The organism is Caulobacter sp. UNC279MFTsu5.1, assembly GCF_900114015.1.
GTDB lineage: Bacteria > Pseudomonadota > Alphaproteobacteria > Caulobacterales > Caulobacteraceae > Caulobacter.
Genome location: NZ_FORN01000044.1, coordinates 1 through 50,782 on the forward strand (window position 1 = coordinate 1; position 50,782 = coordinate 50,782).

The window sequence follows — 50,782 nt, forward strand, 5'->3', positions numbered from 1 at the left end:
GGTTTCTCCCGAAAGGGATCGAGACCGGGTCCGGCTAAGCCTCAACAGGGCTGCCCACCGGACGCTGGCGGAAAACGACCGCGCGGAGCGATCGGGCTTCGTCGAAACGGTAACTATCAAAAAACTCCGGACGATGTCCGGCGCTCCGCGACCCTTTCCATCCACTCACAGCGAAAGCGTGAGGACGACAGATCGCGCCGGTGAACACTTGCCCCCACCTGGCGGCTTCGCCGCCTGTCCGCCCCCAGAGGGGGCGGAGCCTTCGCACCGGCGCTCTTCCCCCTCTGGGGGAAGACGACCGCGAAGCGGTCCGTAGGGGGCAAGCGTTAGCCGCTACCCCTCGGCCCGATGCACCACCCGCCCGTCGACGATCGTCATCAGCACCTGGCCCTGCAGCCGGCGTCCGTCGAACGGCGAGTTCTTGGACTTCGACAGCAGCTTGCCGGCGTCGATGATCAGCGGGGCGTCCAGGTCGCACAGCACCAGGTCGGCCGGGGCGCCGGGCGCGATGCGGCCCGACTGCAGGCCGATCAGGGCGGCCGGGGCCAGGGTGACGGCGCGGATCAGGTCGACCAGGGCCAGGCGCTCGTCGTGATACAGCGACAGCAAGGCCGGCAGCAGGGTCTCCAGGCCCACCGCGCCGGGGGCGGCCTCGTCGAACGGCAGGCGCTTGTCCTCGGCCGGGGCCGGGGCGTGGGCCGAGACGACGATGTCGATCAGGCCGCCGGCCAGGGCCTCGATCAGCGCCTGGCGGTCGTCCTCGCCGCGCAGGGGCGGGGTGACCTTGGCGAAGCTGCGATAGTCGCCGATGTCCAGCTCGTTGAACGACAGGTGGTTGATCGACACCGAGGCGTGGATCCGCAGGCCCTTGGCCTTGGCGCGGGCCAGGGTCTCCAGGGCCTGGGCGCTGGTGACCTGGTCGACCAGCAGCCTTCCGCCCGTCGCTTCCAGAAGCGCCACGTCGCGCTCGAGCATGATCCGCTCGGCCATCGGCGAAATCGACGGCAGGCCCATGCGCCCGGCGAACTCGCCGCCGGTCGCCGCCCCGCCCTTCGCCAGCCACGGGTCCATCGGCCGGTGGGCCAGCAGGGTGTCGAAGCCGCGGGCGTAGGTCAGGATGCGCTGCATCACCTTGCTGTCGACGATCGGCCGGTCGGCGTCGGTCACATAGACGCAGCCGGCCTCGCGCATCAGGCCGATCTCGGCCATCTGCTCGCCCTTCAGCCCTTTGGTCGCCGCGCCGGCGCACAGGATGCGGGCGGCGTCGATGTCGCGCGAGCGGCGCAGGATGAAGTCGACCACGCTGGGATCGTCGACGGCCGGGTCGGTGTCGGGCTGGACGACGAAGCTGGTCACCCCGCCGGCCGCAGCGGCCCGGGCGGCGCTGGCCAGGGTCTCCTTGGTCTCGGCCCCGGGCTCGCCGGTCTTGACCCGCAGGTCGATCAGGCCGGGGGCCAGCATGGCCCCGCCGCAGTCGACGACGCGGACGTCCTTGGAAAGCTTGCCGAACTCGCGGTCCTTGGCGACGTCGGCGATCACGCCCTCGGAGACAATGACGCCCCCGGGGCCGTCATAGCCGCTCTCGGGATCGACCAGCCGGGCGTTGATCAGGGCGAGGGGCGGGGATGAGCTTGTCACTTGCCGTGCTCCTCGAGCCGATGCGCCAGCGAGGCCAGCACCGCCATGCGGGCGGCGACGCCCATCTCGACCTGGTCCTGGATCAGGCTGATCTCGGGATCGTCGGCGACGTCGGAATCGATCTCGACCCCCCGGTTCATCGGTCCCGGGTGCATGACCTTGGCCTTCGGCGCGGCCTTGGCCAGCTTTTCGCGGTCCAGGCCGTAGAAGCGGAAATATTCGCGGGTCGAGGGCACGAAGGCGCCCTGCATGCGCTCCAGCTGCAGGCGCAGCATCATCACCACGTCGGCCCCGGCCAGACCGGCCTTCATGTCGTGATGGACGGTGACGCCCCAGCGCTCGGCCTGGGCCGGCATCAGGGTGGGCGGGCCGACCAGCCGGACGCTGGCGCCCAGCGTATGCAGCAGGGCGACGTTCGAGCGGGCCACGCGGCTGTGCAGCACGTCGCCGCAGATCGCCACGGTCAGGCCCGAGACCCGGCCGAAGGCGCGGCGGATCGACAGGGCGTCCAGCACCGCCTGGGTCGGATGCTCGTGCTGGCCGTCGCCGGCGTTGATCACGCTGCCGCTGACCTTCTGGCTGAGCAGGCTGGCGGCGCCCGACGAGGCGTGGCGCACCACCAGCAGGTCGGGCCGCATGGCGTTCAGGGTCACGGCCGTGTCGATCAGGGTCTCGCCCTTGGTGATCGACGAGGTGCGCGGGCTCATATTGACGACGTCGGCGCCCAGGCGCTTGCCGGCGATCTCGAAGCTGGACTGGGTGCGGGTGCTGTTCTCGAAGAACAGGTTCATCAGCGTCCGCCCCTTGAGCAGGTCGAGGGACTTGGTCGTCTGGCGATTGAGGGCCACGAAGGCGTCGGCCAGGTCCAGCAGCTCGGTGGCCTGCAGGGCGTTCAGGTCGCCGGCCGACAGGAAGTGGCGGCGGGGGAACGAGAAGATGCGCTCGCGGATCGTCTCGATCGGCGCGGCGGGCTCATGGGGCGGGGGCTTGGCCGTCATGAGTGGGCGTCATACGGGGCTTTGGGCGGGGAGGGAAGGATTCGTCAGTCGCCGTGCGTCCTTCGAGGCCCGCTGCGCGGGCGCCTCAGGATGAGGAATTCAGGTGCAAAGCTCCTCATCCTGAGGTGCGAGCCGCAGGCGAGCCTCGAAGGACGCAGGGTGCTAAAACCCCTTGCCCGCCGCCTCGTTGATGCCCCGGATCCGCTCCAGCGCCCCCTGCAGGATCCAGCCGGCGGCCATCTTGTCGACGACCTCGGCGCGGCGCTTGCGGTTGACGTCGTGCTCGTCGATCAGCACCCGGGTCACGGCGGCCGTCGACAGGCGCTCGTCCCAGAAGGTGATCGGCAGGTCGGGGTTCAGGCGCAGCAGGTTGCGGCCCAGCGCCCGGTTGGACTGGCAGCGCACGCCCTCGGTGCCGTCCATGTTCATCGGCAGGCCGATGACGATGCCGACGGCCTTGCGGCTGTCCATCAGCTGGAACAGGGTCTTGGCGTCGTCGCTGAATTTGCCCTTCTTGATCAGGGCCAGGGGGCTGGCGACGGTCAGGGTGACGTCCGAAACGGCCACGCCGATGGTCTTCTCGCCCGGGTCCAGGCCGACGATCGGCTTGTAGTCGGGGATGGCGGCGGCGAATTCGGCGATGTCGAGAACGGGCATTTGTCCTCATACCACGGGGAACCGCTTGTCAAAGCGCCCCTCGCACGGCTAACCCACACGCTCGAATTTCAGGAGGCCCCCATGGCCATTGACGCCGCCACCGTGCGGAAGGTCGCGCGGCTCGCCCGCATCGCCGAACCCGAAGAGCGCATCGAGGCCCTGGCCCAGGAGCTCAACGGCATCATGACGTGGATCGAGCAGCTGGCCGAGGTCGACACCGACGGCGTCGAGCCGCTGACCAGCGTGGTGCACGCCGGCCTGCCGCTGCGCGACGACGTGGTGACCATGGGCGGCGACGCCGACATCGTCACCGGCAACGCCCCCAAGTCGGCGGGCGGCTTCTTCGTGGTTCCGAAGGTGGTTGAGTAGACATGGCTTCGCTGACCTCCCTGACCCTCAAGGGCGCGCTGGACGGGCTGGACGCCGGGGACTTCACCTCGGTCGAGCTGACCCAGGCCCATGTCGAGGCCGTCGAGGCCGCCCGCGGCCTGAACGCCTTCCTGGTCGAGACGCCTGAACGGGCCCTGGCGATGGCCGCCGCCTCCGACGCCCGGCGCGCGCTGGGCGCCGCCGGTCCGCTGGACGGGATCCCGCTGGGCATCAAGGACCTGTTCTGCACCGAGGGCGTGCCGACCACGGCCGCCTCGCGCATCCTCGAGCCGTTCGTCCCGCGCTACGAGTCGACCGTCACCAGCCAGCTGTGGCGCGACGGGGCGGTGATGCTGGGCAAGCTGAACCTGGACGAATTCGCCATGGGCTCGTCCAACGAGACCAGCGCCTATGGCCCGGTGGTCAACCCCTGGCGCAAGGCCGGCTCGAACCAGGCCTTGACCCCCGGCGGCAGCTCGGGCGGCAGCGCCGCGGCCGTGGCCGCCGACCTGTGCCTGGGCGCCACCGCCACCGACACCGGCGGCTCGATCCGCCAGCCGGCCTCGTTCACCGGCACGGTCGGCATCAAGCCGACCTACGGCCGTTGCTCGCGCTGGGGCACGGTGGCCTTCGCCAGCTCGCTGGACCAGGCGGGGCCCATCGCCAAGACCGTCGAGGACGCGGCGATCCTGCTGACCTCGATGTCGGGCCACGACCCCAAGGACTCCACCAGCCTGGACGTGCCGGTGCCCGACTTCGCCGCCTTCGTCGGCAAGTCGGTCAAGGGCCTGCGGATCGGCGTGCCCAAGGAATACCGCGTCGACGGCATGCCCGCCGAAATTCAAAAGTTGTGGGACGATGGCGTCGCCTGGCTGAAGGAGGCCGGCTGCGAGATCGTCGAGATCAGCCTGCCGCACACCAAGTACGCCCTGCCGGCCTATTACATCGTGGCCCCGGCCGAGGCCTCGTCGAACCTGGCCCGCTACGACGGCATGCGCTACGGCCTGCGGGCCGAGGGCGCCAACCTGACGGAAGTCTACGAGAACACCCGCGCCCAGGGCTTCGGCGACGAGGTCAAGCGCCGCATCCTGATCGGCACCTACGTGCTGTCGGCCGGCTATTACGACGCCTACTACCTGAAGGCCCTGAAGGTGCGCCGCCGCATCGCCGAGGATTTCGACAACGCCTGGCGAATGTGCGACGCCATCCTGACCCCGACCGCCCCGTCGGCGGCGTTCGGCCTGGGCGAGAACAGCAACGACCCGATCGCCATGTACCTGAACGACGTGTTCACGGTGACGACGAACCTGGCGGGCCTGCCGGGCCTGTCCCTGCCCGCCGGCCTGGACGCCGACCGCCTGCCGCTGGGCCTGCAGATCATCGGCAAGCCGCTGGACGAGGGCACGGTGTTCTCGGTGGCCGGCGCGATCGAGAAGGCCGCCGGCTTCAAGGCCAAGGCCGACAAGTGGTGGTGATCCGCCGCTAAGCTTCGGACAGGAAAAGGGCGGCCCCGCGAGGAGCCGCCCTTCTTTACGCTACGCTACTGACAACTACATCGGAGTGTCCGGCGTGACGGGAACGGCCGCCGGAGCGGGCGTCGGGGCCGGAGCCGGGGCGGCCGGGGCGGCGATCACCGGGGGCGGAGCCGGAGCGGCGACCGGCGCCGGAACCGTCGCGCTGACGTTCTCCGAGGCCGAGGCGGCGTCGGGCGCGGTCTGCGGGGCCGCGCGGCGGGCTGGGGCGGCGCGACGCGCCGGCTGGGTCACGCGCGGCGGCGGAGCCGTTTCGGCGCGAGCGACTTGCGTCGGCGCCGGGGTCGCGGCGGGCGCCAGCGGGGCGGGCGTCGGCATCGGGGCCGGCGGCTGGGCGGTCGGCAGCGGCTGCGCCGTGGCCACCTTGGCGGGCGGCGCCTCGTCGACGGTCGGGGTCTGGGCCGGTTGGCTCATCAGCCCCCAGGCCAGGCCGCCGGCGACGATGGCCAGCACCGGCAGGCCGATCATCAGGGGCAGGTGCGAAGACTTCTTCGCGGTCTTGCGAGCATAGACCGGCGCATCCGGAAAGAGCGGTGAGTTTTCCGTGCTGGTCGCCGGCGCGATATAAGGTTCGCCGGCGCCGAGGTTCAGAACAGCCATGATTTCCTCCTGAGCGATATTCGTGTTCGGAGAGTCAACGGAGGGGTTCTGCAGCGGTTCCGGTTGGCCAGGAATGACCTTCGTAATGCCTAGAAGCGGTCATTTTTCGATTTGAGCGAAAGGATCGTCTCAGCGATCGCTCGGCGATCTTTCCCTCCCCCTTGCGGGGAGGGTGGCCCCGGAGGGGGCGGGTTGGGGATCAGGCTACGAGCGTTCAATGGGCGAGGACTTGGCGGAAGGCGATGAGCGGACAAGAAGTTCGTCTGTGGGTGCGGCTGCGGGCCTTGAGAGCGGAAGGCTTCCACTTTCGGAGACAGCCCGGCGCTGCTGGGTTGCTATCCGGATTTCATCTGCCTGAACCGACGCCTCGTCGTGGAAGTGGATGGACCTCACCACGAGGAACTGGAACAGGCTGCTCACGACGCCCGCCGGGACCAAGTTTTCCGTCGCTCGGGCTTCCAAACCTTGCGCTTTCCGACCCGTGCGGTGCATGAGGATATCGACGCGGTCATGGGCGTGATTTGTCAGGCCTTGAGCGCAGCGAGCCCCACCCGACCCCTTCGGGGCCACCCTCCCCACGAGGGGGAGGGAAGGGAACTAAGTTAGTGGCCACCCGATGCGGCCAGGAATTGAGACATGACCGAAACCGCCTCTTCCAAAGTGATCCAAGGCCGCACGGGCCCTTGGGAAATCGTTCTCGGCCTCGAGGTCCACGCCCAGGTCGCCAGCGTGTCCAAGCTGTTCTCCGGCGCCGCCGTCGGCTTCGGCGCGGGGCCGAACCAGCAGGTCAGCCTGGTGGACGCGGCCATGCCCGGCATGCTGCCGGTCCTGAACCGGTTCTGCGTCGAGCAGGCGGTGAAGACCGGCCTGGGCCTGAAGGCCCAGATCAACCTGAAGAGCCGCTTCGACCGCAAGAACTACTTCTATCCCGACCTGCCGCAGGGCTATCAGATCAGCCAGTTCGACCAGCCGATCGTCGGCGAGGGCGTGGTCAGCGTCGAACGCGACGACGGCACGACCTTCGACGTGCGCATCGAGCGCCTGCACCTGGAGCAGGACGCCGGCAAGTCGCTGCACGACCAGGACCCGAACGCCACCTATGTGGACCTGAACCGCGCGGGCACGGCGCTGATGGAGATCGTCTCTCGGCCCGACATGCGCAGCTCGGAAGAGGCCGCCGCCTACGTCAAGAAGCTGCGGACGATCCTGGTCTATCTGGGCACCTGCGACGGCGACATGGAGAAGGGCAACCTGCGCGCCGACGTCAACGTCTCGGTCTGCCGCCCGGGCGACTACGAGAAGTACCGCGCGACCGGCAGCTTCAGCCACCTGGGCACGCGTTGCGAGATCAAGAACGTCAATTCGTATCGCTACATCCAGCAGGCCATCGAGTACGAGGCTCGTCGCCAGATCGAGATCCTGGAGGACGGCGGCAAGATCGACCAGGAGACCCGGCTGTTCGACCCGAACAAGCTGGAGACCCGGTCGATGCGGAGCAAGGAAGAGGCGCACGACTATCGCTACTTCCCCGATCCGGACCTGCTGCCGCTGGTGCTGGACCCGGCCTGGGTTAAGGCGATCGAGGACACCCTGCCGGAACTGCCGGACGCCAAGAAGCAGCGGCTGCAGAGCCAGTACGGTCTGTCGGCCTACGACGCCGGCGTGCTGATCATCGAGGCCGACCGCGCCGACTATTTCGAGGCCGCCGCGAAAGGCCGCGACGCCAAGCTGGTGTCCAACTGGGTGACCAACGAGCTGCTGTCGAAGCTGTCGGCCGGCGGCCACGAGATCGCCCGGTCGCCGCTGCCGCCCGAGGACATCGCCCAGTTGGTCGAGCTGATCGAGAACGGCACTATCTCGTCGAAGATCGCCAAGGAGGTCTTCGAGCACATGTGGGCCGGCGAGGGCCGTCCCGCCCAGATCGTCGAGGCGCGCGGCCTAGTCCAGATCAACGACACCGGCGCCATCGAGGCGGCGATCGACAAGCTGATCGCGGCCAACCCCGACAAGGCCGAGGCCGTGAAGGAAAAGCCCCAGGCCATCGGCTGGTTCGTGGGTCAGGTGATGAAGGAGACCGGCGGTAAGGCCAATCCGGCCACCGTCAACGAACTGCTGCGGAGCAAGCTGGGGCTGTAGGGTCTCTGCGTCCTTCGAGGCTCGCCTGCGGCTCGCCCCTCAGGACGAGGACGGTGGATTGCTCCTGAATTCTCCTGAGGCGCCCGCATGGCGGGCCTCGAAGGACGCAGGACGTCGCAACGACAAGGGGCCCGCCGCTCGCGCGACGGGCCCTTTTTCACGAACGAAGCGCCGGCCTTACGGCTTGGGCGTGTCCGTGGTCGGGGCGGCGGCCGGATCGGAGGCCTCCGCCGGCTTGTGGTGCTTTTTGCTCTTCTTCTCGGGCTTGGCGTCGGCGGCCGGCGCCGAGGCGTCGGTCGAGGGATCCGAAGCCGTGGCCGAGCTCGGCGTGCCGCTGGCGCCGGCGCTGTCGGCGCTGGAGGACGGGGTGGAGGCGGCCGCCGGGTCCGTGCCGTAGGACGGCGACGTCGTGGACGAGGAGGGCGCGCTTTGCGTGGTCTGGGCCGTCGGATCGGTGGGCGCGGTCTGCTGAGCCAGGGCCGACCCGGCAAAGCCGGCAAGGGTCAGTGCGGCGACGGCGGCCGTGAGGCGGAGCTTGGTCATGGAAGCGTCTCGTTACTGTCGCGTCGGAAAGTGACACGGCCGGCACGCTGACCTGCGAATGCGGTCGGAATAACTCGCCAATCGGGCGATTCCGTCGCATACGCGGCCAGGATGTGGCGAATGGCGACGCTTACCAAGAGTTTTAGAAAGCATCGCCAAACGCGTCAGGTGGACATCGCCTAGTTGTTGATGATGTCGAAGATCAGTCCGGTGGCGATCGCCGCCAGAACGTAGTCGTTACCGGCGCGATACCAGTAGTATCCGCGGGGCGGCGGACGCAGGCGATAGTATCCGTAGTCGTAGATGATATAGTTGTCGCCACGATAGTAGGGCGGCAGGTAACCGCCGCGTCGCCAGGCGTTGTAGCCAGGACGATATCCGGGGTGGCCGTAATAATGGGGGGGCGGCGCGCCGTAGCTCCAACGGTTGTTGTAGTAGTAGCCGTTGTAACGGCGGTCGTCCCAGCGGTCGCGGCGATCCCAGCCGTTGTGGCGGCCGTTGTCGTGGCGGCCGTCCCAACGCCCACCGCGATCGCGATCGTCCCAGCGGCCGCCATGGCGATCGCCACGATCGCCACGATCGTCGCGATGGTCCCAACGGCCGCGGTCTTGGGCGGATGCGTCGCTCGCGGCGACGGCCATCGGCCCGGCGACGGCGGCCACGGCGGCGATGGTGAGCAACAAGCGCTTCATATCCGACGTCTCCTTCTTCGGACGGCGGTCTTGCGACCGCCGGGTCCCTCGACCTTGAAGACAGTCTCCGCCGCGGCGGCTGAACCTGATCTGAACGGCGCCGTCAGGCTGGAGCAGAGGCGGGCTTGGCGCGAGGCCATAGCGGAACCATGTTGGTGGCCAAATGAAACGCTTCAGGGAGCGCGTCGATGAGCCGTCCGATCGAACTGTACTACTGGCCCACGCCCAACGGCTGGAAGATCTCCATCGCCCTGGAGGAGATGGGCCTGCCCTACACGATGATCCCGGTGAACATCGGGGCGGGCGAACAGTTCAAGCCGGACTTCCTGGCCATCAGCCCCAACAACCGCATGCCGGCCATCGTCGATCCCGACGGTCCCGACGGCCAGCCGATCTCGGTGTTCGAATCCGGGGCCATCCTGCAGTACCTGGGCCGCAAGACCGGCCGGTTCTACGGGACGAGCGAGCGCGAGCGGGTCGAGATCGACCAGTGGCTGATGTGGCAGATGGGCGGCCTTGGGCCGATGGCCGGCCAGACCCACCACTTCCGCCAGTACGCCGCCGCCATCGTCAGCGACCAGCGCCAGATCGCCTATGGCGCCATCCGCTACACCAACGAGACGCACCGGCTGTACGGCGTGCTCAACAAGCAGCTGGACGGGAAGGATTTCGTCTGCGGCCAATTGTCCATCGCCGACTTCGCCTGCTGGGGATGGGTTGTTCCGTGGAAAAACCAGGGCATCATCCTGGAGGAGTTTCCGCATCTGAAGGCCTGGTTCGAGCGCATGGGCGCCCGCGAAGCCGTCGATCGGGGCTTCAGGCTGGGGGCGGAACTGCGGCGCCAGGCCCTGCAGGCCCCCGGAAAAGCGCAGGAAGAGGCCCGAAAGGTGCTGTTCGGCCAGCGCGCGCGTTAACGCGCTGTATACGGCAGTTTACATTTAGTAACACCCGTGAATGCGACGTAATGTCTCTAAACGATTTATGTATTCGTGCCTTGGATTCATGATGTCCTTGCCCTTAACTATATGTTCAGTGGCGATGGACTTTTCTGTTCTCAAGCCAAGCGGAGCCGAAACGGCGAGGCGGGCTGGAAAGGGAATTGAGCCATGATGATGAGTATCGAACCGCCGGCCGCCATCCACGGGATTCCGCTGCCGACCATCGACACCTCGGGCGACGAGCTGTTCCGCATGGGCCTGCTCTATTCGACCGGCCAGGGCGGCGCGCCGCTGGACTATGTTTCGGCCCACATGCTGTTCAACCTGGCCGCCATGCGCGGTTCGGTCGAAGCCAAGGTCTATCGCAAGGAAATCTCGCAAGAGATGGCCAGCGAGGACGTCGCCGAAGCCCAGCGCCAGGCGCGCGAATGGCTGGCCCACGGCTGAGCCTGAAAAGGCTCAGTCGCGTTTTCCCTGAAGGCGCGTGAAGGGCTTCAGTTTCCGCTGAAGCCGTTGATCGCGTAGCTGAAGCTGATCGGCAGCAGGTCGCGGAAGTACTGCTGCATGAACAGGCCCGCTTCGGACACCCCGCTGCGCGGCACATAGACCACGTCGAACCGGCGCAGCGGCACCAGGTCCGCCCGGCCGTTGGTCATCCCCGACAGCAGGTTCGCCGTGCGCAGCATGGCCCGGCCGTTGGGGCCGCGACGAATGATCACCACCGACGTGCGCTTGGCCGAGGTCTTGAACCCGCCGGCCTGGATGATGGCCCGCAGCGCGTCGCTGTCGCCGGCCATGTCGAAGGCGCCCGGATTGCCGACCTCGCCGCCCACGAACACCTTCAGCGGGGCCGTCGACTTGATCGACACCTGCACCTGCGGCCGCAGCAACTGGCTGGAATAGGCCTGGGTGATCGAGGCCTCCAGTTCGCCGATCGTGCGGTCGGCCGCCATCACCGGCGCGATCAGCGGCAAAGCGACGCGGCCGTCGGGCTGGACCACCACGGACTTGTTCAGCTCGACCGCCGAGGGCACGCTCACCTCCAGCTCGTCGCCGGGATAGAACCGGTAGTCGGGCTCCTGATCCGACCAGTCGGCATAGCCGATATCGGAGAAAGTGGCCGTCGGACGGGCCGCGGGCGTGATCGGCTCGCGATCCACGTGGCCGCAGGCCGCGAGACCGGTGGCCGCGAAGGGCAGGGCGAGAGCCGCCGTGAGGATGGTGCGCCTGTGCATGCGACAAGTCTTAACAGGAATGGGTAACGACTCCTTAAGCGCGCTCCGACCAGGGTGAGGCTGAGATTGAACCCATCGGATTCGCATGTCGACGACGAGCGCCTGGACCAGCGTGCCGCATGACCCGCCGTCGCGTAGCGACTGGGCGGCGCGCGCCCGCTATGCGCCTACCGACTTCGTCACCCTGCTGTGGCGCGAGCGCTGGCTGATGCTGGGGGTGTTCCTGGCCATTTTCCTGCTGGGCCTGGCCTTCGCCACCACCATGAAGAAGACCTACACGGCCAGCTCCAGCCTGTTCGTCCGCCTGGGTCAGGAATATGTCTACGAGCCCAGGGCCGGCGACGCCGCCCGCGGCGCGGTGCCCGACGTCGACCAGGTGATCCAGTCGGAATCGGAGATTCTGGGCAGCGGCGAGCTGCGCGAGCGGGTGATCCGCAAGGTCGGCTTCGGCCGGATCTTCCCCGCCAGCGCCACGAAGTACGCCGTCGCCTCGCCCGAGGGGAAGCGCAAGCTGATGGCCGAGGGCCGCGACAGCCTGGCCCGCAACCTTAAGATCGAGACCGCTCCGGACAATTCGATCATCCGCCTGGCCTATTCCAACGGGGATCCGGAAGTCGCCGAGAAGGTGCTCAACACCCTGCTCGAGGAATATTTGATCTATCGCCGCAACCTCTTGATCGGCGGCGACAACAACGGGCTGGAGCGCCAGCGCGAGCTGTTCACCGAGAAGCTGGCCCAGACCGACGCGGCCTATCAGGCTTTCCTGTCGGGCAACGACATCGGCGACTTCACCGCCCAGAAGACCGCCCTGACCCAGCTGCAGGCCCAGGCCGAGTCCCAGAAATACGCCACCGAGGCCCAGCTGCAGGACCGCATGGGCCGCCTGGCCGCCGTCCAGGCCGAGCTGGCCAGAACGCCGACCGACATGGTGCTGTACCGCGACAGCGACATGTCGGCCTCCAGCAAGCTGGCCCAGTTGAAGCTGGACCGCGAAGGCCTGCTGGCTCGTTATCGCCCCGACGCCCAGCCGGTCCGCGACATCGAGGCGCAGATCGCCCAGCTGGAGCAGGGCGTGTCATCGGGACGCACCAACGGCGAGGGCGCGCGGCGCAGCGGCCCCAACCCGATCTGGCAGACCCTGCAGTCCACCCGCAACGACCTGACCGCCGAGGTCGCCGCGCTTCGGCAGTCCCAGGCCGCCTACGCCCAGCAGGTGCAGGACGTGAACCAGCGCCTGCTGCGCCTGGCCGAGCTGGAGCCGACCTTCAACCAGCTGTCGCGCGACCGCGACGTGCTGTCGTCGAACGTCAAGGACTTCACGGTCAAGGAACAGCAGGACCAGGCCCAGCGGCAGATGTCGGCCGAGGGCAGCGACAACATCCGCATCGTCCAGCGCGCCGTGGCCCCGTCGACCGGCAAGAGCCTGAAGAAGCCGATCATCGTGCTGGCCTTCCTGTTCGCGGCCTTCACCGCCGCCTGCGCGGGCCTGGTGCGCATGCTGCTGCGGCCCGGCCTGCAGACCCCGGCCTCGGCGTCGCGCACCCTGGGCCTGCCGGTTCTGGCCACGGCCAACTACAAGCGCTGAGCGCTTTCGTCGCCTTTCGCGCGAGCGCGTTTGGGCCTTAAGGTAAACGGACTTCAACGCGCGGCGATTCGGCGAATGGTGGATTTGAACGTCGAGATGGCGGAGCTGTGGGGGAGCCTTGGCGCCCCCGCGCCCGGCCGCGCGCACGTCATCCAGTTCGTCGCCGCCCGGCGCGGCGAGGGGACCTCGACGGCGGCCCGCGAGTTCGCCCGTTTCGCCGCCAAGCGGGCCGGCCGCAAGACCTGGCTGATCGATCTGGATCTGGTCACCTCGCCGCAATACCAGGCCATCGCCGCCGATCCCGAGCGCTACGGCCAGCTGGGCAGCGGGGCCCCGGCCTCGCCCGACGGCTCGGCCTTCTTCACCGTCCAGCCGCCGGCGCCCAAGCCCGGCGGCGGCGTCTGGCCGGACGCCAAGTATCTGACGGCCCACAGCGTGGGCGGACCGCGCTTCTGGGTGACGCGCTTCAACCGCGAGGCCCTGCGCGGCCGCCAGAAGGTGCACATCCTGCCCGGCGTCGAATACTGGGCGGCGCTGCGCCGCCACGCCGAGATCATCGTCGTCGACAGCCCGTCGGCCGACCGCTCCCAGGCCGCCCTGACCCTGGCCCAGCACATGGACCAGACGGTGCTGGTGGTCAGCGCCCAGCAGCCCGACGTGCGGCCGCCGGGCCTGCTGCGCGACGCCCTGGCCTCGGCCGGCGGGCGCACGGCCGGCGTGTTCTTCAACCAGGCCTCGGTCCAGCCGCCGAAGTTCCTGAAGGCCATTCTGCCGTGAGGACTGGGCCGTGAGCGTCGTGCGTGGCGCGGCGCCCGTCGCGCCAGCCCGGTTGATGTTCTCGCAAATCGCGCTGTTTGGCCTGGCCGTTTTCGCCTTGCTGGTCTTCAGCGGCGGCTGGGAACTGCCGGCGGTCGGCGAGAACGCCACCGAGGCCGGCTCGGCCATCCTGCGCTTGGGCTATCTGCCCGCCTACGCCGCCGGCTTCGCCCTGATCGCCCTGCGGCCGGGCTCGACCCTGCGGGTGCTGATCCGCCAGCCCTTCCTGCTGGTCCTGCTGACGGTCGCCGTCGCCTCGATGTTCTGGTCGGTGAACCCCGACCAGACGGTGCGGCGCTGTTTCGCCCTAGTTTGCACCACTCTGGGCGGCGTGGCCCTAGCGGCGCGGTTCCGCTGGCCGCAGCTGGCCGAGGTGGTGGGCGCGGCCTTCGCGGTGCTGATCGTCGCCTGTTTCGTCGTCTGCCTGGCCGTGCCGCGCATCGGGGTGATGACCGAGCTGTTTCCCGGCGCCTGGCGCGGCCTGTGGCGCGAGAAGAACGGCCTGGGGGGGCTCATGGCGTTCGGTTTCTGCATCCTGTCGGCGGCGGCCCTGCTTAACCCCCGGCGCGCCCGGCTGTGGTGGGCCTTCGCGGGGCTGGCGGTGGTGCTGGTGCTGATGTCGACCTCCAAGACCTCCTTGGTCTCGCTGGTGTTGGGCGCGGGGGCCCTCGGCTTCGTGCTGGTGGCCCGCCGCGGCCCGGCCGTCGGCGCGGCGGCCACCTGGGCGGGAGTGACCGGCGTCGTTCTGCTGATCGCCTTCTCCCTGTTCGCCGCCGACGTGTTCTTCGCCATCCTCGGCAAGGACGCCACCCTGACCGGCCGCACCAAGATCTGGAGCGCGGTGATGCGCGAGATCGAGGACCGCCCCTGGCAGGGCTATGGCTACTCCGCCGTATGGGGCGACAAGAGCGGCTGGGGGCCGTTCGCCTGGATCAGCAAGAACGCCGGCTTCCAGGCCCAGCACGCTCACAACAGCTGGCTGGAGCAATGGCTGGGTCTGGGCCTGGTGGGCCTGATCGCCTGGGGGCTGTTCTACCTGCAGACCATGAGTCTGGCGGCGATCGCCGTGTTCCGCGATCGCGGCGGCGGCCTGCTGGCCTTCCCGTTCCTGGTCGTCTACAGCTTGGTGTCTCTGACCGAGAGCATCGCGGTCGTCTACAACGATTTCCGCTGGGTGCTGTTCGTCGCCTTCGCCGCCAAGCTGGCCTTCCCGGATCGGGAGGTCCGGGCCTAAGCGTTGCTTTAGAGCGCGAACCGGGGCTCACTCCCGCCTTTGGAGGGACAATCCCATGTTGCTGGCCGCCCAGATCGTCACCGGGATCGTCGCCCTGATCCACGTCTATATCGTCCTGCTTGAGACGGTGCTGTTCGAGACGCGGGGCAAGCGGGTGTTCGGCCTGACCGACGAGACGGCGGCGATCGTCAAGTCGGCTATGTCGAACCAGGGCTGCTACAACGGCTTCCTGGTCGCGGCCCTGGCGCTGGGGCTGTTCTGGCCGGACGACGTGACGGCCAAGGCGTTCGCCTTCTTCGGCCTGGCTTGCGTGGCCGTGGCCGGCGTCTGGGGCGGACTGACCGTCAAGCGCTCGATCCTGCTGATCCAGACCCTGCCGGCGGCCGTGGGGCTGGCGCTGTGGTGGATGGTTTAGGGCGGTTTCAGCCAAGCCTTCCGTCCGCCGGCCAAGGCATGCTTGACGCGCCCGGCCATCTCGCTAGAGCCAGTGCCCTGCTTGGCCAAGAGGACGCGATGATCGACTTCCCCGACGACATCTTCACCGAACCGGAAGACGTGGATCCGGACACCCTGGCCAATCTGGGCCCGCTGCGGCCTTTGGCCGGCGTGTGGGAAGGGCGCAAGGGCGTCGACCTGAACCCCAAGGCCGAAGGTCCCGAACGGCGCGACTATCTCGAACGCATCGAGATGCAGCCCATCGATCCCCAGGCCAACGGCCCGCAACTGCTCTACGGCCTGCGTTATCACGTCCATATCGTCGCCTCGGACGAGGATACGACCTTCCACGACCAGGTCGGCTACTGGCTGTGGGAGCCGGCCACGGGCCTGATCATGCAGACCCTGGCCATTCCCCGCGGGCAGGTGGCCCTGGCCAGCGGCCGCGCCGCGCCGGACGGCTCCGGTCTCGTGGTCCGGGCCGAGCGGGGCGGGCCCGGCTACGGGATCTGTTCGACCGATTTCCTGGAATGGGCGTTCCGGACCGACTCCTACGAGCTGGACGTGCGCTTCGACGCCGACGGCGGCTGGTCCTATGTCTCCACGACCATGCTCAAGGTGCGCGGCAGGGACGCGCCGTTCCGTCACGTCGACCGCAACACCCTCGTCAAGGTCGCCGAGCCTCGGCCCAATCCTTCGGCGCGGATCGCGGCGGGCAAGGCGACCCTGGCCGAGGCGCATGGTTTCGTGACGATGGGCGGAGAGTAGGCGCGAATCTACAGCCCGATCCGCCGCGCGCCCTCGGCCACGGTCACCACGTCGAACCCGGCCGTCAGCGCGCCGTCGACCAGCCGCTCCAGAGCCTGAGTCGTGCAGCCCCACTGCGACGGCCGGGGCGAGACATCGTGGGTGTAGAGGATCAGCCAGGCCTTGCGCTGGTGGGCCTTGTCCAGCCAGTCCAGGGCCACCTGCTCGCCGTCCTCGCCCTCGATGCCGACGGCCGGAGCCTGGTTGAGGTCGGCGCCGTTGGCGATCAGGCCGTGGTGCAGGGCGCGCAGGGTCTTGAAGCGGCCGGCCAGGGCGGTCTTGGCGGGGCTGGCGACGTCGCCATAGGGGTAGGCGAAGCTGACGGGCTGGCCCGTTCCCCACTCGGCCAGATGCTGGGCGTTGAGATCGATGTCGGCCAGGGTCTCGTCCCGCGAGGCCTGGCCGCAGTCCAGGTGCGAGAAGGTGTGGCAGGCGATCTCGTGGCCGGCGGCATGCAGCCGGGCGGCGTCCTCGCCCGTGGCGAAGCGGCCCATGGGTCCGTCGCGCCCGGTCAGGCCGGCGGCGAAATAGTAGGTGCCCCGCAGGCCGCGCGCTTCCAGCACCTGGGCGCCGGCGTCGCAGGCGGTGGCCGGGGCGTCGTCGAAGCTGAACGACACCATTGGCCGCTCCAGCTTCACGCGGGCCGGCCGACGGTGGGCCAGGCGGATCAGCCGGCGGCGGACCTTGCCCTTCAGGCTGCGGTCGGGCTCGTAGGCATCGACCTTCTCGTGAGACACTTGCATCAGACGGCGTCCGAATAGAGCGCGGCGCGGTAGAGCCGCAGGGCGAGGGCGCGAAGCGGCGTCGGAGCCGCTTCGTTGAGGGCGAAGGCCTTGAGCATCGGCCGCCAGGTCCCGCGCAGCGGCACGGACTTCAGGCTCTTGGCGACCTTGTAGCTGGGATAGGCGCTGACCACCTCGTGGTGGCTGGCCACCACCCGGGCGAAGTTGGCGGCCGACTGCTCGTACTTGGCGGCCAGGACCGCGGCGGTGTCGAGGCCCAGGTGGGTGGCCGAATTGTCGATGTGCAGGATCGGATATTGCCGGGCCACGCGCATGGCCCACTCGACGTCCTCCCAGCCCCAGCCGGCGAACCCTTCGTCGAACCCGATGGTGTCGAACACGTCGCGGCGAACCAGCAGGTTGGAGGTGAAGACGTGCTTTTCCGGTTCCTTGGCGCGTTCCGGGGCCGGCGTGCAGTCGCTCTTCAGGGCCATGGCCCGGTGCAGTTCGTGCTCGGGACGGCGCGGGGTCTGGTCCAGGGTGAAGCCGCCGAAGGCCACCGGCACGTCGTCGGCCGCGACCGCCGACCAGCGGGTCAGGAAGCCGATCGGATCGGGCAGCATGTCGCTGTCGAGAAACAGCAGGTGGCGGCCGCGGGCGTGCCGGGCCAGGCGGTTGCGGCCCTTGGCGCGGCCCTCGTTGGGCGACAGCACGACCAGCCGGGCCGGCAGCTTCAGCTTCTCGATGCGGGCCGCCATGCGCCGGGTCAGAGCCGCGTCGCCGCCGCCGTCGTCCAACAGCACGATCTCGGCGTCGGCGCCGCGCTCGTCCAGGGCCTTGAGCAGGGCGCTGGGATCGTCGCGATAGGTCGGGATCAGCACCGACAGGCGCGGCGTCGCATCCGCCCAGGCGGCGTTGTCGGTCAGGGTTTCGGTGGCGGCGGTCATGCGGGCTTCAGTCGGCGTTGGAGAATGTCCATGGCCCGGCCGCGCAGGCCGCCGGCGTCCAGCGCCAGGACCGCGACGCCGTAGACCACGGCGCCGGCGGACGCCTTGAGGATCAGTTCGACCACCCCGCCGAAGGCCGGCACGGCCAGCACGGCGGCGGCCATCAGGGCGCAGGCCAGGCCGGACTTGGCCAGGGCGGCCCAGGGCACGGGCAGGGGACAGGCCCGGCGGCCCAGGATCGCCGCGCCGACCGCGCCGACGGCGTAGCTGGCGGCGGTCGACCACAGGGCGCCGTCCAGGCCGAAGCGGGGGATCAGGGCCAGGTTCAGGACGACGTTAGCGCCGGCGGGCACGGCCATGCAGGCGATCAGCATCATGGTCTTGCGGCCCAGGGTGAAGGCCTGCAGCAGGTAGTAGGTAGTCACGCCCGACAGCCAGCCGGCGACGGCGATCCATGGCACGACCCGGCCGGCGCCGGCGCTGAGGTCGGCGCCGACCATCACCTGGGCCAGCGAGCGGCCGACCAGGGCCAGGCCGACGGCGGCGGGCAGGGTCAGCAGCACCATGAAGCCGGCCTGCTCGTGGGCGGCGTCCTTCAGGGCGGGGTGGCCGCCGCGCTCCAGCGCCGCCACCAGGGCCGGCCCGCCGGCCATGCCCAGCCAGATGAACACCACGTCCAGGGTCCTCGAGCCCAGCGAATAGCCGGCGTGATAGATCCCCACGGCCTGCTCGTTCAGGAAGGCGGCCAGCAGGAAGCGGTCGGTGGTCGACAGCACCAGGGCCAGGATCAGCGACAGGGCCACGGGCAGGCCATAGGCGGCGTAGGTCTTGGCCATGGCGGGGTCATAGCGGCCGCCTCGGGTGCGGCCCAGGTCTCCCGGCAGCACGAACACCAGGCACAGCAGCGAGATCGCCCCCATGCCCAGCAGCGGCGCCGCGCCGCCCAGGCCGACCAGGGCCAGGATCAGGCCCAGGAGGAAGCCGCCCACCGTCTGGACGATGTCCAGCAGGGCCGCGCCCGACACCTCGCCGGCCGCGCGGCGGCGCTCCTGCGACAGCTTGGTCAGGCTCTTGACCACCGCCCCGGCGAAGGCGGCGGCGACGGCGACCTTCAGCGGGGCCGACAGGGGCGCGAAGCGCAGCACGCCGGCGGCGACGACCGGCACGGCCAGAGCCAGGCCGAACCACAAGCGGTAGAGGGTGGCGAAATGGTCGGGCAGGCGACCGTCGGCGTCCTGGCGGGCGTGGAAACGGGCCATCGCAGCTTCGGTCCAGGTGAGCAGGACCGTCTGGGTCAGGCTCAGGGCCGAGAAGGCCAGGGCGTAGACGCCGTACTGCTCGGGGGTCAGCACGCGGGTGAACAGGACGATGGTGAGCAGCCCCACCACGCCCTGGGCGATGTTGACCGGCAGATATCCGAGTACGCCACGCCAGAACATGTTTCGTCCTCAGCGCACCGCCGACCGGTCCCCGAGCAGGCAGGGGATGGTCATGGCGATGATGTAGAGGTCCAGCCAGAACGACTGGCGCTCGATGTATTCGACGTCCAGGGCCACGCGCTCCTGCACCTGCTCGGCGGTGTCGACCGGGCCGCGCGAGCCGTTGATCGCCGCCCAGCCGGTGACGCCGGGCTTCATGCGGTGGCGGTGGGCGTAGCGGGCGACCAGGGTCTCGGACTCGACGTCGCCGCTCTTCATGCCGATGGCGTGGGGACGGGGGCCGACCATCGACATCTCGCCGCGCAGCACGTTGAACAGCTGCGGCAGTTCGTCGAGGCTGGTCTTGCGGATCAGCTTGCCGACCCTGGTGACGCGGTCGTCGTCGGCGGTGACCTGGCGCGCGGCCTTGGCGTCGGCGGCCTCGTGGCGCATCGAGCGGAACTTCCAGACCAGGATCGCCTCGTTGTTGAAGCCGTGGCGGCGCTGGCGGAAGAACACTGGGCCGGGCGTGTCCAGCTTGATGGCCAGGGCGACCAGCAGCATGATCGGCGCGGCCACCAGCAGGCCCAGGGACCCGATCACCAGGTCCTGGGCGCGCTTGACGAAGGCGCGGCGGGCGTCGGTGGCCGCGCCCGACAGGTCGACGAAACGGGCCAGCGAGGCGTTGCGCTGGGTCTCGCGGTCCAGGTCGACGAACAGGCTGACCGGGTTGGGCAGGATCTCCAGGCGCTCGACCAGCTGGCCGACGCGGGCCTGGGCGGTGGCGTTCACCGCGATGATCACCCGGTCGACATAGGGCATGATGCGGTGGGCCAGCAGGCTGCCGGTGTCGCCCAGAACCGGCACGCCCAGCACCTGGTGGGGGCTTCGGTCGGCGCGGTCGTCGAACACGCCCAGCACGTTGACGTCGCCGGTGGCCAGGGCGGCGCGGATGAAGCGCTCGGCGTTGACGGTGGCGCCCACCACCACGACGTTCGGCGTCAGGCCGCCCTCGCGGCGACCGTGATCCACGGCGCGCCACCAGGCCAGGTGCAGCACGGCGGTGGTTACGGCCAGGGCGGCGCCCCAGCCGGCCGCCAGGGCGGGGTTGGCCAGGCCGCGTCCGAAGACCAGGGTCGCCAGCACCACCACCACGCCGACCGCGCCGAGGGCGGCCGACACCCGCAGGGCCTGGCGGCCCAGGGTCTCGCGGCGATGGAAGGTGTAGGCCTCCAGCATGTAGAGGGCGGGCAGCAGGGCCAGGGCCCCCAGGACCAGCGGCGCATAGACGTCGGGCGTCGGGCGGGCGATGGCGATCGCGGCGGCGGTGACGCCGGCGAAGGCCAGGCCGTCGATCACCCGGAACAGCCGCGACAGGCTGCGCACCTGCATCCGGGCCCGGGCCGGGACCAGGCGGCCGGGCCGGAACGGGCCGCGCCGGCCGACGCCCTCGGCCGAATCGTCGTCGATCACGACACGAGGCGCCGGCGGAGCGTCGGTCGCGGCGACGTCCTCGAGTTCCGGCCTAGGTGCGATAGCGGACGACATGAAGCTCAGACCCCCTTGTAGAACAAGGTTCAACCTAGCCCCGCGATCTGAGCTTCGCGTTAACGCGGTTTTTTCGAGACAGCGCGTTGTCATGCCGCCGCGAACAGGCTATCGAACCGCTCCCTCTCAGGAGGAGACGTGGCCGAGAGGCTGAAGGCACCGCTTTGCTAAAGCGGCATACCTCAAAAGGGTATCGAGGGTTCGAATCCCTCCGTCTCCGCCATTTCCCTTCCGAAAAGTCATACGTAACAGTCCCCTAGGAGGAGTGTGGCCGACCTTCAAATAGGGTTTGCCATTTGATTGTTCCCGTTTGGTCCAGGTCGATCCTTTGATCGATCTCATAGCCTCTTCAGCGAGCGCGCTTTGGCTGACAGCTGAGGTGTAGTAAGTCCCCAACGCCGTCCTTGGCGCCCAGCGGGACCGCCTTCAGCCGCCGCCGCCGCGAACGCCGCGACGTCGGCTGAAGTGTGGGAAGGGGTGATATCCCTCGACCTTGCCCTCAGGCTCAGACCAGGTTGATCTCGATGCCGATATTGCCCGCCAGCGCCTTGGAATAGGGGCAGGTGCGATGGGCGGCCTCGACGAGCGCCCGTGCCGTGTCCGCCGGCAGGCGGGGCAGGGCGACGTTCAGCCGGGCGGCCAGGCCGTAGCCGTCGTCGCCGAGGTTGAGATCAATCTCGGCGTCGATCGTCGGCGCTTCGGGCAGCGAGACCTGCATCTGCTTGGCGGCGATGGCGATCGCGCCCTCGAAGCAGGCCGACCAGCCGGCGGCCAGAAGCTGCTCGGGGTTGGTCCCCACGCCGGGGCCGCCGGGCGTCGAGAGCTTGATGTCCAGGCGGCCGTCGGCGCTGCGGGCGGCGCCTTCGCGGCCGCCGGTGACGTGGACCTTGCCGGTATAAAGGGTGCGGGGGTTCATGGTGTCGGTTCCTTTCGATAGCGGGATCAGCGCAGGGTGCGGAAGGCCGCGCGCACTTCCTGGGCGAACAGCGCGGGCTGCTCCCAGGCGGCGAAGTGGCCGCCGTTCGAGGCCTCGTTGAAGTAGAAGAGGTTGCGATAGCAGCGCTCGGCCCAGCTCCTGGGGGCCTGGAAGATCTCGCCGGGGAAGACGCTGACCGCGACCGGCAGGTCGATGACGCCGCGGGCGTTGAAGTTGTTGGAGTGGTCTTCCCAGTAGATCCGGGCCGCCGAGGCGCCGGTGGCGGTCAGCCAGTACAGCGAGAAGTCGTCGAGGATCTCGTCGCGGGTCAGGACCTTCAGGGGATCGCCGCCGCTATAGGTCCATTGCGAGATCTTCTCGTACATCCAGGCGGCCATGCCGACGGGCGAGTCGACCAGCGAATAGCCGATCGTCTGCGGCCGGGTGTTCATCATCGCGGCATAGGCGGCGTTGTCGCGATAGAAGGCCTCCAGCTTGTCGAAGGCGTAGCGCTCCTTGGCCGACAGGCTGGCGGGCGCGGGGTCGCCGGCGGCCATGACGTGGGCGATCTCGGCCGGGACCACGGCCGGCATGTTCAAGTGGATCCCGACCAGCCCCTGGACCTTCTGCAGCGCCATGCGTTGGGAGATCACCGAGCCGCAGTCGCCGCCCTGCGAGACGTAGCGCTCATAGCCCAGGCGCAGCATCAACTGCGACCAGGCGCGGCCGATATGGTCCGAGCCCCAGCCCGTGACCTTCGGCTTGGCCGAGAAGCCGAAGCCGGGGATCGACGGGATGACCAGGTGGAAGGCGTCCTCGGCCTTGCCGCCGTGGGCGGTCGGGTTCGTCAGCGGGTCGATGACCTTGAGGAACTCCAGGATCGAGCCCGGCCAGCCGTGGGTCAGGATCATCGGCAAGGCTTGCTCGTGGCGCGAGCGGACATGGATGAACTGGATGTCCAGGCCGTCGATCTCGGTCACGAACATCGGCAGGGCGTTCAGCCGCGCCTCGACCTTGCGCCAGTCGTAGCCGGTCGCCCAGTAGCGCATCAGCGGCTCCAGGGTCTGGCGGCGCACGCCCTGGCTGTCGTCGGTCGCCGGCTCGGCGTCGGCCCAGCGCGTGTCGGCGATGCGCCGCTTCATCGCGGTCAGGTCGGCCTCCGGGATCGCGACCCTGAACGGGCGGACGGCGGAGGAAGCGGTCTTGGCCAGCAGTTCGACCGGGGCGAGGGCCGTCGCGCCGGCCACGGCGAGGCCGCCGACCACCGCGCGGCGGGTGGCGGGGAGAAAAGGGGTGTTCACTGGAAAACTCCGTGGAGCTTGAGAGGAGAGGAAAGGGGGCGTCCGGCCGTCAGGGCGCGTATCGCGTGAAGACGTAGTCGCGGTCCTTCACGCGGGCGGCGTGGCAGGCGAAGCAGGTCTCGTGCTGGGCCAGGTCGGCGGGCTTGCCGTCGATGAAGCGTCCGAAGCCCCAGCCGCCGGTCGCGGCGTAGCGCCGGGAATCCTTGACCATGACCTGGACCGTGGTCGCCGCGCCGGGGATCGAGGCGGGGGCGAAGTCGGGCGAGGGCGCATGTTTCCAGGCCAGCTTCACCAGCACCGTCCCGTCCGGGAAGGGGCGGGTTCCGGCGCGGTAGGCGTTCAGCGCCTTGCGATTGCCGACGACCGCCCGCAGCTCGTCCAGCGGCGCGGCCTCCTGGGCGGGGGCGACCAACGTCCAGTCGCGATAGCCCTTGGGGATCGTCACGCCGTAGATCGGCGAGGCGGCCGGGGAGGGCGCGGCGGCCCAGGCCAGGCCGGCGGTCATGGCCAGGACGCCGCCGCCGGCCAGCATCGAGGAGGGATGCATGACGCGTTCCCCCTCAAAGCCGGTCGACGTCGAGCACGGCCTGGGCGAAGGCGGCCGGCGCCTCCTGCGGCAGGTTGTGGCCGATCCCGCCGGTGATCAGCCGATGGGCGTATTTGCCGGTGAACTTGCTGGCGTAGGCGGCCGGATCGGGATGCGGCGCGCCGTTGGCGTCGCCTTCCAGCGTGATGGTCGGCACGCCGATCGTCGGCCCGGCGGCCAGTCGGCGCTCGAAGTCGTCGTACTGGCGCTCGCCGTCGGCCAGGCCCAGCCGCCAGCGGTAGTTGTGGATGGTGATGTCGACATGGTCGGGATTGTCGAGCGAGGCGGCGCTGCGGTCGAACGTAGCGTCGTCGAACTTCCACTGCGGCGAGGCCAGTTGCCAGATCAGCTTGGCGAACGCCTTGGTGTTGGCGGCGTAGCCGGCCCGGCCGCGCTCGGTGGCGAAATAGAACTGGTACCACCAGGCCAGTTCCGCCTTGGGCGGCAGCGGGGCCTTGTTGGTCTGCTGGCTGCCGATCAGGTAGCCGCTGACGCTGACCAGCGCCTTGCAGCGCTCCGGCCAGAGCGCGGCCATGATGTCGGCGGTCCGCGCGCCCCAGTCGAAGCCCGCCACGATCGCTCGTCGCAGCCCAAGGGCGTCCATCAGGGCCAGGCCGTCGGCCGCCAGCGCCATCTGCTGGCCGTTGCGCGGCGTGTCGGCGGAGCGGAACCGCGTCGAGCCGTAGCCCCGCAGGTGCGGAATGATCACGCGATAGCCCGCCGCGGCCAGGCGCGGGCCGACCTCGGCGAAGGCGTGGACGTCGTAGGGCCAGCCGTGCAGCAGCAGCACGGGGGTTCCGTCGACCGGCCCCAGATCGGCGTAGCCGACGCTGAGCACGCCCGCGTCGACGTGCTTCAGGGCGCTGAACGGCAGGGTCCTGGCCGGAGTCGCGCCCTGAGCGAGGCCGGTCCCGGCGAAGGCGGCCGTCGAGACGGTCAAGGTCATCGCGCCGATCAGGCGCCGCCGGCGTGCGTCGATGGTGGGGACGGGGAGGTCATCGGTCATGGTGGGTCGCCTTCATGTTGAAGCCGTAGGAAAGCTGGGCGCGGGCGGTCCGTCTTGTCGTTAGGACCTGCAACGGCGCGCGAGGTCTGGCGGGTTGGGGCCGGCGGCGGCGAGGGGGAGGGGCCGCCGCCGGCGCGGCTCACGGCTTGGCCGTGGCGGCCGCCTCGATCACCTCGGCCACGGCCTTGGGGTGCGAGACCATGACGACGTGCGAGGCGCCCTCGATCACGACGGTCTTCTTGGAGTCCGCGCGCTTGGCCATGAAGCCGAGGGCGGCGGGCGGAATGTTCTTGTCGCCCGTGCCGTAGACGAACCACGAGGGCAGGCGCCGCCAGGCCGGCGGGCCCGAGGCCTCGGTCAGCGCGGCGTCGCGAACGGGGCGTTGGGTGGCGGCCATCAGCGCCGATTCCTCGGGCGCGACGTCGGCGGCGAACTGGGCGCCGAACCTGTCCTGGTCGATGTAGAGATCCTTGCTGCCGTCCGGCAGCATGACGGGCGGGGCCAGGGCCTGTCCAAGCGTGCCGCCCGGGAAGCGGCCGGTCAGCTCCAGGGCGTTCTCGCCGGCGTCGGGGGCGAAGGCCGCCACGAAGACCAGCGCCTTGACGTTCGGCGGCGTCGCGCCGGCGTCGCTGATCACCGCGCCGCCGTAGGAGTGGCCGACCAGCACGACGGGGCCCTGGACGGCGGCCGCCACCCGGCCGACCGAGGCGGCGTCGTCCTTGACGCTACGCAGCGGATTGGCGGCGGCGATCACGCGATAGCCGTCGGCCTTCAGCTGCGCCGCGACGCGGTTCCAGCTGGCGGATTCGGCGAAGGCGCCATGGACCAGAACGATCGTGACGGGCTTGCGGGGCGGCGCGGCCAGCGCGGCCGACCCGCCGAGAGTCAGGACCATGGCGAGCGCGCTGAGCAGTTTGGGCATGGATGGCTTCCCGGGACCGGAGATGAAGAGGTGCGCCGACGCGCAGCGGCCCCCTGGCCGCGGTCTTCATCTTGATCGAACCGGGCGATTTGGCGCGTTAGGCGTCGCGAGGCGCTGTGAGTTCTCGCAGCGCCGGGGGCGCGTCGTCGGCGAGGACGCGGCCGCGGGTCTCGTGCAGGAGGAGAGCGGCCAGGGCGACCAGGCCGTAGGCCCCGGCCACGACGGCGGCCAGGACGGGCGCGAGGCCGACCTCGTCGACGCCCGCGCCGATGACGCCGGTCGTCAGCCCCGCCACGCCGCGTCCCAGGTTGTAGCAGAAGCCCTGGCCCGATCCCCTCAGCGCGGTCGGATAGAGCTCGGCCAGCACCGGTCCGCTGGCGCTGAACATGCCCGTGGCCAGGAAGCCCAGCGGAAAGCCCAGGACGATGGCCAGGGCCTTTGAGTGCGGCAGGGCGAAATAGACCGGGACGAACAAAGTGGCGGTCACCGCGAAGGTCAGCAGAGCCCCGCGCCGGCCTATATGGTCGCTGAGCCAGGACCCGCCGAAATAGCCGAGAAACGAGCCGCCGATCATCACGGCCAGCCGTCGGCCCGCGTCGCCGTCGCCGGCTTCGAAGCGCAGCAGGGTGGGCAGCCAGGTCGCCAGAGCCCAGTAGCCGCTGTGCAGGCCGATGGCGAGCAGGGCCCCGCGGAACGTGGCGTAGGCGTGCCGGGGCGCGAACAGATCGCGCCAGATCGCCGATCGCTCGCCGCGCCGCCCGGCGGGTGGAGACGGGAAGCGATGGCGAAGCAGCAGGACGCCCAGGGCGAGAACGGCGGCCAGGCCGAACGCCACGCGCCAGCTCAGGACCGGATCATGGAACGAGAAGGCCGAGAAGACGCCTCCCGCCGCGATCGCCCATCCGACGGCCCAGGCGCTTTGCGCGGCGCCGACCATGCGCCCGCGCGTGGCCGGCGCGGCGGCCTCGGCGACCAGCACGATCCCGACAGCCCATTCCCCGCCGAAGGCGGCGCCTTGGATCGCGCGGGCGATCGTCAGTTGGACGGCGTCGCGGGAGATCGCGCAAAGCAGCGTCGCGGCCGCGAAGAGCAGGATCGTCGCCCGCAGAACCCGCACCCGGCCCAGGCGGTCCGACAGCGCGCCGGCGATCCAGCCGCCCAGGGTCGAGGCGACCAGGGTGACGCTGGCGATCGCGCCGGCCTGCAGGGCGCTGAGGCCCCACGCGGTCGCGATGGTCGGCTGCAGCAAGGGATAGAGCTGGATCGCCAGGGCGTTCAGCACGAAGCCGGCGAACGCGATCCAGAACGTTCGGCGGCCCTGGGCGTCGAGCGTTCGATACCAGTGCGGAGTCATCCCGGTCTTCAGTCCCCACCTTAAGTCACGGCTCAAGGAAACAGCACGGTTGGTAGCCGAGCCGGGCACAGCGGGATAGTCGCCGCTGTTCGCCGTTTGTCGAAGATTGATCGGCTCGGGCGAACGCCCCTAGTTAGGACGAAGGCGATTGATGGGCGGACATGCGTCCGAGCGTGATGGAAGGATCGACCTCTTGGAGCGCGTATTTTCCGATCCCGAGGTCGGTTGGCTCGCTTTCGGGCCGTTCGAGCTGGCGCCCAGCAAGCGGTTGCTGGTTCGGAACGGCGCGCCGGTCGAGATCGGCGGCCGGGCGCTGGACCTGCTGGTCGCCCTGGTCGAACAGGCCGGACGGGTCGTCTCCAAGCGGGAACTCTTCGAGCGCGTCTGGCCGGGCCGGGTCGTCGAGGACGCCAGCCTGCGCTTTCATATGGCCAACCTGCGCAAGCTGTTGGGCGACGGAGAGGGGGACGAGCGCCTGATCGCCACGCAGGTCGGCGTGGGCTACGCTTTCGTGGGAACGGTCAGGACGGCCGCGGCCGTCGAACCGGCGCCGCCGGCCGGAATCGGCGGCGCGGCCTTGTCGTTGAGCGCCGCCGGCGCGCTGCCGGCCCGGACGCGGCTGATCGGCCGGGAAGCGGATGTTCGGCGTGTGCTGGACGGCCTGGCCGAGCCCCGCCTGTTCACGGTGGTGGGGCCGGGCGGCATGGGCAAGACGAGCCTGGTGATCGATGTGGGCTGCAGACTGGCCAGCGAGCATGGCCGCAACGTGCGCTTCGTCGATCTGGCGGCCCTGGCGGACGGGGCGCTGATCCCCTCGGCCCTGGCGGGCGCCCTGGGCATCCCGGTGCAGACCGAAGATCCGATGAGCGTCCTGTTGGGCCACATCCAGGCCAGGGATGTCGTGCTGATCCTCGACAACTGCGAGCATCTGGTCGACGCCGTCTGCGCCGTCGCCGAGCGCATCCGGGAGGCGGCGCCGAAGGTCAGCCTGCTGGCCACCAGCCGCGAGCCCCTGCGGGCGCGCGACGAACACATCCACTGGCTCGGCGCCCTGGCGTTTCCGAGCGACACGACCGGACTGTCGTTGCAGGAAATCCTGGCCTTCCCGGCGGTCGAACTCTTCGTGGAGCGGGCGTCCGCCGCCAACAGCGCCCTGGAGGTGGGCGCTGACGAGGCGCGCACGATCGCCCAGATGTGCGAGCGGCTCGACGGCATGGCCCTGGCCATCGAACTGGCCGCGGTGCGGGCGGCCGCCCACGGCCTGGAGACCACCGGCGCCATGCTGGGCGAGCGGTTCGCCCTGGGCTGGGCCGGACGCCGCACCGCCCAACCCAGGCAGCAGACCCTGCAGGCCACGCTGGACTGGAGCTACGGACTGCTGAGCCCGACCGAACGGCGCACGCTGGAAAGGCTGTCCGTTTTTCGCGGAGCGTTCTCGCTGCGGGCGGCGCTGCCGATCGTCTCCGACGGCGACCTGGACGAGGCGCAGGTCGTCGCGGCGTTCGAGGAGCTTGCGTCCAAGTGCCTGGTCACGCCGGATCGGACCCATTGTCCCGAGGCCTATCGGTTGCTGGAGACCACCCGGGCCTATGCCAGGGCCAAGCTGGACGAACGGGGCGCGGCCGAGCTGGATGTGGTTCGCCGGCGACATGCGGTCTTTTTCCGCGACACGCTGGCCGGGTTGGGCGAAACGCCCGAGGAGATCTTCGCCGGCGCGGCCATGATGTCCGGCCAGATCGGCAACATCCGCGACGCCCTGGAATGGGGCTTCGGTCCGAAGGGGGATCTGGCCGTGGCCGCCTCCCTGGTGGCCGCCGGCGTTCCGCTCTTCGCCTACCTCTCTCTGTTCGTGGAGTGCCGCGCCTGGTGCGAGCGCGCGGTCCGGAGCCTGGGCGACCAATTCCACGGCACGGCTATGGAAATGGAGCTGCAGGCCGCCCTTGGCCTGACCATCATGTTCACGCGCGGCAACGCCCCCGAGGCGGGCGTCGCCTTGCGCCGGGCGCTCGACATCGCCGTCGCGCTGGGGGATCGCTGGAACCAGCTGCGGTTGCTGGGCCGGCTCCACATCTTCCATGAGCGCGTGGGCGAATTCGAACAGGCCCTGGCCTGGGCCGAGCAAGCGGTGGACGTCGCCGAGCGCGTCGGCCATCCCGAGGCGATCGGCCTGGCCGCGTCGCTGGCCGGCGTGTCGCACCATCTGTTCGGCGACCAGGCCAGGGCGCGCCGCGAACTGGAGATCTCGCTCCAGAAGAGCGCGCCGTCGCAGCGAAGCCGCACGCTGTACTATGGCTTCGATCATCGCAATCGGTCCGGCATCGCCCTCGCGCGCGTCCTGTGGCTGCAAGGCCTGCCCGACCAGGCTCGGCGATTGGCGGTGCAGACCGAGATCGAGGCCATCGGGCTCGACCACCCCGTGACCCGCTGTATCGCCCTGATCTGGAGTCACTCGATCTATGTCTGGACGGGCGACGAGGCGCAGGCGCAGGCCAGCCTGGACGCCTTCGCCGAGATCGCCGAGGTCAACGGATTCGTCCCCTACATCGCCGCCGCGCTGGGCCAGCGTGGCGTCCGAGCCATCGAAACGGGGCGGGCCGTCGATGGCGTGGCCTGGATCGAAGAGAGCCTCGCGCGGCTGCACGCCGCCCGCTACGAGCTGCTGACAACGACGTTCGAACTGGCCTTGGCCCAGGGTCTGCTGATTTGCGACCGACTCGACGACGCCCTCCACACGGTGGACGCCACGCTGGCGCGGTGTCGCGCGAACGGCGAGGCCTTCGCCCTGCCGGAACTGCTGCGTCTGCGCGCCCGCATCGTCGGACAAGACGGCGCCGGCCCGCAAGCCGAGGCCGAACGGTTGCTGGTCGAGGCGTTGAACACCAGTCGGGAACAAGGCGCGCGCGCGTGGGAGCTGCGCGCCGCGCTGGATCTGGCGCGGCTCTGGCTGGCGCAAGGGCGGACCGACGAAGCGCCGGCTCTCCTGACGCCCTTGCGGGACGCGTTCGTAGAAGGCCTGGACACGGCGGATCTGCGCGATCTCGAACGGCTTTGGGGCCTGCTCCAGGAAGCGATGGTTGCGTCCAAAGGGCCATGATCCGCCAGCGACGTCGGGAACCGCGCTCGCGGTCGACGGCGGCGCCGTTTCTGTGGCTCAGAGGGGGACGATCAGGGAGAACCGGGCGCCGCCGAGCGGAGCGTCCGGCGCGGCCGGGAGCAGGGTCAGGGCGCCGCCATGGCCCTGGGCGATCTGGCGGGCCAGGCTGAGGCCGACGCCCGATCCCGTCGCCTTGGTGGTGAAGAAGGGCAGGCAGACCTGGTCGGTATGATCGTTCGGTACGCCCGGCCCGGAATCCTCGACCAGGAACCGGATTTCGCTCTCGGTCCGGTGAACGCCGAGGCGGACGTGGGGATCGGGGCGTTCCAGCGCCGCCTCGGCGGCGTTGTTGAGCAGGTTGCCGATCGCCAGCCACATCTGGTCCGCGTCGATCCGGATCTCGTCGGCCGGCGGCGGCGGACAGTCGAGCGTCACGCCCCTGGCGGCCCATTGCGCCCGGAAGCTCTCCCGCGCCACGTCCAGCCAGGCGGGGAGGTCGACGACGCGGGGCGCGGGCGGCGGCAGGCGGGTCAGGGTCCGATAGGCGTCGATGAAGTCCCGCAGCCCTTCGGTTCGGGCCACCGCCCGTTCGAGCGCCGAGATCGCCTGGCCCGTCGCGGCCGGGCCGCCGTCGCGCAGCAGGTCTAGGGCGCTGCGGCTCATCGACGCCACCGGCGTCAGGGCGTTCATCAGCTCGTGGTTCAGGACCCGCAGCAGGTCACGCAGCGCCGCGGCCTCGGCGGCGCGGACGTCGGCCGTCATGTCGGTCAGCACGACAAGGTCGGCATGGCCGTCGTCGTCGACGATCTCGGCCCGGCTGACGGCGTAGCTGGCGTCGCGCCAGCGCAACGGCGAGGTCAGGCTCGACAGCGGCCGATCGCCCGTCAGGGCCAGGCGAGCGGCGTCCGGCAACGCGTGCGGCGTGTCAAAGGCGCGGCGCGCGGCGCGATTGGCGGCGACGATCCGATCGTCGCCCATTCCCAGCAGGATCGGCGATGGCGTCTGGTCCAGCAGCAGTTCCAGCCGGCGGCGGTTCAGCGCCGCCGCGAAGCCGGTCCTGGCCTGGATCGGCGTCGGCCGGACCACCCGCCAGGCGCCCGGTTTCTGGGCCAGGTCCAGGGCCAGCGCCGCGCCGGCCAGCGCGCACAGCAGCGCCGTCGCGTACAGCCCGCGCGTGACCGCCAGCCAGGCCAGGACGCCGAGCGCGAAGATCGACGCCTGGGCCAGGAGGCGCAGGGCCAAGGCCTTAGAGCCCATGCTTCTCCATCCTGCGATACAGCGCCGCGCGGGTCAGGCCCAGGTCCTTGGCCGCCTGCGAGACGTTGAACTGGCGCCGCGTCAGCGCCGCCTGGATCAGCGCCTTTTCCGAGCGTTCGAGGTTGAGGTCCCGCGGCGGCAGGTTGGCCGGCACGCGCCGGGGCGTGTCCATGGCCGCGCGCACCGACGCCAGCAGGCGCTCGTTGTTCCAGGGCTTGACGACGAAGTCCTGGGCCCCCAGCCGCATCGCCTGCACGGCGATCGCCATGCCCGAATGGCCGGTCACCACGACCACCGGCAGGTCCGGCCTAGCGGCCAGGCGCTTCTCGAGGAAGGCCAGCCCCGCGTCGCCGGAGGTGTCGCCCCGCCGGAAGTTGAGGTCCAGCAGCAGCACGTCGACGGCTTCCCGGTCGAGGCGCTCGTGCGCGGCTTCCGGCGTCTCGGCGGCCAGGAAATCGAACCCGCCGCGCGCCAGGATCAGCTCGGCCGCCGCCAGGATGTCGGGGTCGTCGTCGAGAAACAGCGCGCACGGGCGACGGTCGTCGGACCTGTTCGGAATCGGACACATTGGGGAGCTCATCGAGGACGAGAGTTTCGTGTAATGGCCAATAAGTCAAATAAATCCAGCATCTTATTGTAATTGCGCGGTCTGTATTAGCCTGGGAGCATGAGCAGGCTCGCCTCGACTTCCCCAACGGCCTCCGGCGGCATGGACCGCCGCATCGAACGGCGCTGGCGGCCGACGCCCGCGCTGCGCTGGGCCGTCGGGCTCGGCGCCGTAGCGGTCGCGGGGCTGCTGGCCTGGGGGCTTTCGCCGAGGGCCGGCACGGTCGAGGTCGACTCGGCGGCCCTGTCGTTCGGCGTGGTCGTCCGCGCGCCCTATCTGGACTATGCGCAGCTGCGCGCCGAGGTCGCGCCGGCCCAGACCACGTTCGTCGCCGCCGAAACCTCGGGCCGGGTCGAGGCCGTCCCCGCCGCCGACGGGGACCTGGTCGCGGCCGGGCAGGAACTGGCTCGTCTGTCCAATCCGCAATTGAGCCTGGAGGTGACGACGCGCGAGGCCGACATCGCCGCGCGGCTCAGCGAGAACACCGGCCGCCTGATGAGCCTGAAGAGCGCCGAGGAGAACCGGGAGCAAGCCTTGGCCGACACCGCCCACGCGCTGAGCCGGGCGCGGCAGGAGCTGGACCGGCGGCAGATCCTGCTGGCCAAGGCGATGCTGAGCCCGTCGGCCGTACAGTCCTATGTCGAGGAGGTCGACTACCAGAAGGAGCGCCTGGCCACCCTGCGGGCCGCGCAGCGCTCGGACGCGGCCTTCTACGCCGAGCAGCGCGCCCAGGCCGCCCGCAGCGCCCAGGACCTGCGCCGCAGCCTCGTCGAGACCCGCGCCGGGCGTTCGGCCCTGGTGGTTCGCGCGCCGACGGCCGGTCGGCTCACGGCGTTCGACCTCAAGCCCGGCCAGGCCGTCCGGATGGGCGACCCGCTGGGCCAGGTGGACGCCGAGGGCGCCTACAAGCTGCGCGCCAAGCTCGACGAGTTCTACCTGCCCCGGCTGTCGGTGGGGCAGAGCGCTCAGGCGACGGTCCGCGATCGGCCAGTCTCGGCCCGGGTGACGAAGGTCTTCCCGCAGATTTCGGATGGACGGGCGACGCTGGAACTGGCGTTCGAGGGCGTCCCGCCCGAGGGCCTCAGGCGCGGCGAGACCATCGACCTTCGCCTGTCGCTGGGACGGCCCCAGGCCGCGGTCGTCGCGCCGTCGGGCGCGTGGCTGAACGACACCGGCGGGACCTTCGCCTTCGTTCTGTCGCCCGACGGCGCGCGGGCCGAGCGGCGGGCCATCGTGCTGGGGCGGCGAAATCCCGAGCAGGCCGAGGTGCTGGGCGGCCTGAAGCCGGGCGAACGCATTGTCACCGCCGGCGCCCAGGACGTCCTCAAGGCGAAGTTTCTCCGGATCCGATCGAAGGGATGATCATGATCGAACTGCAGTCCGTCTCGCGGCTCTATCGCTCGGACGAGATCGAGACCACGGCGCTTCACGGGATCTCCTTGTCTATCCGGCGTGGGGAGTTCGTGGCGGTGATGGGCCCGTCGGGATGCGGCAAGTCCACCCTGCTGAACATTCTCGGCGCGGTCGATCGTCCGACATCCGGCCAGTATCTGTTCGGGGGCGTGGACCTGGCGCGACGGAGCGAGGGCGTGTTGGCCCAGCACCGCGCCCGGCATCTGGGCTTCATCTTCCAGAGTTTCAACTTGGTCGACGACCTGACCATCGCCGAGAACATCGAGCTGGGCCTGATCTACCGCAAGGGCCGCTCGGGATCGCGGCGAGCGCTGGTCGAGGCGGCCATGGACCGGGTCGGGATCGCCCATCGCGCCCGGCACTTTCCGCACCAGCTTTCGGGCGGACAGCAGCAGCGCGCGGCCATAGCCCGGGCGATCGTCGGCGAACCCGACCTGCTCCTGGCCGACGAGCCCACCGGCAACCTTGACACCGAGAACGGCGCCCAGGTCATGGACATCCTCAGGGGCCTGAACGCGACCGGCGCCACCATCGTCATGGTCACCCACTCGCCCAGCCACGCCGACCAGGCCGGCCGGCGGATTGACATGCTGGACGGCCGGTTGGTGGCCTCCGTCGCCCAGGCCCTGTGAGGCGCGCCATGCTGCAGTCCGTCCTGATCGCCTTCTGGCGCTCCTTCACCCGGCGCCCGCTCTACGCCGCGCTCAACCTGCTGGGCCTGAGCCTCGGCGTGGCCGCCTTCGTGACGCTCAGCCTGCTGCATCGCTTCGAGACCGGCTACGACCGCTGGACGCCCGAGCGCGACAAGATCTATGCCGCCGCCATCGCCTTCAACGTCCCAGGCGTCGCGCCGGGCGCGCGGGTCGGGGCCATGGGCGGACTGCTGGAGGAGATGAAGCTGGACTATCCCCAGGTGCGCGGCGTGCGGGATTGGACGCAGCCGGCGGTGATCCACAGGGGCGCCGGCGTTTCGAGCGAGCAGATCGAGCTGGTCGACGCCGACTTCCTGACCTTCTTCCAGGTCCCGCTGATCGCCGGCGACCGCGGCGCGGCCTTGCGGGACCCGGCGGACCTGGTCCTGTCGGAGACCATGGCCCGCAAGTATTTCGGCGCTGTCGACGTCGTTGGCCGCCGTCTCGAGATCAGCGATCTGGCTGGCCGAAACGCCTACACCGTCACCGCGGTGCTCCAGGATCTTCCCAAGAACAGCAATCTGCGGCTGGACTTTATGCGTCTCCTGACGCCGCGCGACATCGCGACGACGGGAGGCTGGAACATCTGGGGCATCGTTACTCTCCAAGCCTATTTCAAGTTCGACGATCCCGCCGAGGTCCCGGCCCTGGAGGCGCAGTTGCCGGGCTTCGTCGATCGCCGCGTGGGCAAGGCCTTCGGCGACGGGGTGACGCCGCACGACATTATGAGGTTGAGCTTCGTGCCGCTGGCGGACGTTCACCTCGTCGATCCCAAGCAACGCGCCGCGATCGAGGCTCTGAGGCTGGTCGGCTGGGTCGCTTTGGGCCTGGCCCTGATCAACTACGTCAACCTGGCGACCGCCCGCGCGGGACTGAGGGCCCGCGAAGTGGCGGTGCGCAAGGCCCTGGGCGCCGGGGCCGCCGTCCTGCGCCTGCAGTTCCTGGGCGAGGCGGGGTTGACCATCGCCCTGGCGTTCCTGATCGGCCTGGCGATGGTCGAGCTGGCCCTGCCGCTGATCAACGCCGCCGGCGGGTTGTCGCTGGGGCTGGACTATCGCGTCGATGGCGCGTGGGTCGCGGGGGTCTTCGGTTTGGTGCTAGCGGCCGGGCTGGCGGCCGCGGTCTATCCGGCCTTCATGCTCTCGGCCTACCAGCCCGCCCAGGTCTTGGCCTCGAGTCGCACGCCGAGCGGCGGCCGGTTCGGGGCGCGGCTGAGGGAGGGGCTGATCACGGTCCAGTTCGCCGCCGTCGTGGCCGCCTTCGTGCTGATGCTGGGCTTCCTCGGCCAGATCCGCCACATGCAGGCCGTCGACTTCGGCTTCCGGCGCGACGGGCTCTATCTGGTCACCGCCACGCGCGGCGTCGGGGCAACGACGCAGCAGCGCCAAGCCTTCTGGAGCGCCGTCCAGCGCATCCCCGGCGTGACCGGCGTAGCGGCCGGCAGCGCGGCGCCGGCCGACCAGACCATGGAGTCGAACTCGACGGCCACGCGCCTGGATCGACCAACGCGTCCAGAACTCTCGCCGACGCTGAACTGGTCCGCGGTCGGCCCGGACTATTTCCAGACGCTGGGAACGAGCCTGGTCGCCGGGCGGCTGCTTGACCTCGCGCATGGCGGCGACGAGCAGTACGTGCCTAACGCCGGTCCCGAAACGGTGACCAACGCCGTTATCAGCCGCGCGGCGGTGCGCCAGCTGGGCTACGCCTCGCCGCAGGACGCCCTGGACAAGCTGCTGGACTTCCAGAACCGGAAAACCCGCATCGTCGGCGTCGTCGAGGACATGCGCTTCTACAGCCCCACGGAGAAGACGCCGGCCAAGCTCTATACGTTCAATGGCTATCCCGCCTATTGGCCGGTCGGCTGGCCGATCACGCTGGTGCGCTATTCGGGGCTCAGCGAAGCCGAGGTTCGCGCGCGGCTGGAGGCCGCCTGGCGCCAGGCGGCTCCGGATGTCCCGTTCGAGGGCAAGACCGCCCTGGTCAATCTGGACCGCTACTACAAGCCCCAGCGCGACCGCACGAACCTGTTCAGCCTGGGCGCCATGGTGGGGGCGGGGATCGGCTGCATCGGGCTCTACGGCCTGGCGGCGTTCAACGCCTCGCGGCGGACACGAGAGATCGGCGTGCGCAAGGTGCTGGGGGCGACCCGCGCCCAGGTGGCCCGGCTGCTGATCGGCCAGTTCCTGCGCCCGGTGGCGGTCGCCTGCCTGGTCGCCTGGCCGCTGGCCTACTGGATGCTCCGGCGCTGGCTCTCGCAGTTCGACGATCCGGTCGCCGTGGGCCCGCTGGTCTTCGTCGCCGGGGCCGCGGCGGCGATCGCCATCGGCCTGATGGCGGTCGGCGGCCTGGCCTGGTCGGCGGCGTCGGCCGAACCGGGCAGGGCGCTGCGACATGACTAGCTTCGCCGCAGCACCAGGGTGACGATAGAGCGGGGCGGGGCGACGGTTCCGGGGATCGGTTGCAGTCGCCGCGTCGCGTCGGTGACGACCATCCGGGCCGACCAGCCCGTCAGGGGCGTGGTCAGTTCGCGCGGCGAGAGCCCGCCGTTGACATGCACCAGGATCAGTTCGGCGCCGTCAGGCGACACAGCGCCGACGGTGTCCAGGTCGTCGACCGGCGTCAGGCGGTGGCCGGGCCGGATGTAGCGGCTGAAGTGCGCCATCGCATGGTACTTGGCCGTGACATGGATCGCGTGCGGCCCCTCGGGCGGGCCGCGCAGGTCGGCCTTGACCAGCCCCCAGTTCGAGCCCGGCTTGCCGTCGCGCGTGCTCAGGTCCTCGACCGCCTGCCAGAAGACCCAAGCCGCCGGCTCCAGCCGCTTGAGGTCCATGACCACGTGTTCGGCCAGGGCCAACGGCGAGCCCATGCCGTCGAAGGCCTCGGGCTCCTTGTCGAGGGGCGTGTCGTTCTCGGACATCCATAGCCGCAGGCCGGAGGCCCTGGCCACGTCGCGCACGCCGGTCTGGTTGACGACGCCGTAGCTGTGCACGTTCAACTGCCCGATGGCCGCGCGGGCCGCCTCGGGATAGGCCTCCCAGTCGGCCAGGAAGCGGTGCGAGTTGGTCTCGTCCGGCGCGCTGACGACCGTCTTCAGCCCGCGGGCCCGAAGCGCCGCGGCCGAGGCGAGGATCATCTCGGCCTGGCGAGCGGGCGACCAGTGGGCGCCCTCCTGGGTGTTGGCGGCGAACCAGTAGTCGGTGTTGGGCTCGTTGACCGGCGACAGGGTGCGGAAGGCGATCCCGTGGCGGCGCTGCAGTTCGTCGACGACGCGGGCCAGATAGGCGGCGAACAGGGGCTCCAGGCCCGGCCGCAGGTTGTCGTCGGTTCCCTTCACCGCGCCCGACACCTTGCCGCTGACGGTCATGAACCAGGGCGGCGAGTTGGAGAAGGCCTCAAGGATCGGCCGGTCCACGCGGGCCTTGATCGCGTCGAGCCACCAGCGCTGGTTGGCGTCGGCCGACCAGTCCCACATCGACTCGTCCTCGGGACGCCACCAGTCCTCGCCGACCGCGCCGGCCGGCCGGCGCCAGAAGCCCGGGACCGCCGCGCCGGTCCGCAGATAGGGCGGATCCCCGGGCCTGGCGCCGCCGCCGATATTGTAGCGCCCGATGGTCCAGCCCAGCCCGTCCGGACCATAGAACAGGTCGGCCAGCCGCCGGCGTTCCGCCTCGGGCCAACCTCCGGTGACGTTGGCGAACCAGGCCAGGGCCGTCCCCCAGCCTTCGAACGCCGGGCCCGCGCGATCGAGGGCCGGACGCAGGGTGAGCTGGACCCTGGGCGTCCGGGGCGTCGCGGCCACGGCCCTGGAGCCGATCGCCAATCCCGCCAGGAGGCCGAGGGCCTCGCGTCGTGACAGCCCCATGAAGCCTCCCGTGTCATTGTCGCACTACGTCAGGTTTGGTATGATAATTGATATTTTCCGGCAAGCCGGCCCATGATCGATCGGGGCCGAGCGATCGTGTCGTCGCGAACTGGCCTGGACACCTTCGGGGGCGAGGACGGCGCCGATGAATGGCGGTCGTTCGCGCGCGGCCCGCGCGGGAGGCGCGCCGCTGATCGTCAGCCGCCCCTGTTTGCTCACGAGGATTCCCTTTTCCCCCGCCAAGCTTGAATATTCCGCCCGAAACGTTCGCCTTCAGTCCGAAGGAAAAGGAGGGGGAACGATCGATGCGACTCGGGGCCAATCCCAAAACCCCTGGCGGCGCAGCGATGCTGGGAGGGCGATCGCCGCCGTCTTGCGGAACCGTGCGCCGGGATTTCAGCAGGCCAATTCTCTTTTACTGGCCTGACCACTAAAATCATACTTGTAGTACAAATGAGAGCGGAATATGTCTGGCTCGAAATCGCGCCGCACGAGAGCGCGATGAATCGAAAGCAGGAGGAAAACGAGATGAGGGGTATTCAGTTCCGGCTGATGTTGAGCGCGTCCGTGGCGGCCCTCGGGGTCTGCGCGGCCGCCGGATCGGCGGCGGCCCAGGCGGCGAGCGACACCGCGGCCCAGGCTCCGGCCGACCAGACGGTTTCCGAAATCGTCGTCACCGGCGTGCGCGCGAGCCTGCGCTCGGCCCAGGCGATCAAGCGCAACGCCGACCAGGTCGTCGACTCGATCCAGGCCCAGGACATCGGCAAGCTGCCCGACGCCAACACCACCGAGGCCCTCCAGCGCGTGACCGGCGTCCAGATCCAGCGCCGCTACGGCGAGGGCGCGACCGACTTCGACCACCGCACCCAGCCGGCGATCGCCATCCGGGGCCTGACCCAGGTGCAGAACTTCCTCGACGGACGCGCGGTCTATTCGGCCTCCGGCGGCCGGGCGTTCGACCTCGAAGGCGTGCCGCCCGAGCTGCTGGCCGGCGCCGACGTCTACAAGAACGCGCCCGCCAACATCATCGAAGGCGGCGTCGGCGGGGCCGTGAACCTGCGCACCCGCAAGCCTTTCGACTCGCCCGACCGCGTCCTCAGCGCCACGTTCCGCGGCAACTATTACGACCGGGTCCGGAAGAACGGCGGCTCGATCTCGGGCCTCTACAGCGACCGGTTCGACACCTCGGTCGGCGAGATCGGCGTGCTGCTCAACGCCGTACTGAGCAAGAGCCGCTATCGCCAGGACGGCCTGCTGGCCGGACCCTTCGACGCCGTCAAGCCGGGCTCGATCGCCAATGCGCCGGCCAACGCCCAGGTGCCCTACGGCTTCGAGATCTACGACGACACGGGCGACCGCAAGCGCCTGGGCATCGCCGCGGCGGTGCAGTGGCGGCCGAGCGATCAGCTGCTGCTGACGGCCCAGTACCAGCGGACCAAATACTGGTTCAACCGGACCGGCGCCTACTATTACGACTTCAACAACCGCTCCAACGTCAAGGACGCGAACGGCAACATCATCGAGTACGGCACGGACCCTCTGACCGGCGCGAGCTTCACCTTCAACGACGAAGGCTACGCCACCAAAGGCTCGCTGCAGAACCAGACCTTCGAGACCGGGCGTTTCGACCAGCAGCTCTGGAGCCAGAGCCAGAACTTCACCCTGAACGCGGCTTGGACGCCGACCGACCGCCTCAAGGCCAATTTCGACGCCCAGTACCTGAAGTCCTACTACAATGCCGACCGCAACGGTCACGTGCTGTCGCTCTACTCCCAGTCGGGCCAGACGGGGCTGACCGCACCCCACAAGTCGATCGTCGACTTCGACCTGACCGGCAAGTACCCCCGGTGGGACGTGCGTGACGCGTCGGTCCTGAACAACCCGGCCAACTACACCACGCCGTTCATGGCCGACTCCCTGCAGCGCAACGACGCCGACACCCTGTCGCTGGCGGCGGACGTCGAGTACGACCTCGAAGGCGGCTTCTTCGAAAAGCTGCGCGGCGGAGCCCGCTATTCCGACAACAGCATCGACCTGCGGGGCACCTGGCACGGCGTCTGCATCACGGCCTTGGGGCCCGACGCGAACTGTTCGGCGCCGTCCGGCACGCCGCTGGTCCCGCTTTCGGCCCACCCGGAACTGTCGATGCCTGGCCCGTCGATGCACTGGTTTGACGGCAACACCGTCAGGGGCGGCCTGCTCTATCCGGCCTTCCCGAAGGGCGACGGCGTCTGGGCCCAGACCAAGGCGCTCTACGCCCTGTTCGGCGCCCAGACCAAGGACGCCTTCACGCCGGGCGACCTCAACAGCCAGACCGAGAAGACCTATACCGGCTGGGCGATCGCCGACTATGCGGGCGAAGTGGCCGGCGTGGCGATCGACGGCGGCGTCGGCGTGCGGGTGATCAAGACCGAGGCCACGTCCACGGGCACCCAATTCAACAATGACGGGACCACCGCGCCTATCGACGTGGACAATAGCTACACGCGCGTCCTGCCCAGCTTCAATCTGCGCGCCAAGCTCACTGATACGCTCCAGGCTCGCCTGGCCTATTCCAAGGGCCTGGCCCGACCCAATTTCGACCAGCTGTCGACCAACCTGACGCTCAACAACCCCAACCAGGTCAATCCGAAAACGGGCCATCCCAGCGCCAGTTCCGGCAATCCCATGCTGCGGCCCATCGAGTCCGACAACTACGACCTGACGGCCGAATGGTACTTCAACGACACCGGCTCGCTGACCGCCGGGGTCTTCTACAAGAAGGTCGACGGCTTCCTGGCCAACGGCACGGTCGAGGGCACGTACAACGGTAAAATCTACGACGTCAGCACCGTGGTCAACACGGGGAAGGGGACCGTCAAGGGTCTGGAACTGGGCTACCAGCAGTTCTTCGATTTCCTGCCGGGGCTGCTCAGCGGGCTGGGCGTCCAGGCCAACTACACCTATGTCGACAGCAGCGTGACGAACCCCTTCTTCTCGCCTGGGTCCGATGCGCCGGCCCAGCTGCCGCTCCAGAAGCTGTCGAAGAACAGCTACAACCTGATCGGCCTCTACGAGAAGGGACCGGTCAGCGCCCGCGTCGCCTATAACTGGCGCTCGGCCTATCTGGACCAGACCACGGGCAGCGGCGCGAACGGCCAAGCGCAATACGCCAAGCCCTACGCCTCGCTCGACGCGTCGCTCAGCGTCGACATCAACGACCACGTGGCGTTCTCGGTGGATGCGGTGAACCTGAACAACCGCATGAACGTGCTCTACATCGGCACGCCCGCCGCGCCGCTGCAGTACCAGCTCAACGACAGGCGCTTCGGCGTGGCCCTGCGCATCACCTACTGATCCTCCCCAGCTGGCCGGCGTGGCGCCGCGATGCGCCACGCCGGCGCTTTTTTGACAAAACCCTTCGGTCCGCGAAGCAAGACATGGTTCGATCGATCCGATGCTGACCGAAACTTCGCGCCAGAACGGACCGCTGACCCGCATCGCCATCGTCGGCGGCGGCGCGGCCGGCTGGATGGCCGCCGCCGCCCTGGCCCGCGTGCTCGGACCCCAGGGGCCGGCCATCACCCTGATCGAGTCCGAGGAAATCGGCATCGTCGGGGTGGGGGAGGCGACGATCCCGCCCATCCGCGCCTTCAACGCGATGATCGGCCTGGATGAGGACGTCTTCGTCCGCGAGACCAAGGGCACCTTCAAGCTGGGCATCGAGTTCGTCGACTGGCGCCGGCGCGGACATCGCTATTTCCATCCGTTCGGGGTCTATGGTCCCGACTTCGGCCCCACGCCGTTCGAGGGCGCCTGGCGAAGGCTGCGCCAGGTCGGCCAGGCCGAGCCGCTGGAGGCCTATTCGATCTGCGCCCAGGCCGCGGCCGCCGGGCGCTTCGCCCGTCCCCAGCCCGGCGCCGGGCCGCTGTCGCAGCTGGCCTACGCCTTCCATTTCGACGCGGCGCTCTACGCCCGACTGCTGCGCGCCCACGCCGAGGCCGCCGGCGTCGTCCGCCGCGAAGGCAAGGTGGCCGCCGTCAACCTGCGCGGCGGCGACGGCTTCGTCGAGTCGGTGACGATGGAGGACGGCGAGCGGATCGCGGCCGACCTTTTCCTCGACTGCACGGGTTTTCGCGCCCTGCTGATCGGCCAGGCGCTGGACAGCCCGTTCGAGGACTGGTCGCGATGGCTGCCCAACGACCGCGCCGCGGCCGTCCCCTCCGTCAATGCCGGCCCGCCGGCGCCCTACACCCGCTCGACCGCCCGCGAGGCCGGCTGGCAGTGGCGCATCCCGCTGCAGCACCGCACCGGCAACGGTTATGTGTTTTCCAGCCGCCACATCTCCGAGGACGAGGCGGTCGGCGCCCTGCTGGCCAATCTCGACGGCGAAGCCCTGGCCGAGCCGCGCGTGCTGCGCTTCCAGGCCGGCCGGCGCCAGGCGGGCTGGGTCAAGAATGTCGTCGCCTTGGGCCTGGCCAGCGGCTTCCTGGAGCCGCTGGAATCGACCAGCATCCACCTGATCCAGGTCGGGATCGCCCGGCTGCTCGAGATGCTGCCGACCCGCGCGTTCGAGCCCGCCGACGCCCGCCGCTACAACCGGCTGATGGCGGCCGAGTTCGAGAGCGTGCGCGACTTCCTGATCCTGCATTTCCACGCCACCGAACGGAACGACACGCCGTACTGGGACCAGCTGCGCGCCATGGCCGTTCCCGACACCCTGCTGGAGCGCCTGCGCATCTACCGCGCGACGGGGCGGGTGTTCCGCGAGAGCGACGAGCTGTTCACCAAGACCAGCTGGTTGGCGGTGATGGACGGGCAGGGGCCCAAGGTCGAAGGTGGCGAGCCCCTGGCCGAAGGCCTGCCGCTCGACCAGGCCCGGGACCGACTGGCGCGGATCGCCGCCGCGACGGCCGCGGCCGTCGGGCGGATGCCGTCCCAGACGGACTTCATCCGCGCCCATTGCCAAGCCGGCGCGCTGGCCGCCGTTTGATCCAGATTTTGACCGACAGCCGGGGCGAGCCGCCCCCTTGGAAGAGGTTCGTATGCGACGGGTTCTATTGACGGGTTTCGCCTCGTTCGGGCTGCTGACGGCGGCTCACGCCGAGGACGGGCCCCGGGTCCAGGCGGTGCAGGTGGACGCCTCGCGGCCGGACTGGGAGAACCCGGCGGTGTTCGCGCGCGGCAAGCTGGCGGCCAGCGCCACCCACTTCCCGTTCGAGACGCGCGAAGCCGCCCTGGCCGGCGACATGACGAAGTCGGTCCGCTACCAGTCGCTGGACGGCCCGTGGTCGTTCAGCTTCTCGCCGTCGTCGGACGCCGTGCCGGTTGGGTTCGAGAAGCCCGACTATGACGTCTCGAGCTGGAAGACCATCAAGGTCCCGGCCATGTGGCAGGCCGAGGGCTACGACCAACCGCGCTACAACAACATCACCTATCCGTTCCCCGCCAACCGGCCGTTGATCCCCCACGCCACCAATCCGGTCGGCTCGTACCGCCGCACCTTCGAGATCCCGGCCGGCTGGAGCGGCCAGGACGTCATCCTGCACATCGGCGCGGCCGGCTCGGCCTACCAGGTGTGGGTCAACGGCCAGGAGGCCGGCTATGCCGAAGACTCCAAGCTGCCCAGCGAGTTCGACGTCACCCGCCTGCTGAAGCCCGGCCAGAAGAACATCGTCGCCATCCAGATCCACCGCTGGTCGGACGGCTCCTACCTGGAGGACCAGGACTTCTGGCGGGTCTCGGGCATCGAGCGCTCGGTCTATCTGAAAGCCGCCCCCAAGGCCCGGGCTAGCGACCTGTTCGTCCATGCCGGCCTGGACAAGGCCTATCGCGACGGGGTGCTATCGACGGATGTCGAGCTGACCAAGCGCGACCAGCCGGTCATCGTGCGCCTGAGCCTGCTGGACGGCGAGCGGACCGTCCTGACCCGCGAGGCCAAGGTCGCGGCCGGCGCGGCCAGGACCCGCACCCTGTCGGCCACCGTCCCGGGCGTGCGCCAGTGGACGGCCGAGACGCCCAATCTCTACACCCTGCTGGTCGAGGTGCTCGACACAAAGGGCCAGGTGATCCAGGCCACGCCCCAGCGCATCGGGTTCCGCACCGTCGAGATCAGGAACGGCCGGGTGGCGGTCAACGGCAAGCCGATCGTCATCCGCGGCGTCAATCGCCACGAGCATGACCCCGAGACCTTCCACGTCATCTCCGAAGCCTCGATGCGTCGCGACATCGAGCTGATGAAGCGCAACAACATCAACGCCGTGCGCACCTCGCACTATCCCAACGATCCGCTCTGGTACGCCCTGGCCGACGAATACGGCCTCTATGTCATGGACGAGGCCGACATCGAGAGCCACGCCTACATGGACTACGCCAACAAGCATCCGGAGCTGCGGCCCAAGCTGCAGATCGGCTTCGACCCGGCCTGGGAGCAGGCCCATGTCAGCCGCGTGCTGAACATGGTCGAGCGCGACAAGAACCACCCGTCGGTGATCTTCTGGTCGCTGGGCAACGAGGCCGGCATCGGCCCCAACTTCGAGAAGGCCGCCGCCGCCGCCCGCAAGCGCGATCCGAGCCGCCTGATCTCGTACCTGGGCTGGGGCACGTTGGATTGGGAGCACGAGCCCAACGCCTTCGTCGACATCTATGCGCCGATGTACGACGACATCGAGAAGATGGTCGACTGGGCCACCGATCCCAGCCGCACTCAGCCGATGATCCAGTGCGAATATTCGCACATGCAGGGCAATTCCGGCGGCAACTTCAAGGACTACTGGGACACCATCTACCAGTACGACAAGCTGCAGGGCGGCTTCATCTGGGACTGGGTCGACCAGTCGATGTACCGCTACGCCAAGGACGGCCGCCGCTACTGGGGCGACGGCGGCGAGTACGGGCCCAACCCGGGCGGCGACGTCGAGTTCGGCGACGGCCTCAACCAGCCCGACCGCACGCCCAACCCGCACCTCTACGAGGTGCAGAAGGTGCTTTCGCCGATCCAGTTCGGGGCCTTCGATCCCGCGGCGGGCCGGGTCACGGTGACCAACCGCCACGACTTCCGCGACCTGTCGGGCTTCACCTTCGACTGGACGCTGGAGGAGAACGGCGTGGCTGTCGCCTCGGGCGACCTGCCGCCCCTGACGACGGCCGCCCGCGCCAGCCAGACCATCGCCCTGCCGCTGCCGGCCCTGCCGCGCAAACCCGGTGCGGAGTACTTCGTCACCGTCCGCGCCAAGGCCAAGGACGGCGCCGTTCCGCTGACCCCGGCCGGCTATGTCGTCGGCTGGGAGCAGTTCGCGCTCGCCGCCGCGCCGGCCCCGGCGGTCTCACGCGCGGGTCCAGTGTCGCTGGCCGAGACCGGCTCGGCGATCACCGCCTCGGCGGCCGGCGCCACCCTGACCATCGACAAGGCCACCGGCCTGGTCGATGGCTACGCCAAGGACGGCGTCGTTCTGGCCAAGGGCGGCCAGCCCAACTTCTTCCGCGCCGAGACCGACAACGACACCCTGAACGGCGTCGTCGCCCAGCAGCGGCCGTGGCAGGCGATGACCGACGCCCGGCAGGTGCGCGGCCTCACCGCGCGCAAGACCGATGGTGGGGTCGAGATCGTCGTCGACTACGCCCTGGGCGCCGGCGCGGCCCGCTTCGTGACCACCTACACCATGGCCGGCGACGGCTCCGTCGCGGTGGCCGGGGAGTTGACGCCGCTGAAGGACGACCTGCCGCCGCCGGTGCGCGTGGGCCTGTGGTTCACCGCCCCGACCAGCCTGAAGACCGTCGAGTGGTACGGCCGCGGGCCGCATGAAAGCTATGTCGACCGCTACACCTCGGCGCCGATCGGCCTGTGGCGCGGGGCGATCGCCGACCAGAACCACGACTACATGCGGCCCCAGGACACCGGCAACAAGGTCGACGTCCGCTGGATGGAGCTGAACGGCGACGGGCGGGGCCTGAGGGTCACGGGCGAAAAGCCGCTGATGATGACGGCCCTGGCCTTCCCCTACGAGGACCTCTATCGCCGCGCGCCGGGAGCCTGGAAGTCGACCGACATCGTCCCGCACGGCGAGGTCACCCTGCTGGTCGACTCGGCGCAATGGGGCGTGGGCGGCGACACGGCCTGGAACCATGTCGGCGTGCCGCACATGAAGTATCGCACCAGGCTGGAGCCGACCCGCGTCGCCTTCCGCCTGGAGCCGTTCAGCGGCGAGGGGACCCAGGCGGACAAGGCGCGGCCCGCGCGCGCGACCGAGGTCCAGTGACCTTGGTTTCGTCGTAACCCGCCGCCTTCCGGCCTCCGCCACGGCACCGTCGGACCTGTTCAGCTTTCCGTGTAGCGGAGCAGAAGCCAGTCCCGTCCGGTGAGGAGCAGGGCCAGTTCATCGACGGCGGCCGGCGGCGCGCCCGCATAGAAGAGCGCGAGCTCCTCGGCGAGCGCCCGCGCCCTGTCTTCAGGCAGCGCCGTCTCGCGCCGGAACCCGAGCATGCGGGCGCCGATCCCGAACAGCGAGAGGCCGTACTCCGCCTCCAGCCGTCGGGCCAGGGCGTAGGCCTGCATCGGGTTGAGGTCGGCTTGAAAATAGCCGTTGGGAAAGGCCGCGATCGTCTGCGCGGCCGAAGCGACCGGCACGAACTGGAATAGGACGATCTTCTCCCGGGCGATCCGCAGGGCCGCCTCGGGGTCTGCGTTGATCGTGATCAGGTCGTTCGAGTCCCCGGGCGTTTCCCAGTCCAGCATTCCGAAAACCTGCTCGAGCCCGACATCGCGCGCGCGTTCGAGGAGGTTGGCCAGGCGGATGGGGAATTCGGCGGGCGTGCTGAGATAGCCCAGGTGTTCGCCGTTCTCGAACACGTCGGGGCCGAGTTCGGACAGGTCGTGGCCCCGGACCTCATCCAGCCCGTGGTGATCCACGCCATGCCCGGACGTGTAGGAAGCTTGTCCCAGGTCGTCCAGCGAGGCGAGGACGCGCACGCGCGGACGGTCCCGTTGCAGGCGGGCGTGCAGGGCCAGCAGACTCGCGAACGAGGGCAGGTCGTGCGCCGCCAGGCCATCGCACAGCAACGGGCTGAAGGTCCGGGGCCTGGCCTCGGTGAACGAGACAAGCTTCGGCGGCTTGCGGGGGAATCCGAACATGGGGGCATGACGGCAGCGCATCCCTGGTTGTCAAGCATCGCGCGGGAGCCCCGCTGCAGCCCTCCGGTTGCGCATCCGTACGATGTTATGTGTATATCGTATAAGATATTTGACATAAATAATATTATCAGCCTTCCTGCGGGCGCAGCGCGTCTATCGGAGGCGCGATCGTTTCGGAGGGGTTTTCCATGCGCAGCAGACTCGCGCGCCTTGATCTCCTGGCGGGAGCCGCGGCCGTCGCGGTCCTGTCAGTCGTGGCCGGGGCTCCGGCCGCTTTCGCCCAGGAGGTCGCCACGGCGGACGAGCCGGCGACGCTTGACGCGGTGGTGGTGACCGGATCGCGGATCAAGCGGCCCAATCTGGTTTCGGCCAGCCCGATGACCGTCGTGGGCGACGACGAGATCAAGTACCAGGGCGCCACCTCGATCGAGAGCGTGCTCAACCGCCTGCCGCAGTTCACCGCCGACTCCAACGAGAACGGTTCCAACGGCTCGGACGGCACGGCGCGGGTCAACCTGCGCAACATGGGGGCCAGCCGGGTTCTGGTGCTGGTCGACGGCCAGCGGATGCTGCCGACCGAGACCGCCGACGTGAACTTCATCCCCAGCGCCCTGGTCGACCGGGTGGACGTGGTGACGGGCGGCGCCTCGGCCGTCTACGGGTCCGACGCGGTGTCCGGCGTGGTCAACTTCATCCTCAAGAAGGATCTCAACGGCGTGCGGCTGGACGCCCAGTACGGCATCGCCCAGCACAGGAACGACAACGATTATCCCCGGTCGCTGATCACCGCGGCGGGCTACAAGCTGCCCGAGCGCTCGGTCACCGACGGGGCGCGGGCTGACGTCAACCTGGCCTTCGGCATGAACGCGCCGGACGGCAAGGGCAACGTCACCTTCTATGTCGGCTATCGCGAACTCAAGCCGGTCACCCAGAACACCCGCGACTATTCGGCCTGCGGCCTCAACCTGGCCGGAGACCGGAACAACGCTCTGGTCTGCGGCGGCTCCAGCAACAACGAATACGGCCTGTTCACCCTGCTCAGCGGTCCCAACGCCGGCCAGACCCTGAACAACACCAAGGACGGCAACAAGACCTGGGTGCCGTACGACAGCTCGTTCCTCTACAACTACGCGCCCACCAACTACATCCAGCGCTCGGACAGCCGCTACACGGCCGGCGCCTTTGGGCACTACGAGATCAGCAAGGCCGCCGAGGTCTACGGCAGCTTCATGTTCATGGACGACCACACCTTCTCGCAGGCGGCCCCGTCCGCCCTGTTCCAGGGGACGACGTTCAAGATCAACTGCAACAACCCGCTGATGTCGGCCTCCCAGGCCGCGACCTTGTGCGGCTCGGCCGCGGGCACGGACGTCAACCAGGACACCTTCATCGGCTACCGGCTGACCGGACCCGGCAGCGCGCCCCGGCGCGACGACCTGCGCCACACCGCCTACCGCATCAACTTCGGCTCGCGCGGGGAGATCGCGCCGGGCTGGAGCTACGACGCCGGCTTCCTCTATTCCCAGGTGGTGCTCGACGAGAGCTACAAGAACAACGTCGACAACGCCAAGGCCGCCAAGGCCTTGCAGGTGGTCAATGTCAACGGGACGCCGACCTGCAAGTCGGTGGTCGACGGCACCGATCCGAGCTGCGTGCCGATCGACGTGTTCAAGTACCAGGGCCTCAGCGCGGCGGCCTACAAGTACCTCTACGCCCCGACCTACACCCACGGCGTGCAGCGCGAGAAGGTGCTGAGCGCGACGGTGAACGGCGATCTGGGCCAGTACGGGGTCAAGAGCCCCTGGGCCAACGACGGCGTCGCCCTGGCCCTGGGCGTCGAGCATCGCCGCGAGGAGCTGAAGTTCGAGGCCGACGCCCTGGCCCAGGCGGCCGGCACCAAGGAGAACGCCGGCGCCTTCAGCGTCAGCGAGGTCTATGGCGAGGTCGACCTGCCCCTGGTTCAGGACGCGCCGTTCATCAAGAGCCTGTCGGTCAACGCCGGCTACCGGACCTCGAAGTACGACTACCTGGACAACCGGGTTTCGACCTACAAGGTCGAGCTGCAATATGCGCCGACCTCGGACGTGCGGTTCCGCGCCAGCTACAACCGCGCGGTCCGGGCGGCCAACATCAGCGAACTGTTCGCGGCCCAGTCGCTGGGCAACGTCTCCGCCGTGGACCCCTGCGCTGGGACGACGCCGACGGCGTCCGCCGCGGCCTGCGCCCTGACCGGCGTCACCGCCGCCCAGTACGGCAAGATCCCGGAGTGCCCGGCCGAGACCTGCGTCACCCAGGGCGGCGGCAATCCGGACCTGAAGCCGGAAGTGGCCGACACCCGCACCGCCGGCGTCGTGCTGACCCCGCGCTTCCTGCCTGGCTTCTCGATGTCGCTCGACTATTTCGACATCTATGTCGACCAGTACATCGGCTCGGTCGACGCGCCGACCGTGATCAACCAGTGCGTCCAGACCAGCAATCCGTACTTCTGCAGCCTGTTCCACCGCGACCCGACCTCGGGCGTGCTGTTCGGCGATCGCGGCTACATCGTCGCCACCAACCAGAACACCGGCTTCCTGCAGACCTCCGGCCTGGACGTGACCGGCAACTATCGCTTCGACCTGTCGTCCCTGACCAAGGGCGGCGACTGGGGCGAGCTCGACTTCAGCTTCGTGGGCACCTACCTCAACAGCCGCAAGATCGAGCAGCTGCCGGGCCTGGGCGCCTATAACTGCAAGGGCCTGTTCGGCCCGACCTGCGGCCAGCCCAACCCGGCCTGGCGCCACCAGCTGCGGACGACCTGGATGCTGCCGTGGATCCCGGCCACGGTCTCGGTCAACTGGCGCTATTTCGGGGCGACCAACCTGTCGAGCAACGACAGCAATCCATTCCTTCAGGGCGACTACGTCGAGATCAATCGCAAGATCAAGGCCTACAGCTACATCGACCTGGCGGCGAACTGGAAGGTCCGCGAGCAGCTGTCGCTGCGGGCCGGCATGAACAACGCCTTCGACAAGGACCCGCCGGTGATCGCGGCCGGGCTGCTCAGCTCGTTCGGCAACGGCAACACCTATCCGGGCGTCTACGACCCGATGGGCCGGACGCTGTTCGTGGGCCTGACCATGGACTTCTAAAGGCCACCCAACTTCCTCCGAGGGTCAGCGAAGCTCGCTGCCTCTCGGGGGCGGATCCCCTAGGTCAACTCAACAGCCACCGCGCCCCCGGCCGGTGGCTGTCTTTCTATGTCGAAGGGGGAGCGCTTGAGACGGCGCTCGGCAAGGCCATCCCAAATCCGCTCATCCCGGCGAACGCCGGGACCCAGATCCCGAAACGGAGCGGCTGATTGGAAAAGCTCGGAGCCCGGGGAACCCACTACGCCGCCATGCCATCTGGATCCCGGCGTTCGCCGGGATGAGCGGAGGTTTTGGAGGTTATGCTCGGCGGATAGCGAACAGAGTTCAGCAATTTCAACGCCCTGAACTTTCTCGACCCCGATCTGTCCTCACCCTCTCAGACCGGCCGCATACTGGTCCCACCTGAAGGCACGGGAAGGGCGTCCGGCCGGCGACCGAGCGGCTTTCAGGGGTGGACGAGCGGGAAGCGCCTCGCCGGTGGTCTTGAGTGACGCTTCGCGGCGGTCCAGGTCAGGTTCCTTGCAACACAGGACGAAGCCCGGCGGCGAAGGATCGGCGGACGCGGCAGGCCTGGGCTGAAATCGCCCAGGCGGTCCGGAAGGGTCGTCAACCTTCCGCCCGTCGGGGGCCTCCATCGGAGCGGGTTAAAAATCCGCGATCCGAAGGCTTCCGGATAACGGCT

General features: G+C 69.4%; 41 protein-coding genes, 1 tRNA gene and 1 pseudogene. 21 read left to right on the plus strand and 22 right to left on the minus strand.

What is annotated here, in order from left to right; translation table 11 throughout:
* Positions 1-333: 333 nt before the first annotated feature.
* From pyrC to ruvX, 4 genes and pseudogenes are all read right to left on the minus strand, one after another.
* Positions 334-1,638, minus strand: coding sequence for a dihydroorotase (pyrC, locus tag BM066_RS20270; protein WP_089930104.1), 1,305 nt, complete (start codon positions 1,636-1,638; stop codon positions 334-336).
* Complete coding sequence (locus BM066_RS20275) at positions 1,635-2,636, minus strand: aspartate carbamoyltransferase catalytic subunit (RefSeq protein WP_018061067.1); 1,002 nt, start codon at positions 2,634-2,636, stop codon at positions 1,635-1,637. Before BM066_RS20275 ends, pyrC begins: the two co-directional genes overlap by 4 nt.
* A 9-nt stretch (positions 2,637-2,645) precedes the next feature.
* Positions 2,646-2,774: pseudogene (locus BM066_RS27130) on the minus strand (hypothetical protein).
* Positions 2,775-2,798: 24 nt separating this feature from the next.
* A complete protein-coding gene (gene ruvX / locus BM066_RS20280) occupies positions 2,799-3,293 on the minus strand; it encodes a Holliday junction resolvase RuvX (protein WP_089930105.1) in 495 nt (164 codons plus the stop codon).
* Between the two features lie 81 nt (positions 3,294-3,374).
* Between ruvX and gatC the strand changes: the two genes are divergently transcribed.
* Entirely contained in the window at positions 3,375-3,662 is a 288-nt protein-coding gene (gene gatC, locus BM066_RS20285) for an Asp-tRNA(Asn)/Glu-tRNA(Gln) amidotransferase subunit GatC (protein WP_018061029.1), read from the plus strand.
* Between the two features lie 2 nt (positions 3,663-3,664).
* Complete coding sequence (gatA, locus tag BM066_RS20290) at positions 3,665-5,137, plus strand: Asp-tRNA(Asn)/Glu-tRNA(Gln) amidotransferase subunit GatA (protein ID WP_089930106.1); 1,473 nt, start codon at positions 3,665-3,667, stop codon at positions 5,135-5,137.
* A 75-nt stretch (positions 5,138-5,212) separates the two neighbouring features.
* Here the strand turns inward: gatA and BM066_RS20295 are convergent, their stop codons facing one another.
* Positions 5,213-5,794: a hypothetical protein gene (locus BM066_RS20295; RefSeq protein WP_089930107.1), complete on the minus strand. Its 582-nt coding sequence runs from the start codon at positions 5,792-5,794 to the stop codon at positions 5,213-5,215.
* Positions 5,795-6,036: 242 nt separating this feature from the next.
* Between BM066_RS20295 and BM066_RS26110 the strand changes: the two genes are divergently transcribed.
* The 3 genes from BM066_RS26110 to gatB are packed head-to-tail and all read left to right on the plus strand — an operon-like array spanning position 6,037 to position 7,930.
* Positions 6,037-6,288: a hypothetical protein gene (locus tag BM066_RS26110; RefSeq protein ID WP_143093776.1), complete on the plus strand. Its 252-nt coding sequence runs from the start codon at positions 6,037-6,039 to the stop codon at positions 6,286-6,288.
* Positions 6,197-6,400 carry a DUF559 domain-containing protein gene (locus BM066_RS27135; RefSeq protein ID WP_255367670.1) on the plus strand — a complete coding sequence of 68 codons (204 nt, stop codon included), beginning with the start codon at positions 6,197-6,199 and terminating at the stop codon, positions 6,398-6,400. The genes BM066_RS26110 and BM066_RS27135 overlap by 92 nt, the downstream gene beginning before the upstream one ends.
* Positions 6,401-6,430: 30 nt before the next feature.
* Positions 6,431-7,930, plus strand: a complete 1,500-nt coding sequence (gene gatB, locus BM066_RS20305; protein ID WP_018061856.1) for an Asp-tRNA(Asn)/Glu-tRNA(Gln) amidotransferase subunit GatB — start codon at positions 6,431-6,433, stop codon at positions 7,928-7,930.
* 177 nt (positions 7,931-8,107) lie between these two features.
* Here gatB and BM066_RS20310 read toward each other — a convergent pair whose 3' ends face one another.
* Complete coding sequence (locus tag BM066_RS20310) at positions 8,108-8,473, minus strand: hypothetical protein (protein WP_018061855.1); 366 nt, start codon at positions 8,471-8,473, stop codon at positions 8,108-8,110.
* 179 nt (positions 8,474-8,652) lie between these two features.
* The gene (locus tag BM066_RS20315; protein ID WP_018061854.1) at positions 8,653-9,165 is read right to left on the minus strand and encodes an RcnB family protein; all 513 of its coding nucleotides are present in this window, start codon (positions 9,163-9,165) and stop codon (positions 8,653-8,655) included.
* Between the two features lie 188 nt (positions 9,166-9,353).
* Between BM066_RS20315 and BM066_RS20320 the strand changes: the two genes are divergently transcribed.
* Positions 9,354-10,079, plus strand: a complete 726-nt coding sequence (locus tag BM066_RS20320) for a glutathione S-transferase N-terminal domain-containing protein (RefSeq protein WP_018061853.1) — start codon at positions 9,354-9,356, stop codon at positions 10,077-10,079.
* A gap of 192 nt (positions 10,080-10,271) precedes the next feature.
* Entirely contained in the window at positions 10,272-10,550 is a 279-nt protein-coding gene (locus tag BM066_RS20325) for an SEL1-like repeat protein (protein ID WP_018061852.1), read from the plus strand.
* A 47-nt stretch (positions 10,551-10,597) separates the two neighbouring features.
* Here BM066_RS20325 and BM066_RS20330 read toward each other — a convergent pair whose 3' ends face one another.
* The gene (locus BM066_RS20330) at positions 10,598-11,338 is read right to left on the minus strand and encodes a polysaccharide biosynthesis/export family protein (RefSeq protein ID WP_018061851.1); all 741 of its coding nucleotides are present in this window, start codon (positions 11,336-11,338) and stop codon (positions 10,598-10,600) included.
* An 85-nt stretch (positions 11,339-11,423) separates the two neighbouring features.
* Between BM066_RS20330 and BM066_RS20335 the strand changes: the two genes are divergently transcribed.
* The 5 genes from BM066_RS20335 (at position 11,424) to BM066_RS20355 (ending at position 16,176) form a co-directional block, all read left to right on the plus strand.
* Positions 11,424-12,923 carry a GumC family protein gene (locus BM066_RS20335; protein ID WP_018061850.1) on the plus strand — a complete coding sequence of 500 codons (1,500 nt, stop codon included), beginning with the start codon at positions 11,424-11,426 and terminating at the stop codon, positions 12,921-12,923.
* A 75-nt stretch (positions 12,924-12,998) separates the two neighbouring features.
* Positions 12,999-13,700: a P-loop NTPase family protein gene (locus BM066_RS20340; protein WP_018061849.1), complete on the plus strand. Its 702-nt coding sequence runs from the start codon at positions 12,999-13,001 to the stop codon at positions 13,698-13,700.
* 55 nt (positions 13,701-13,755) lie between these two features.
* Positions 13,756-14,973 carry an O-antigen ligase family protein gene (locus BM066_RS20345; protein ID WP_018061848.1) on the plus strand — a complete coding sequence of 406 codons (1,218 nt, stop codon included), beginning with the start codon at positions 13,756-13,758 and terminating at the stop codon, positions 14,971-14,973.
* 55 nt (positions 14,974-15,028) lie between these two features.
* A complete protein-coding gene (locus BM066_RS20350; RefSeq protein WP_018061847.1) occupies positions 15,029-15,388 on the plus strand; it encodes a DUF1304 domain-containing protein in 360 nt (119 codons plus the stop codon).
* A gap of 98 nt (positions 15,389-15,486) precedes the next feature.
* A complete protein-coding gene (locus BM066_RS20355; protein WP_018061846.1) occupies positions 15,487-16,176 on the plus strand; it encodes an FABP family protein in 690 nt (229 codons plus the stop codon).
* Positions 16,177-16,184: 8 nt separating this feature from the next.
* Here the strand turns inward: BM066_RS20355 and BM066_RS20360 are convergent, their stop codons facing one another.
* From BM066_RS20360 to BM066_RS20375, 4 genes are read right to left on the minus strand one after another with little or no spacing between them, the layout of a single operon-like run.
* Positions 16,185-16,958, minus strand: a complete 774-nt coding sequence (locus tag BM066_RS20360; protein WP_018061845.1) for an oligosaccharide deacetylase HfsH — start codon at positions 16,956-16,958, stop codon at positions 16,185-16,187.
* Positions 16,958-17,884, minus strand: a complete 927-nt coding sequence (locus BM066_RS20365) for a polysaccharide biosynthesis protein HfsG (RefSeq protein WP_018061844.1) — start codon at positions 17,882-17,884, stop codon at positions 16,958-16,960. The genes BM066_RS20360 and BM066_RS20365 overlap by 1 nt, the downstream gene beginning before the upstream one ends.
* Positions 17,881-19,323: a polysaccharide biosynthesis protein HfsF gene (locus BM066_RS20370; RefSeq protein ID WP_018061843.1), complete on the minus strand. Its 1,443-nt coding sequence runs from the start codon at positions 19,321-19,323 to the stop codon at positions 17,881-17,883. Before BM066_RS20370 ends, BM066_RS20365 begins: the two co-directional genes overlap by 4 nt.
* Before the next feature lie 9 nt (positions 19,324-19,332).
* Entirely contained in the window at positions 19,333-20,850 is a 1,518-nt protein-coding gene (locus BM066_RS20375) for a polysaccharide biosynthesis protein HfsE (RefSeq protein ID WP_026176521.1), read from the minus strand.
* Between the two features lie 132 nt (positions 20,851-20,982).
* Here BM066_RS20375 and BM066_RS20380 point away from each other — a divergent pair.
* Positions 20,983-21,073, plus strand: a tRNA-Ser gene (locus tag BM066_RS20380).
* A 282-nt stretch (positions 21,074-21,355) separates the two neighbouring features.
* Here BM066_RS20380 and BM066_RS20385 read toward each other — a convergent pair.
* The 6 genes from BM066_RS20385 to BM066_RS20410 form a co-directional block, all read right to left on the minus strand.
* Positions 21,356-21,766: an organic hydroperoxide resistance protein gene (locus BM066_RS20385; protein WP_018061841.1), complete on the minus strand. Its 411-nt coding sequence runs from the start codon at positions 21,764-21,766 to the stop codon at positions 21,356-21,358.
* A 26-nt stretch (positions 21,767-21,792) separates the two neighbouring features.
* Entirely contained in the window at positions 21,793-23,067 is a 1,275-nt protein-coding gene (locus BM066_RS20390; protein ID WP_018061840.1) for an epoxide hydrolase family protein, read from the minus strand.
* A gap of 49 nt (positions 23,068-23,116) precedes the next feature.
* Entirely contained in the window at positions 23,117-23,614 is a 498-nt protein-coding gene (locus BM066_RS20395; RefSeq protein ID WP_018061839.1) for a cytochrome P460 family protein, read from the minus strand.
* Positions 23,615-23,627: 13 nt separating this feature from the next.
* Complete coding sequence (locus tag BM066_RS20400) at positions 23,628-24,659, minus strand: alpha/beta fold hydrolase (protein ID WP_018061838.1); 1,032 nt, start codon at positions 24,657-24,659, stop codon at positions 23,628-23,630.
* Between the two features lie 139 nt (positions 24,660-24,798).
* Entirely contained in the window at positions 24,799-25,581 is a 783-nt protein-coding gene (locus tag BM066_RS20405; RefSeq protein ID WP_018061837.1) for an alpha/beta fold hydrolase, read from the minus strand.
* Positions 25,582-25,678: 97 nt separating this feature from the next.
* Complete coding sequence (locus tag BM066_RS20410) at positions 25,679-26,935, minus strand: MFS transporter (RefSeq protein ID WP_018061836.1); 1,257 nt, start codon at positions 26,933-26,935, stop codon at positions 25,679-25,681.
* A gap of 193 nt (positions 26,936-27,128) precedes the next feature.
* On the opposite strand from BM066_RS20410, the gene BM066_RS20415 reads away from it, so the two are divergent.
* Positions 27,129-30,029, plus strand: coding sequence for an ATP-binding protein (locus BM066_RS20415; protein WP_018061835.1), 2,901 nt, complete (start codon positions 27,129-27,131; stop codon positions 30,027-30,029).
* Between the two features lie 57 nt (positions 30,030-30,086).
* Here BM066_RS20415 and BM066_RS20420 read toward each other — a convergent pair whose 3' ends face one another.
* Complete coding sequence (locus BM066_RS20420) at positions 30,087-31,286, minus strand: sensor histidine kinase (RefSeq protein WP_018113143.1); 1,200 nt, start codon at positions 31,284-31,286, stop codon at positions 30,087-30,089.
* Complete coding sequence (locus BM066_RS20425; RefSeq protein ID WP_018062619.1) at positions 31,276-31,854, minus strand: response regulator; 579 nt, start codon at positions 31,852-31,854, stop codon at positions 31,276-31,278. Before BM066_RS20425 ends, BM066_RS20420 begins: the two co-directional genes overlap by 11 nt.
* 99 nt (positions 31,855-31,953) lie before the next feature.
* Between BM066_RS20425 and BM066_RS20430 the strand changes: the two genes are divergently transcribed.
* The 3 genes from BM066_RS20430 to BM066_RS20440 are packed head-to-tail and all read left to right on the plus strand — an operon-like array spanning position 31,954 to position 36,397.
* Entirely contained in the window at positions 31,954-33,255 is a 1,302-nt protein-coding gene (locus BM066_RS20430) for an efflux RND transporter periplasmic adaptor subunit (RefSeq protein ID WP_255367667.1), read from the plus strand.
* The gene (locus BM066_RS20435) at positions 33,252-33,938 is read left to right on the plus strand and encodes an ABC transporter ATP-binding protein (RefSeq protein ID WP_018062617.1); all 687 of its coding nucleotides are present in this window, start codon (positions 33,252-33,254) and stop codon (positions 33,936-33,938) included. Before BM066_RS20430 ends, BM066_RS20435 begins: the two co-directional genes overlap by 4 nt.
* Positions 33,939-33,946: 8 nt before the next feature.
* Entirely contained in the window at positions 33,947-36,397 is a 2,451-nt protein-coding gene (locus tag BM066_RS20440) for an FtsX-like permease family protein (RefSeq protein WP_018062616.1), read from the plus strand.
* On the opposite strand, the gene BM066_RS20445 is transcribed toward BM066_RS20440, so the two are convergent.
* The gene (locus BM066_RS20445) at positions 36,394-37,860 is read right to left on the minus strand and encodes a glycoside hydrolase (protein WP_255367668.1); all 1,467 of its coding nucleotides are present in this window, start codon (positions 37,858-37,860) and stop codon (positions 36,394-36,396) included. The two genes, BM066_RS20440 and BM066_RS20445, sit on opposite strands and share 4 nt — an antisense overlap.
* A gap of 528 nt (positions 37,861-38,388) precedes the next feature.
* Between BM066_RS20445 and BM066_RS20450 the strand changes: the two genes are divergently transcribed.
* From BM066_RS20450 to BM066_RS20460, 3 genes are all read left to right on the plus strand, one after another.
* Positions 38,389-41,196 carry a TonB-dependent receptor gene (locus BM066_RS20450; RefSeq protein ID WP_255367669.1) on the plus strand — a complete coding sequence of 936 codons (2,808 nt, stop codon included), beginning with the start codon at positions 38,389-38,391 and terminating at the stop codon, positions 41,194-41,196.
* Positions 41,197-41,296: 100 nt separating this feature from the next.
* On the plus strand, positions 41,297-42,832 hold the full coding sequence (locus BM066_RS20455) for a tryptophan halogenase family protein (protein ID WP_018062613.1): 1,536 nt from the start codon (positions 41,297-41,299) through the stop codon (positions 42,830-42,832).
* Between the two features lie 52 nt (positions 42,833-42,884).
* Complete coding sequence (locus tag BM066_RS20460) at positions 42,885-46,097, plus strand: glycoside hydrolase family 2 TIM barrel-domain containing protein (protein ID WP_026176651.1); 3,213 nt, start codon at positions 42,885-42,887, stop codon at positions 46,095-46,097.
* 59 nt (positions 46,098-46,156) lie between these two features.
* On the opposite strand, the gene BM066_RS20465 is transcribed toward BM066_RS20460, so the two are convergent.
* Entirely contained in the window at positions 46,157-46,969 is an 813-nt protein-coding gene (locus tag BM066_RS20465; RefSeq protein ID WP_018062611.1) for a hypothetical protein, read from the minus strand.
* Positions 46,970-47,157: 188 nt separating this feature from the next.
* Here BM066_RS20465 and BM066_RS20470 point away from each other — a divergent pair, with 188 nt between their 5' ends.
* A complete protein-coding gene (locus tag BM066_RS20470; protein WP_018062610.1) occupies positions 47,158-50,100 on the plus strand; it encodes a TonB-dependent receptor domain-containing protein in 2,943 nt (980 codons plus the stop codon).
* Positions 50,101-50,782: the final 682 nt, after the last annotated feature.

What these genes read in the sequence shown, in the direction of transcription:
- BM066_RS20470 (WP_018062610.1), top strand. Translation starts at nt 47,158, where the DNA reads ATGCGCAGCAGACTCGCGCGCCTTGATCTCCTGGCGGGAGCCGCGGCC.
- BM066_RS20375 (WP_026176521.1), bottom strand. Translation starts at nt 20,850, where the DNA reads ATGTCGTCCGCTATCGCACCTAGGCCGGAACTCGAGGACGTCGCCGCG.
- BM066_RS20275 (WP_018061067.1), bottom strand. Translation starts at nt 2,636, where the DNA reads ATGACGGCCAAGCCCCCGCCCCATGAGCCCGCCGCGCCGATCGAGACG.
- BM066_RS20425 (WP_018062619.1), bottom strand. Translation starts at nt 31,854, where the DNA reads ATGTGTCCGATTCCGAACAGGTCCGACGACCGTCGCCCGTGCGCGCTG.
- BM066_RS26110 (WP_143093776.1), top strand. Translation starts at nt 6,037, where the DNA reads ATGAGCGGACAAGAAGTTCGTCTGTGGGTGCGGCTGCGGGCCTTGAGA.
- BM066_RS20315 (WP_018061854.1), bottom strand. Translation starts at nt 9,165, where the DNA reads ATGAAGCGCTTGTTGCTCACCATCGCCGCCGTGGCCGCCGTCGCCGGG.
- BM066_RS20465 (WP_018062611.1), bottom strand. Translation starts at nt 46,969, where the DNA reads ATGTTCGGATTCCCCCGCAAGCCGCCGAAGCTTGTCTCGTTCACCGAG.
- BM066_RS20345 (WP_018061848.1), top strand. Translation starts at nt 13,756, where the DNA reads ATGTTCTCGCAAATCGCGCTGTTTGGCCTGGCCGTTTTCGCCTTGCTG.
- BM066_RS20330 (WP_018061851.1), bottom strand. Translation starts at nt 11,338, where the DNA reads ATGCACAGGCGCACCATCCTCACGGCGGCTCTCGCCCTGCCCTTCGCG.
- BM066_RS20360 (WP_018061845.1), bottom strand. Translation starts at nt 16,958, where the DNA reads ATGCAAGTGTCTCACGAGAAGGTCGATGCCTACGAGCCCGACCGCAGC.
- ruvX (WP_089930105.1), bottom strand. Translation starts at nt 3,293, where the DNA reads ATGCCCGTTCTCGACATCGCCGAATTCGCCGCCGCCATCCCCGACTAC.
- BM066_RS20400 (WP_018061838.1), bottom strand. Translation starts at nt 24,659, where the DNA reads ATGACCGATGACCTCCCCGTCCCCACCATCGACGCACGCCGGCGGCGC.
- BM066_RS20440 (WP_018062616.1), top strand. Translation starts at nt 33,947, where the DNA reads ATGCTGCAGTCCGTCCTGATCGCCTTCTGGCGCTCCTTCACCCGGCGC.
- BM066_RS20325 (WP_018061852.1), top strand. Translation starts at nt 10,272, where the DNA reads ATGATGATGAGTATCGAACCGCCGGCCGCCATCCACGGGATTCCGCTG.
- BM066_RS20370 (WP_018061843.1), bottom strand. Translation starts at nt 19,323, where the DNA reads ATGTTCTGGCGTGGCGTACTCGGATATCTGCCGGTCAACATCGCCCAG.
- BM066_RS20350 (WP_018061847.1), top strand. Translation starts at nt 15,029, where the DNA reads ATGTTGCTGGCCGCCCAGATCGTCACCGGGATCGTCGCCCTGATCCAC.
- BM066_RS20395 (WP_018061839.1), bottom strand. Translation starts at nt 23,614, where the DNA reads ATGCATCCCTCCTCGATGCTGGCCGGCGGCGGCGTCCTGGCCATGACC.
- BM066_RS20295 (WP_089930107.1), bottom strand. Translation starts at nt 5,794, where the DNA reads ATGGCTGTTCTGAACCTCGGCGCCGGCGAACCTTATATCGCGCCGGCG.
- BM066_RS20450 (WP_255367669.1), top strand. Translation starts at nt 38,389, where the DNA reads ATGAGGGGTATTCAGTTCCGGCTGATGTTGAGCGCGTCCGTGGCGGCC.
- BM066_RS20385 (WP_018061841.1), bottom strand. Translation starts at nt 21,766, where the DNA reads ATGAACCCCCGCACCCTTTATACCGGCAAGGTCCACGTCACCGGCGGC.
- BM066_RS20310 (WP_018061855.1), bottom strand. Translation starts at nt 8,473, where the DNA reads ATGACCAAGCTCCGCCTCACGGCCGCCGTCGCCGCACTGACCCTTGCC.
- BM066_RS20460 (WP_026176651.1), top strand. Translation starts at nt 42,885, where the DNA reads ATGCGACGGGTTCTATTGACGGGTTTCGCCTCGTTCGGGCTGCTGACG.
- BM066_RS20445 (WP_255367668.1), bottom strand. Translation starts at nt 37,860, where the DNA reads ATGGGGCTGTCACGACGCGAGGCCCTCGGCCTCCTGGCGGGATTGGCG.
- BM066_RS20335 (WP_018061850.1), top strand. Translation starts at nt 11,424, where the DNA reads ATGTCGACGACGAGCGCCTGGACCAGCGTGCCGCATGACCCGCCGTCG.
- BM066_RS20355 (WP_018061846.1), top strand. Translation starts at nt 15,487, where the DNA reads ATGATCGACTTCCCCGACGACATCTTCACCGAACCGGAAGACGTGGAT.
- BM066_RS20420 (WP_018113143.1), bottom strand. Translation starts at nt 31,286, where the DNA reads ATGGGCTCTAAGGCCTTGGCCCTGCGCCTCCTGGCCCAGGCGTCGATC.
- BM066_RS20320 (WP_018061853.1), top strand. Translation starts at nt 9,354, where the DNA reads ATGAGCCGTCCGATCGAACTGTACTACTGGCCCACGCCCAACGGCTGG.
- gatC (WP_018061029.1), top strand. Translation starts at nt 3,375, where the DNA reads ATGGCCATTGACGCCGCCACCGTGCGGAAGGTCGCGCGGCTCGCCCGC.
- BM066_RS20455 (WP_018062613.1), top strand. Translation starts at nt 41,297, where the DNA reads ATGCTGACCGAAACTTCGCGCCAGAACGGACCGCTGACCCGCATCGCC.
- gatB (WP_018061856.1), top strand. Translation starts at nt 6,431, where the DNA reads ATGACCGAAACCGCCTCTTCCAAAGTGATCCAAGGCCGCACGGGCCCT.
- BM066_RS20430 (WP_255367667.1), top strand. Translation starts at nt 31,954, where the DNA reads ATGAGCAGGCTCGCCTCGACTTCCCCAACGGCCTCCGGCGGCATGGAC.
- BM066_RS20405 (WP_018061837.1), bottom strand. Translation starts at nt 25,581, where the DNA reads ATGCCCAAACTGCTCAGCGCGCTCGCCATGGTCCTGACTCTCGGCGGG.
- BM066_RS20435 (WP_018062617.1), top strand. Translation starts at nt 33,252, where the DNA reads ATGATCATGATCGAACTGCAGTCCGTCTCGCGGCTCTATCGCTCGGAC.
- BM066_RS20365 (WP_018061844.1), bottom strand. Translation starts at nt 17,884, where the DNA reads ATGACCGCCGCCACCGAAACCCTGACCGACAACGCCGCCTGGGCGGAT.
- BM066_RS20340 (WP_018061849.1), top strand. Translation starts at nt 12,999, where the DNA reads ATGGTGGATTTGAACGTCGAGATGGCGGAGCTGTGGGGGAGCCTTGGC.
- BM066_RS20410 (WP_018061836.1), bottom strand. Translation starts at nt 26,935, where the DNA reads ATGACTCCGCACTGGTATCGAACGCTCGACGCCCAGGGCCGCCGAACG.
- gatA (WP_089930106.1), top strand. Translation starts at nt 3,665, where the DNA reads ATGGCTTCGCTGACCTCCCTGACCCTCAAGGGCGCGCTGGACGGGCTG.